Source organism: Methylobacterium sp. Leaf85 (genome assembly GCF_001422125.1).
Lineage (GTDB): Bacteria > Pseudomonadota > Alphaproteobacteria > Rhizobiales > Beijerinckiaceae > Methylobacterium > Methylobacterium bullatum.
In genome coordinates this window covers 223,567-280,062 of sequence record NZ_LMME01000031.1, presented here as the reverse complement: position 1 = coordinate 280,062, position 56,496 = coordinate 223,567, and the positions used below count along the sequence as shown (strand labels likewise).

The window sequence follows — 56,496 nt, the reverse complement described above, 5'->3', positions numbered from 1 at the left end:
GAGCTTCTGGCACTCCCTCCTCAGGCGGTCAAGATGACAAACCGAACGTATCCGCTAAAACGAACGAATCATACTGTAGATCAGCCGTTCAGCTTCTCGTCGAGGGCATGGATGGCGGCGGCGAATTCGCGGCGGTTGGCGTCCGAGAAATGCTCCGTCACGTGCTTGGCCACGACATCGACAAGGCCGCTCCAGGGGGCCTGTGCTCCATCCCGGGGTACGAAGGCCTGCTGGGGTGCCTCGCTCAGTCCACGGGGCGGGGCGTCGTCGCTACGGTTCATGCCATCGAAGAAGTAATCGATCGGCATGCCGGTCATGCGGCTTAGAATCTCGAGATGGATCGCGCTGATGCGGTTGATGCCCTTCTCGTACTTCTGGAGTTGTGCCGCAGACATGCCGAAGCTCTGGGCGACACGTTTCTGGGTCAGGGCCGATTTCTTCCTTTGCTCGGCGATGCGCATGCCGACATGGACATCGCGTGCATCGGTCTTTTGCCCAGCCATGTCAGATCCCGTCCAGTCTCATGAGCTTTGCCGCGCACCTTGCCCTCGGGCGGATCCTCGACGCTCATGCTTCTTATGGTCGCTGTTTCTTCCACGTTCCCTTGTTCAACCCAACCCGAAAAAGACGGCACGGCCGCACTATTCCACGCCCTTGCCCGGCATTCAGCCGGGAGACGGGCGATCGGTCGAGGATGGGGTGATGGTGGCGTCCCCGGCAGGTCTCGAACCTGCGACCCCAGGTTTCATCCCACTTCGGCTTCCGCCGCCGCCCCTTGCCGGAGCGTTCGTGGTCTGGACTATCCCTTCGCCATGGATCGATCAGGAATAACCCTTCGCGATCTTTAGGCGCCGCCCGTCTAGTCTCTACACCTTCCCCGGATGGCTCCGGGGCTTGGCTCGGGATCGGCCGGACCAGCAAGCGTGCGGGCCGTGGGCGTTCCCCGAATTTGAGCGGATCCGCCGCGTGGTTTCCCCTCGCGACGCCCAATTGAAGTTTAGGAAACCTGTGCTCTGTCCAGCTGAGCTACGGAGACTCACCAAGCGTTTCCCTAGCATCATCGGACGGGGAGGCCAACCGGCGCTTGGAGCGGCAGTTTCAGGCCACCTTGCGCCGCAGCCACCGGCGCGCCTTCTGCGCGCGGGCGAACCATTCCGGATGGCTGCGCAGCCAGACCTTCGAGGCCTCGGCTCCCGCGATCGCGTGTTTCACCAGGCGGCCGCGCAGGGTCACGACCTCGTAGAGCTCGCTCAGGTCACGGGTCTGGACGCCGAAATCGGATTTGTAGGGCATCACGCCGACGGTGAAATCGAAATAGCCGAGTCCCTCGGCGCGGGCCCAGCGCAGGGTTTCGGCGACGATGTGGAGGCCCGGCGAGGTGTTGCGCCAGGCCTCTCCCGCCATGGTCAGCAGGATGCCATGGAAGGTCCCGCCATGGACGAGGCCGTAGGCGCAGGCGATCCATTCCCCATCGACCGCCAGTCCGAACAGGCGGACCGGTCCGCCGACGAGGCCCCGATGGGCGCCCTCACGGTAGAACGCCTCCACATCGGGCCGCGAGAGCAGGTTGAACCGGCCGATCTCGGCGAAGCGCGAGCGGCGCTGCTCCACCAGCGCATCGAAGATCCGGTCGATCTCCTCGGCGCTTCGCGCCTCCACGAAGGTGACGGTGCCCGCCCGCTCCAGTCGCCGGCGCAGCTTGGCCATGTCCTTCAGGGTGCTGGGACGGCACAGGCGCGCGAGCAGCGTCTCGGCGTCGCCCTCGATGGCGACGCCCGAGGCCTGCATGTCCATCCGGCTGCAGCCGGGCAGGGTGGCGAAGGGATTCGGCCGGCCGGTCACGTCGTCGGGAATCCGGCTGATCTGGATCAGGTCGGCCCTGGGGAGCACGTCGCGGATCGCCCTCCAGGCCTGGGCCATCTCGTCGGCGGAGAGGTCGATGCCGGGGGCGAGGATCGGTGCCGCATAGTCGCAGACGCCGAGATCGAGCCAGGTGATCGTCCGGTAGCCGCGAAGGCGCAGACGTGCCAGCGGCACCAGCATGACCGAACGCCCGTTGGCGTCGGTCACCTCGACGATGACCGGCTCGGCCTTGGAGGCGGTGCCCAGGCGCTCGACGACGGCCGTCGCCCAGTCGAGGCGCTGATAGGCCGTGGCGGTGCCATCGGATTCGAGCCTGCTCCAGAGATGGGCGACCGTCGCCATCGTCGTGTGGAGGCGCGCCTGGTAACCGCCGAGGGAGGTGGGGCGCGTCGGTGCGGGGACGTCTTGGATCACGCTCATGACTGGGATGTCCTGGCTGTCGCAGCGCGGCGAGACACACCCGCGCGCGCATCCGACGTGTCGGGATGGATGGTGCGAGGAGCCTCGCGGAAGGGGAGGCGGGTCATCGGCCGGCCCCCGCCTCGGTATCGCGGCCGAGGTCGGACCGCATCCGAGGCAGGACGGAGCGCCAGGGCTTCAGCATCCACAGGCAACCCGCCAGGACCACGACTTCCGAACACAGGACGCCGAAGAGCGACCAGGCCGGCTGAGCCACCAGCAGCAGGCCGATCACGGCGACGGCGCCGATTCCCACGCTCACGCCCGCGATGACCGAGAGGGGACGGAAGTCCTGCATCGTCTCCATCAGCACCCGCATCGGCGCGTGGATGAGCGAGACCGTGACGATGGCCCAGGCCGCCACCGCGATCAGCGTCATCGGCGCCGCCGTGAACTGGCCGGCGAACAGCTTGTGCTCGATGAGTTCGAGCGCCCAGAGGATGATGGCGCCGTAGGCGATGCAGCCGAGCCCGAGGAGGCCGGAGCAGATGAAGGCGAAGCGGCGGGCGAGGGTGAATTCGCCCCGGGCGAGATGGCCCGCCACCTCGGGCTGGACCATGTTGATGAGGGCGGATGCCGAGAGCCGCAGGGGGGAGAACAGCACGAAGGTGGCGGCCATCGGCGCATAGGCGGCCGGCCCCGCGATGGCGGCCACGAGAAGGCTCTGCCCCTGGCCCTGGACGTTGGCGGTGGTGACGTTGACCAGCGACCACGACAGGGTCGGGATCATGGCCCCGTAGCGGCGGCGCACCGAGCGGCCGAGGCTGAGCCGGATCGGTTCCCGCAGCAGGGCCAGCGATGCGACGATGCCGAGGCCGTTGGCGCAGGCCAGGGCGAACAGGGTCTCGTCGAGGCCGGGCGCGCCCTGGAAATGGATCATCGCCACGGTGAAGGCGGTGCCCGAGAGGGCGAAGACCACGTCTCCCAGCCCCGAGATCGCCGGCCGGTGCTTGGCGAAGAGCGCGAGGCGGAGATAGCTGCGGAGCGACCAGAGGCCGACGAAAAGGCTCCCCGCGAGGGCGTTGATGTCCGAGGTCGCCATCAGCGCCGCGCAGACCCCGGCCCCGATCGTCGCGGAGAGGATGACCGCCACCGTACCGAAGGTCACGTCGAACCCGCGCGCCGCGCGTCGTCCGGCGCGCGGCGGAATCGCGATGGTGGCCGGTACCCCGGCCAGCGACCGGATGTAGGTGAGCGCCAGCCCTCCCACGAGGAAGAGGATGGCGAAGCGCCCGTAATCGTGCGGGCTCAGGCTTCGCGCGAGGACGATGTTGATCCCGAAATGGAAGGCGCTCTGGGTGACTTCGCCCCCCAGCATGAGGATGAAGCGGCGCGCGAGGCGGTTCAGACCGTGCATGACGATTCAACTCGCCGCGACGGCGCTGGCATCGACGCCCGCGCGACCGCCGATGCGGGCACGGATCATCGCCACCAGCCCTTCCGCTGCGGCGGCTTCTCCGAACAGAGCCGCGTAGCGAGCGCGGGCGGCCGCTGGAAACTCCTGCCAGGAAACCGGATCGATCACGATCCGCTCCAGGGCGGAGGCGAGGCTCGGCGCATCGTCGGGCGTGACGACCCAGCCGCTCGACCCATCCTCGACCACCTCCGTCAGCCCGCCGATGCGGGACACGACGGGGGGGCGGCCATAGGCCATGGCCTCGATCGCCACGCGGCCGAGGGATTCCGGCAGGCGCGACGGCACCGTGACCACGTCGGCCCAGCGGTAGAGATCGGATGGATCGTCGACGAAGGGAGACAGGCGGATGATCGAGCCGAGCCCCGCATCGGCGATCTGGCGGCCGAGCGCCTCTTCGCGCGCCGTATCCTCGAAGGCGCTGCCGACGATCCGGACCTCGAGCCGCGCGCGCACCTCCGGCGGCAGCTGGCGGATCGCCTCGACCAGGATCTCCTGTCCCTTGATGCGGCTGATCCGGCCCAGCATCAGCAGGCGCAGGGGACGCGAGCCGTCATAGGTCGAGGCCGGTGGCGTCTCGGGACCCGCAATGCCGTTATAGACCACCCGCATGGCGACCTTGGAGGTCAGCGAGAAGGCCTTCGCGGTGGCGCGGGAGTTGAACACGATGTCGGCCCCGCTCCAGCGGATCAGCCCGCGCAGCAGCTTCAGGGTGGCGCCCTGAGGGATCTCGTGGACATGCACGATGGCACGGCCGGGGCAGAGCCGGGCGGCCAGGAGATAATCCGCCACCACCGAGGTGTTGATGTAGACGAGGTCGCTCGCGCGCAGCCGCCGCCAGGCGCGCAGCATCGCCACCGGCAGCGTGAGCAGGCCGAGGGTGGCGAGGCGCGGCAGGTCGCGGCGCCGGAGAATCCAGAGCGGCTCGAAGACGATCCGCGAAGCAACGCCTTCGAGGGCGCCCACGATGGGGCCGGTGCGGGGCAGGACGACGTCGATGACGGCGGCGGGATAGGCCGCGCGAAAGATCCGCACGCTCTCAACGAAGCTGCGGTCGGACCCGTAGAGTTCGTATCCCTGGTGGACGCAGGTGATGCGCATGCCGACTCGACCCTAATCCCAACCTGAACTGCCCCAAGATGACATGCCACGATGTTTCCAATCGTTACCGGGCAAGAACCTCACCCAGTGTAATCATGGGGCATGGTTGCCTGGAGATGTTTCTCGTGTCCCGTCGCGGGACGGTTGGGGGCTAAAGGAGACTCGGATGCCGTCGCACAAGCCCTCTCTGCTGATCCTGGGGACGCGTGGCATTCCCGCATCCCATGGCGGCTTTGAAACCTTCGCCGAGAAGCTCGCGCTCTTTCTCGTGAAGCGCGGCTGGCATGTGGCGGTCTATTGCCAGGACGAGGTCGAGGCGGTGAGCGAGCGTTTCCGCACGACCACCTGGCAAGGCGTCGAGCTCATCCATGTGGCCGTTTCCACCAGCGGCCCGCGGGCGACCCTGGATTTCGACTGGCATTGCGTGCGCGATGCCGCCAGGCGGGGCGGCGTCAGCCTCGTCCTCGGCTATAACGGGGCGGTCTTCCTGCCGTATCTGCGCCTCTCCGGCGCGAAGATCATCACCAATATGGACGGCATCGAGTGGAAGCGGCCGAAATGGTCCATGGCGGTGCGCGCTTGGTTTTGGACCAATGAGTGGATCGCCGCCTGGTCTTCGCACCGCCTCGTGGCCGACCATCCCGCCATCGCCGACCATGTGGCCACGCGCCGTCCGCGATCCGCCATCGCCACCATCCCGTATGGCGGCGATCCGATCTCGGCGGCGCCGACCGGGCCCATCGAGGCCATGGGCCTGAAGCCGGGGCGGTACATGACCTCGATCGCCCGGATCGAGCCCGACAACAACATCCTCACCATGGTCGACGCCTTCTCGCGCAAGGTGCGGGGCATGCGGCTCGTGGTCCTCGGCACGCTCTCCGACAACAATCCCTATCATCGCGCCGTGAGGGAGGCGGCCAGCGACGAGGTGCTCTTTCCCGGCGCCATCTATGAATCCGAGACGATCAGATCCCTGCGCTTCCATGCGCGGGCCTATCTGCACGGGCATACGGTGGGCGGCACCAACCCGTCCCTTGTGGAGGCTCTGTGGGCCGGCAACGCGGTGATCGCCCACGACAATCCGTTCAACCGGGGGACGGCGGGCGAGGAGCAGTTCTACTTCGCCGATGCGGATGCCTGCGAGCGGCACATCGAAACCCTGATCGCGGACGATGGCGCGGCGAGACGGGCGGGTGTCGCCTCGCTCGCCCGTGCCGCCGACCGCTTCGAATGGTCGGAGATCCTGAAGCAGTACGAGGCGGAGGCGACGGCGCTCGGGGGCTTCGCCGCGCCGGCGGGCCAGGAGTCGAAGCACTCCGGCACCTCGTCCGCCCATCTCCCCCCGGCCCCGATGGCGATGGGAGGCCAGAGCCGAGATCGCGCTTCGTGAGGCCAGTCCCCACGCGCAGGGCGATCCTCGCGGCCGCGGCTTTGACGGCGGTACGGATCCCGGCCGCCGCCGCCACGCCGCCGCTCCGCCTGAGGCGCGGCGTCAATACCTGGCCGTGGTTTTCCCTGACGCGGGAATTCCCGGCGCCGCGCACGGATTATGGGACGCCGCCGTTCCAGGAGGGCCGGCCCGTCCCGACCGGCCGCGACTTCGCCCGTCTGCGAGCGGCCGGGTTCGACTTCCTGCGCCTGCCCGTCGATCCCGGCCCCTTCGCCGCCGCCGTGCCGGAGGAGCGCGAGCGTCTCATGGCCGACCTCAGGGCCGCGGTGGAGGCGGCGTTGCGCGCGGATCTCGCGGTCCTCGTCAACGTGCAGGCCAATGGCGCGACCCATCACTGGAACCCGCAGAATTTCTACGGCGATCCCGGCGCGCCGCTGTTTCCCGCCTATCGCCGCTTCGTCTCCGACCTCGCCCGACTGCTGGAGGGGATCGCCCCGGAGCGGCTGGCGCTGGAGCCCGTCAACGAGCCGCCGCAGGGATGCGGCGCGGCATCGTGGCTGACGATCCAGGACGACCTCCTCGGCGAGGCCCGCCGGGTCGCCCCGCGCCTGACCCTCGTGGCCTGCGGCGCCTGCGGCAGCATGATCACCGGGCTCACCGCCCTCGACCCCGCGCCGCTGGCCCGCTTCGCGCCGCTGCTGTTCACCTTCCACTATTACGAGCCCTACCTGTTCAGCCATCAGGGGGCGCCCTGGATGCGGGAGCCGGTCTACCGCGCGCTCAACGCGGTGCCCTGGCCCGCCTCCGCCGGCAGCCTCGAGTCGACGCTCACCGCCGTGCGGACCCGGATGGCCGGTGATGCCGGTCTGTCGGCGGAGGCGAAGCGCGACGCCTACGCCCTGACCGAGGCCAAGCTCGGCGAGTATTTCGCCGCCCGGCCCGATAAGGGCTACCTCGCCCGCCACCTCGCCATGGTTGGGGAATGGGCCCGCCGCCACGGCATAGCGCCGGCGAATATCGTCCTCGGAGAGTTCGGGGCCCTGCGCAGCGATGCGCGCTACGTCGCCTCCCATGCGGAGGACCGGGCGCGCTACGTCCGCGACGTGCGGGAGGCGGCCGAGGCCGAGGGCTTCCCCTGGGCCTTCTGGAACCTGTTCGACGGGATGGGGCTGATGGACGATGCAACCAAGCGCTTCGATCCCGCCATCGTCACCGCCCTCGGTCTGCGCCTCCCGGCGGACGATCGCTGACCGCGTGGAACAGGCCGAGGAGGAGGATGGCGAATTTGGCGAGCAGCGTGGTCTTGCCGCCGATCCCCTCGAACGTGTTCACCAGGATGACGAAGGCGATGACGGGCAGGAACGTGCCGGGGCGGCAGTGGCGGACCAGCTCGATCATGTAGAGCGTCACCGCGACGGTGAGCAGCACCGTCATGAAGATGCCCTGGTAGACGAGGGTCCGGACGATGGGGTTCTCGATGCCCCATTCGAGCCCGCTCACGCGCCGTAGCGAATCCACGAGGCTCATATCCGGGCCGACCAGCAATTCGCGGAAGGGGATGCTGGCGACGAGGTCGAGCATTTCCACGCGGGCATTGGCGCTGCCGCCATCGGCCATGAACCGGCTGAGCAGCGCGTCGAAGAACCCGCCGGCCGCGAGGCCGCCGATGCCGAGGGGCACGAGGGTGAACAGGAAGATCCCCGCCGCCGCCGCCAGGAGCGGGATCCGGCCCGCGCTCAGCACCTTGTGCAGGGCGAAGAGACCGTAGCCGCCGCCGAAGATCAGCGTCACCACCATGGCCGAGCGCCCGCCGAAGGCCACGAGGGCGGCGAGCTGCAGCCCGATCATCGCGAGCCGTTGCGGAGCGGTCATGCGTCCGCCGCCACCGATGAGGGCGAGGACGTAGCAGGCCGTGAGGGTGGCGTTGCCGAGGGGGTGTCCCTGAAGTGCGGCCGAGCGCGTATCGGTTGCGAAGACCTGACCGTCGAGCCGGTATGGGAAGAACAGGGTCTTCGTCGCGAATTCCGTGAGGCCGAGCAGGGCGTTGACCAGCAGCACCGCATGAACCGTCAGTTCAAGGCGCCTCCAGGTGAGCGCGTCGCGGTCGGCCAGCAGGACGACGAAGAGGCCCGGCAGCAGGAACGTGTCCAGCGCCCCCGCCATGCCGGGGCCGCTGCGCAGGACGATGTGCAGGAACAGCCCGATGCTGCAAGCGGCCAGCAGCATTCCTGCCGGCCGCACCTGCACGGCATAGACGAGGTAGCCCGCCGGGTTGCCCGACTTCAGCGCGGCCCAGCCGAACAGGACGATGACCAGATAGGTCGAGGGATGGATCTTCTGCGGCGCCGCGCCGGTGAGCCCGTCGTAATTGATCCCGACATTCCACAACATGCCGCCCGACACGCCGAGGATCAGCACGGTGAGGGCGATCAGGCCGAACGGCATCGGGCTGCGCGACGCCGCTCCGGCTTCCTTCCGTCCTCGGGCCGGGGAATGAACCGCGCTCCTCATGGTCCGCCCGTCACGCCGCCGCCGCGTAGCGATCGACGAACAGGCTGCCCGAGACCGGCCGGCCGAGCACTTCCGAGATGTCGAGGATATCGAGGAGGTCGCGCTGGCGCGTGGCGCCGTTTTTCGCCACGATCAGCAGCCGGTCGCTGGCCGCGGCGAGGGGTCCGATCCGCAGGTTGCCGGTCAGCACGCCGCCATCGATGAGGATGAGGTCGAAGCTCGATTTGGCGGCTGCGAGGAACTGCTCGATATTGGCCCGGCTCAGGGCCTCGCGCGAGGCCTTGGCGAGATCGCCGATGCCGATCCGCGCGGCACCGCTCTCGGCATCCGCCTTGGCCGCCGCCGCCATCCCGACCTCGCCGCGCAGGACCTCGATGAGGCCGGGGCCGGAGGCGTTCTCCTCCGGCGTCGCTTCGAGGTCCGCCTCGACCACGAGCACGCGCTCGCCGCGCGCCGTCGCCACCGCCGCGAGGAGATGGATCGTCGAGCGCCGGTCCGCCGTATCCGAGGCCGCCGAGGTGACGAGCACGCTCAACGCCTGGCCCGGCGGGTGGATCTGGCCGCGCACGCTGGCCAGCCGGTCGAGGGTCAGGCTCGCGGCGACGCTGGCCGGACGCTCGCTTCCCGCCTTGAACTCCGGATAGGTGGCGACCACGGAGGTGTGGGAGAGCCGCTCCATCTGGCGCCGGGACAGGACGGTGGGATCGAGATATTCGCGCACGAAGGCGAGGCCGGCCCCGAGGCCGAGGCCGCTGACGAGGCCGCCGACGAACAGCAGGAGGCGCAGGGGCCAGCTCCGCTCGGCGGGCGGACGGGCCCAGCTGATGACGCGGGCATTGGTGGTGTCGATGCCGGTCTGTTCCTGGATCTCGCGCGAGCGGTTGAGGAAGTTGCTGTAGACGGCCCGGCTGGTATCCACCTCACGTTCGAGCTCACGCAGGCGCACGGAGGCTTCGCCGGTGACGATGGAGCCCCGCTTCAGCTCGTCGAGATTCGCGGTCAGCGCTTTCTCGTTGGCGACGGCGCGCTGGTAATCCGTCTCGGCGGAGCGGGCGATGCGGGTCAGCTCCGTCTCGGTCAGGCGTTTGACGTCCTGCATCTGGGTCCGCACCGCCTCGATGAAGGGGTGGCGGTTGCCGAGCTGGGTGCGCAGATCCGCTTCCTTGCTCGCGAGTTCCGCATACTGGCTGCGCAAGCGCTCGATCACCGCGGACTGGATCGCCTCCGGGGCCGTGTCCGGTCCGAACGCAGTACTCCCGCGCGCGTCCTTGATCTGCTGCAGCCGGGTGCGCGCCTCCGCCGTGCGGGCGCGGGCGGCCACGATGCGGTTGTTGCTCTCGGCCAGTTGCTGCTCGCTGATGAGCTGGCCGCTCGCCGTGATCAACCCGTTCTCGGCCTTGAACGTCTCGACCTTGTTCTCGGCGACGTTGACGCGCTTGCGCAGGTCGTCGAGGCGCGACGCCATCTCGGACGAGGCCCGCGAGGCCGCGTCGGCGCGGGCGGAGGTCTGGTCCTTGAGGTAGGCGGCGGCGATGGCGTTGACGATCCTGGCCGCCTTGTCCGGGTTGCCCGCGGTGACCACGACATCCACCACGAAGACCTTGTCGGCGCGCTTCACCGCGAGCCTGCGCCGCAGGGCGCGGACGGCCCGGGCCTCGGCGGCGGCATCGGTGGCGGGTGCGGCGCCTTCGCCCTGGAGGGTGCGCAGGGTCCAGCTGAGGAAGCCGGTGCCGACGCCGCCGAAATCCGGGTCGTCGAGCAGTCCGGCATCGCGGGCGGCGCGGGTCAGGACCGAATCCGATTCGATCACCCGCGCCTGGCTCTCCACCTGCATCACACCGCCATCCGGCGCCATGGCGACGGGATTGACGTCGTTGGTGACGATCTGCTTGTCGCGCGGGTCGATCAGGATCTGGGCCGTGGCCGCGTAGAGCGGCGGTGCGAGGAAGCCGTAGGCCACCGCGATGAAGGTGAGCAGCGCGGCGGTTCCGAGCACCCAGGCCCGGCGCACGGTGAGGATGCGCCAGAGATCGCCGATCTCGGCGCTCTTGTCGGGCTCGGAGGAGGGCGGCCGGTCGATGCTGGATCGACCGATCCAATCCGCCGCCGCGATATGTCTGTCGATCTGTGCCATCGGATGCTCGGGCCGTGGCCGGGATACAGCCCGTCCTTCGGATACAGGCATGATCCGACTTTACTGACGATTCACCAACACCCGGAGATTTCCCCGGTCTCGGCCCTCTTCGTGCGGGGCATGGTTAGCGAACCATTAAAGTAATCCCGCCGCCGGTGCTTATTCCGAGGGCAGTGAAGGGTTTCTCAATCGCGATGGTGTAACGGGAAGACATGAGGGGGCGTCCCGCGTCGGACCGATCCCGCCATCCGGTGGCTTTCGGCCTCGGCTTTCGACTGTCCGGGGACCGACGACGATGCGCCTGCGACTGAGGTTGGATGGATGCGCCCCCCGCCGCTGGCATCTCCGCCTTCTGGAACGGCTCGCAGCACTTCCCGGGCTCGAAGTGGAAGTCGACCGCTCGCCGGGACCGGGGGGGCTGCCGGACAATGCCGCGCTGCTGTTCCGCCTCGAAGCTCTGCTGAACCGGCTGTCCCTCGGCGGTCTGTCCGCCCCCGTCCCGGGAAGCGCATTCGCTGCTTATCCCGAGCCCACGGCGGGCGCGTCCTGCATCCTCGATCTTTGCGGCGATGCGGAGGGCGGCCCGGACCTTCCGGTCTGGCGCCTCGGCTTCGACGGCGTGGCGGGAGAGGGCGCGCTTCTCGCGGCGCTTCTCGCCGGCCGCTCCCCCGTGGCGGCCCTTTCCACGGATGGCAGGATCATCGCCTCCGGGCGCTTCGGCGCCGAGGATCGCGGCACCATGCTCACCGCGTTCGAGGACGGGCTGATCCGCAGTATCACGCTCATCGTTGGCGCGCTTTCGGGCGCCCGGCCGCTTCTCCGGGACGGCGTCCCGGTGGCGCCGGAGGCGCCCGCCCTGACCGTGAAGACGATCGGCACCCGCGCCGCGAAGATGGCGGCGCGGCTCGTCGTCCGCCGCCTCTATTACCTCTGCTATCGCGCCCCCCATTGGCGCATCGGCTGGCGTCGGTTGGCCGGCCCGGATCTCGTGGACCTGCGTGCGCATCCTTCGTCCGGCTGGCACGACCTGGCGGATGACGGCCTGCGCTTCTACGCCGATCCGTTCGGGATCGAGCACGAGGGCCGTACCATCCTCTTCGTCGAGGATTTCCCGCACGCGACGGGCAAGGCGCTGATCTCGGCTGTGGCCTTCGATGGGAACGGACCCATCGGAACGCCGGTCCCCGTGCTGGAGGAGCCGTATCACCTGTCCTATCCGTTCGTGTTCGAGCGCGACGGGTCGTTCTGGATGATCCCGGAGAGCTGCGCCAACGGCACGGTCGACCTCTACCGGGCCACGGCCTTTCCGGGCGGCTGGGTCAAGGAAGCGACGCTGCTCAGCGGCATCACCGCCAGCGATCCGACCCTGCTGGAGCGGGACGGCCGCTGGTGGATGTTCGCGACGGTGCGCGATCAGGCCGCCGATGTCGGCGGAGGGACGGTGCTCGGCTCCTACCACGACAGCCTGCATCTCTGGTCGGCGCCGGACTTCCGAGGTCCCTGGACGCCGCACGCCCGCAATCCGGTCCTCATCGACATCGCCTCGGCGCGGCCGGCGGGACGCATCGTCGAACGGGACGGCGCCCTGATCCGCCCGGTCCAGGATTGCCGCCTGGGTTATGGCGAGGCCCTGGCGCTGGCGCGGATCGACCGCCTCGACGACGAGGGTTACGCGCAGACCGTGGAGACGATCCTGCGCTCGGGCCCGCTCTTTCCCGGCACCCGTCTCCACACCCTCAACCGGACTTCGACCTTCGAGTTCATCGACGGCTCGGCCCGCTCCCCCCGTTGGCGCAGGGGGCGATAGCCCGGCTCAGACGGTCTTGGTGCGCCCGATCGCCGGTCCGCGCGGCTTGGCGAAGGCCGTGCGCAGCAGGTGGAGGGCGTGCAGGCCGTAGCGGCCCACGCGGTTGCGCAGGCGCCGCAGGGTCCATACCGCACCGCTGCCGACCGTGATCTGGCGGGCATAGAGGCTCGCCTGAAGGCATTGCCGGTCGGAGGTCTGCTTGATCGGGTCGGCGTAGAATTCGGCGATCTTGTCCTTGCCCATTCCCGGGGTGGCGAACCAGCGCGGCAGATGCTCGGAGCAGAGCCGGTCGACATCGGTCAGCACCTTTCCGATCCCGGTCCCGGGGATCGGACAGGGGGTCAGGAAGGCGTCGCCGAGGAGCACGACCCCGTCGCGTTCCGCATCGGCCGCCTGGACGACGTCGATGGGGCGCATCTCCACGGGGCCCGTGACCGTGAGGTCCGGGCAGAGGCGGGCGAGGCCGGGCATGGCCTGCCGCATCAGCGCCTCGGGCGATTTGCGGAACTCCTTCACCCAGGGATCGGAGAGTGCGCGGTAGACGAAGAGATTGGCCCGCATTGTCGCGCCGATGGGAAAGAGCGTGACATAGGCCACCGCATTGTCCGCGCTCTCGCCGTAATAGGTGAGGGATTCGAAGCCGAAGGACGAGGGCGGGGCCGCCATGTCGAAGCCGAAGCACAGGGAGTGCTTCTCGCTGATCATGGTCCTGCCGATACCGACCTTGCGCCGGAGCACGTCGCCGAGGCCGGTGGCCAGGAGAACCAGCCGCGCGGTGCGCACGCTGCCATCGGCGAGGGTGACCGTCTGCCGTTCCGGGCCGGTCTCGATCTCCGCCACGCGCCCGATGACCAGGGGCGAGGAGGCGGGCAGGGCGCCGCGCAGGTCGTTGATGAGGGGCGTGTAATGGACGCCGTATTCGCGCACGGCATGGCGCGAGACCAGATGGCCGAAGCGCGTGACGCAGACCTCGTCCACCGGCGTCGTCACGGCCCGCGCCAGTTCGCCGAAGCCGAGCTTCTCGAACAGGTCCATCTGCGGCACGCCGAGCTTTTCCGCCCGGAAGTCGGGGGGATAGACCGCGTGAGTGTCGATGATCGCCGCGTCGTAACCGGCCCTGGTGAGCGCAATGGTCGCGGTAGTCCCGGCGAGGCCTGCTCCGATGACGATGACGTCGTGGTGGATCTCAGACATCCAGAACCTCCCGCCCGAGCCCGAATGGGCCGCCTCTCCTCCGCCCCGTGCGTCTGCCGTGCCATTTTGGCACCCATTCGCGGCGCAGGCGGGTCGGGACAACCCCTCGCAGCAGGGCATATGCCGCCCGCTCCGTCCCGATCAAGGTGCGCCGTCAGCCTAAAGAATCCGTGCGGTTAACACTGCCGCTTCGAGCCGGGCCGGCAAGTTACGTCGGCGAGTTACCTCGGCGAGTTACCTCGGCAAGTCGAGCCGCGCGCGAAGACCATGGAAGCTTCCGCGGTCGAGACGAAGCGTGCCGCCATAGAGTTCGGCCAGTTCCGTGGTGATCGACAGGCCGAACCCGTGGCCGGGCACGGTCTCGTCCAGGCGTTTGCCGCGCCCGAGAACCCCGGCGGCTGCGTCCGCGTCGAGGCCCGGCCCGTCATCCTCGACCGTGATGGTGATGCCCCGTTGGTTGAGCGCGGCAGCGATCCGGACCCGCGCCCGGCACCAGCGGCAGGCATTGTCGATGAGGTTGCCGAGCATCTCGTCGACGTCCTGTCCGTCGCAGGCCACCGCGATGCCGTCCGCCACCTCCACCGAAAAGGCGATGCCCTTCTCGGCATAGAGCCGCGCGAAGGTGGAGCGGAGGTCGGCCACGGGCGCCTCCAGCGCCGTCCTCTCGCGGGTGGCCCCGCCCAGGGCCGCCGAGCGGGCGCGGCGCAGATGATGGCGGATCTGCCCGTCCATGCCCGAAACCAGAGTCGTGAGCCGGCCGTCGGGATCGCGCTCCCCGTCCCGCAGCGCCATGGTCAGGGTCGCGAGCGGCGTCTTCAATCCGTGGGCGAGGTTGGCCACATGGGTGCGTGCCCGTTCGAGATTCGCCGCGTTTTCGCCGAGCAGCGCGTTCACCTCGCGGACCAGGGGGCGGATCTCCGCCGGCTGCGTCTCCGGCACCTGTGCGCGCTTGCCCGCGCGAATCTCGGCGAGGTCCCGGCGCAGGCGTTCCAGCGGTCGGAGGCCCAGGCGCACCTGCGCGACGAGGCCGGCGAGAAGACAGAGGCCGAGCACGGCGAGGATCAGCACCAGGGTGAGACTCGCCTCACGGACGGGGCCGCGCAGGGCCGCCATGGGCGCGGAAGCGACGATCGTCGCCGGGCCGATCCCCGCCGCATCCGGCAGGGCGAGGATGCGCAGGATCACCGGGTTGCCCCAGGGGTCGACGGCGTCCGCAGGGCGGGGACGGTCGCGGTGCCGACCCCCGCCGTCCGGGCGGTCGTCTTCGGGGACGGTGAGGTCGCGGCCTTCCAAGGAGCCGGAGCGGAGGATCGTGTCGCCCTGCCGGACCTGCCAGGACCAGCCCGACCGGTCGCGGTCGAACGGCGGGCCGTCGAGGTTGCGCCCGAGGGCGAGGCGGCCGTCGCGGCCCCGCTCGAGGCTCGATGCGATGGCGACGATCTGGCTGTCGAGGCGGCTGTCGAGCTGGCCGCGCACGAAGCGGTGCAGGATGAAGCCGATGGCGATTCCCGCCACCACGAGGGCCACGGTGACGAGGACGAGGGCGGCGAGGATCAGCCGCCGCTGCAGGGAGCCGCGATGCGCATGAGGCGGCCCGTGGGGAGCCGGTCCGTGGGGAGGTCGCGGCCGGGTCACGCCGCCTCCCCCGGCACCAGCTGGTAGCCGTGGCCGCGCACGCCCTCGATCCGGGCCGGCGCGATCTTGCGGCGCAGGCGCGTGATGATGACCTCTACCGAATTGGAATCGACCTCCGCGTCGCCGTCATAGACCCGCTCGATCAACTGGCCACGGGGCACCACCCCGTCCTTGCGCAGGATCAGGCAGGAGAGCACCCGCCATTCGAGCCCGGTCAGCTTCAGGGGCAGGCCATCCCGCTCGAACGTGCCGAGGCCGGCATCGTAGGTGAGAGGTCCGCACACGATCCGGTTGGCCCCGTGCGCCGAGGCGCGGCGCACCAGAGCGCGCAGGCGGATGACGAGCTCTTCCACCCGGAACGGCTTCACGAGGTAATCGTCCGCCCCCGCCTTGAAGCCCGCGACCTTGTCGCTCCAGCCGTCCCGCGCGGTGAGGATCAGCACAGGCACGGTCCGCCCGGCGGCCCGCCAGGCTTGGAGCACCGAGACGCCGTCGCGCTTGGGCAGGCCGAGATCGAGCACCACGGCGTCGTAGGTCTCCGTTTCGCCGAGATGCTGGCCGTCCTCGCCGTTGACCGCGTGGTCGAGGGCGAAGTTCTCGGCGCGGAGAGCCTTGGCGATCTCGGCGGCGAGGGCCGCATCGTCCTCCACCAGAAGGAGCTTCATCGGAATCCGTATCCTTGGGGATGCAGGGGCAGCCCCGGCGCCTACGCGCCGCGCTTTAACCGGGGCTGAACCGCGCGGTTCAGATCGGGTTGGAGGGGCGAGCCTAGAACGGCGTCAACCCGAGAGGGGATCCGCTTTTCCAGGACATCGACACCATGACGACCGAGACAACCATCGGCGGAACCGCCACCGAGATGCCGAGCCCCGCCGCCGCCCCACGCCGCTCGCGCCGCGGCTGGATCGTCGGCGCCATCGCCGCTCCCCTGGCCTTCGGGGCCGTCGGCCTTTCCCTGGCGCAGAATTCCGGCGTGACCCTCACTCCCGTCGCGCCGGTCACCGTCGCACAGCTCGCTCCTTCCGCCGCCATCGCGGCCAAGGGCGAGGTCGCGGAAATCTTCGGCAACAAGTTCATCCTGCAGGACGGCTCCGGCCGTGCCCTGGTCGAGACCGGCAAGCAGGGCGAGGGCGGCACGCTCGTCACCAAGGGAGAGGCAATCACGGTGCAGGGCCGCTTCGAGAACGGCTTCCTCCACGCCACCCTCCTCACCCGGGCCGATGGCAAGACGGTGGTGCTCGGTCCGGCGCGCGGCCCGAAGCCCGGTGGCCTCGACTGGGCGAAGGACAAGGTCGGCCTCGGCCCCGAGATCGATGCACCCGCGCTCACCGCGAAGGTCGAGGCGGCCGGCTATTCCGACATCCGCGTCACCGGGCGCGGTCCGCGTCATCTCGACATGGCGGCCAAGGGCCAGGACGGGCGCGAGCGCCTGCTCCATGTCGGGTTCGACGGCGACATCCGCGAGAAGCGCAGCTTCTGACGATGACATTTCCCTCCTGCGGACCTCCGGGGGAGGGCTTGAGGCCTTCTCCATCATCGGGATCGACGACAATGCCAAAGACCGCGACCGCCACTGGAATCGTCTGGGCCGTCTTCGGCCATCGCCTCGCGCTGGAGGGGAACGGCACGAGGAGTCTCGCCGATCTCGGTCCCAAAGCGGTGTCGGAAGGGATGCCGAGGGTTGGCGACACCGTCACCGTCGAGGGCGAGGTCACGCCCTGCGAAATCAAGGTGTCCCGCCTCGTCCTCGCCGACGGCGCGGTGCGCATCATCGCGCGGCCGGAAAAGGGGCACGGCAAGGGCGATCCGGACACGGCGCTGCGTCTCGTCCGCGATGCCGGCTACCGCGTCGAAGGACCGCTGGTTCGCAAGCCGAGGCATTTCGAGATTCGCGGCATCCGGGACGGAGAGACCTTCGACGTCCATGTCCATGACGACCACGGGATCCGGAAAGAAAAGCGTATCGCGGTCTAGAGGTCGAGTATTCCACATACCGAATACACTGCTGATCTTGTCTGCCGTGCCGGGGCTTCGACGCTCACGCAGAATTCAATCCCCGCCGAGGAACCTTCATTTCGGGCTGGGGTTTGCCGCTCCGATCGACCCGAGGCCTTGGCTCCCGAGCCAGTGACACGCGCCGATCGGTCCCCTTCATGACCTGCTTCGAAAGATCGATCGGATGACGAGCGTGCCCGCCGCCGACCAGGATCGGGGTCGCGCCCCGTCGCAGCGGACGCTGCGCGGGCTCGATGCCCTCAACTTCTTCCTCGCCGACGTCCGTGACGGGCTCGGCCCCTATCTTGCCATCTATCTCATCGCCGTGCGCGGTCCCGACCAGGGCTGGAACGAGGCGACGACCGGAATGATCATGACGATCGCCGGCATTGCCGGGCTGATCGCGCAGACGCCGGCCGGGGCGCTGATCGACCGGACCAACCACAAGCGCGCCATCGTCATCGCCGGGGCGCTGGCTGTCACGGCAAGCTGCCTGCTCCTTCCCTTCGTCACGAATTTCTATCTGGTGGCCGCGACCCAGTCCGTCGCCGGCATCGCCGGGGCGGTGTTCCCGCCGGCGCTCGCCGCGATCACTCTCGGCGTGGTGGGGCCGAAGATGTTCTCCAAGCGCATCGGCCGCAACGAGGGCTTCAACCATGCGGGCAACGCAGTCTCGGCGGCCATCGCCGGATCGACGGCCTATTTCTTCGGGCCCATCGTGGTGTTCTGGCTGATGGCCGTGCTGGCGGTGCTGAGCGTCGGGGCCATGCTGATGGTGCCGGCCAAGGACATCGACGACGACCTCGCCCGCGGCCTCGACGAGACGGCGGGGGAGGGCGGCGAACAGGCATCCGGGATCAAGGCCCTGCTGCAGAACCGCACCCTGATGCTGTTCGCCCTGCTGGCCGCGATCTTCCACCTCTCCAATGCCGCAATGCTGACCTCGGTGGGCCAGTTACTGACCAAGCTTTCGGGTAAGGAGAGCGCGACCTCGCTCATCTCGGTCTGCATCGTGGCCGCACAGTTCGTCATGGTGCCGGTGGCGGTCTTCGTCGGCGCCAAGGCCGATGCGATCGGGCGCAAGCCGATCTTCCTCGTGGCCTTCGGCGTGCTCGCCGTCCGGGGCGTGCTCTACACCTTCTCGGACAACCCGTTCTACCTCGTCGCCGTACAACTCCTCGACGGGATCGGTGCCGGCATCTACGGCGCGCTCTTCCCCATCGTCGTCGCCGACCTCACCCGAGGCACCGGACGGTTCAACGTCTCGCAGGGGGCCGTCGCGACGACGCAGGGGCTCGGCGCCTCGTTCTCGGCGACGCTGGCCGGTCTCATCATCGTGTCGGCGGGCTATTCGACGGCGTTCCTGGTCCTGGCGGCAATCGCGGCGGCGGGGTTCGTCCTCTACCTCGTCGCCATGCCGGAGACCTACGGGTTCGAGCCACCGACCTCGGCCTCGAAGCCCCCGGGCGCCAATGGGCCGGAGCCGATGGCGGCCTCCCCCGCCTGACGGCGAGTCCGGCAGGACCGAAGCCGTCCAAACCCTCCGAGTTTTCAGACGACGCGCCCCCCTTTTTTCATCACCCCGCCGGCTCAAGCCGTGGCCGGGCGCGTCACATGACGGGCCGTGAAGCGAGACATGCCATGACCCATTCCGCCATGACCCATCCCGCCATGACCCATCCCGCGAGCGCACGGGACGATATCCTCGCCTTCGCCCATCTCGGCGATCTGCACCTCACCGAGGGGCATCTCGAGAACGCCCGCGATTTCCTCGCCATCGTCGCACAACTCGGCGCGGTCGAGGGGCTCGATTTCGCGTACCTGCCCGGCGACAACGCCGAGAACGGGCTGCCCGAGCAATATGCCCTCGTCCGCCAGGGCCTCCTGGGATTCTCGCTCCCCGTCCATGTCATCACGGGAGATCACGACATGGAGGGCGGCAGCCTCGATGCCTTCCATGCCGGCCTCGGCGCACGGCCACTTCCCTACGCCACCGACATCTCCGGCATCCGCTGTCTCTTCCTCGACATGTGCGGGCCGGGAACCGGCGGTCCGGATTTCCGCCTGGGCGACGCACAGCTCGCCTGGCTCGAAGGCGAGATCCAGCTGGCCGAGCGCGACGGTCTCGACTGCGCCCTGTTCATGCACAGCTACCCCGCAGACCTGAAAGGCGAGGGCGAGGCCGTCCGCGTCGGCCATCTCGTCTCGCAGTCGCGCGTGCGCCTCGTGGAAATGGGCCACACCCATTACAACGAGCTCGCCAATGACGGTCGCACCATCTTCGCGGCCACGCGCTCCACCGGGCAGGTCGAGGAAGGGCCGGTCGGCTATGCCATCGCGGCGATCGATGGCGGCGTCGTCAGCTGGCGCTTCAAGGAACTGGCCGAGCCCTGGCCCTTCGTCCTCGTCACCGCCCCCGCCGACCGGCGCCTCGCCCATGACGACGGGCACCGGGTGCGCGACACGGTGGAGGTGCGCGCGCTCGTCCTCGGTGCCTCCGCCGTCACCGCTTGCGAGGTCAGCGTCGATGGCGGGCCGTGGCAGGCGATGACCCGCGCCGACGGCGACCGGCGTTACCGTGCGTCGATCCCCTGGGACGCGGCGGCGCGCCGCCTCACCGTGCGGGCCTCGGATGCGGCCGGGGGCACGGGACAGGACGTCGTGGAGCCCGCCACCGACCGGTCCCGCTTGCCGGTCTCGAAGGGGATCGGCAGCGACGCGGATTCCATCGGCGCCTGGCCCGAGAAGGGCCTCCTCGGTACCCAGCTCGGACCCAATCGGAACGGCCGACACTGGTAGTCGTCACGCCGCTCCCTCGACCCTGACAGGATTTCGCCCGCCCATGTTCGCACTCCCCGTGACGCCGCATCTGGCGACCTGGATCATCGCCGGACTGGCGACAATCGGGGTCATCACCCGGCCCTTCGCCTGGCCGGAGGCTGTCTGGGCCGTGCTCGGAGCCGGGGCGCTGCTGGTGCTGGGCCTGATCTCGCCGGAAGCGGCCTGGGACGGCGTGCGCAAGGGGACGGATGTCTACCTGTTCCTCGTCGGCATGATGCTGCTCGCAGAGATCGCCAGGAAGGAGGGCCTGTTCGATTGGCTCGCCGGCATCGCCGTGCGCCAGGCCAGGGGGTCGGCGACGCGCCTGTTCCTGCTGGTCTACCTCGTCGGCACCGTGGTCACGGTGTTCCTCTCCAACGATGCGTGCGCCGTCGTGCTGACCCCGGCGGTCTATGCCGCGGCCAAGGCGGCGGAGGCCGAGCCGCTGCCCTACCTCTTCATCTGCGCCTTCATCGCCAATGCGGCGAGCTTCGTGCTGCCGATCTCGAACCCGGCCAACCTCGTCGTCTATGCTGCGCACATGCCGCCGCTCAGCGAATGGCTGGCGCGGTTCGCGCTGCCCTCAATCCTGGCCATCGTCGCCACCTACATCGTCCTGCGCCTGACCCAGAACTCCGTCCTGCGGCAGCAATTGCTCGCCCGGGACGTCGAGGCGACGCCCCTCTCGGGCACCGGCAAGGTCGCCGGTCTCGGCATCGTCGCCACCGCCGGGGCCCTCATCGCCGCCTCGGCCTACGATCTCGAACTCGGCCTGCCGACCTTCGTCGCCGGCCTCGCCACCACGCTCCTCGTCCTCGCGATCAAGCGGGGCGGAGCGGTGGAGGTCGTCAAGGACGTGTCCTGGGGCGTGCTGCCCCTGGTGGCCGGGCTGTTCGTGCTGGTCGAGGCCCTGGAGAAGACCGGTGTCCTGACCCTGCTCGCCGATCACCTCAAGCGGGCGGCACAAGCCTCGCCCGATGCCGCGGCCTGGGGCGGCGGAACCCTGGTGGCGGTGCTCTCCAACCTCGTCAACAACCTGCCGGCCGGCCTGATCGCGGGGGCGGCCGTGCAGCAGGCAGACGTCTCCGAGAAGGTCGCCGGGGCGATCCTCATCGGCATCGATCTCGGCCCCAACCTGTCGGTGACCGGATCCCTCGCCACCATCCTGTGGCTCACCGCCATCCGCCGCGAAGGGGAGGATGTCGGCTTCTGGCGCTTCCTCAAGCTCGGCCTGCTGGTGATGCCACCGGCCCTCATCCTCGCCCTGGCCGGCCTGCTCCTCCTGCACTGATCCCCATTCCGAGGACGACCCGACATGAACGCGGCCCTGCTCTATCCCTTCATACTGGTCGCCGGCGCGCTTCAGGCGGCGGGCAATTCCATGAACGCGCGCCTGCGCGTGGCCCTCGTCAATCCGTGGCTCGCGGCCTCCGTTTCGTTCTCGCTCATCGTCTTCGTCTTCGTCACGCTGTTCGTGGTGATGCCGACGCCGCTGCCCAGCCTGGAACAGCTCGGCGGCATGCCGTGGTGGGCACCGTTGGGCGGGCTTGCCGGAGCGGTGGCGGTGTTCGGCGGCCTCGCCTTCGTCGACAAGGTCGGAGCCGGGCCGTTCAACGGGTTGCTCATCACCGCCAACATCCTGACATCGCTGGCCATCGATCATTTCGGCTGGCTCGGCATGCAGGCGAACCCGCAGGGGCTGCTGCACCTCCTCGGCGGCGGCCTGATGGTGGGCGGCATCGTCCTCATCGCCCGGTTCTGAGGCCTCCCGTCCGCACCGATGGAGATCCCACGCACATGACCGGCCCCCTGTTCTATCCCTTCATCCTCGTCGCCGGCGCCCTTCAGGCCATCGGCGTCACCATGAACGCGGCGCTTCGCGGCGCGCTCGTCAATCCGTGGCTCGCGGCGGCGGTCTCGTTCCTGCCCATCGTCTTCGTCTTCGTCGCGATGCTGGCGATCCGTCCGGTCCCGCTCCCGACCCGCGACGACCTCGCGGGAATGCCGTGGTGGGCGCCGCTCGGCGGCATCGCCGGGGCGGTGGCGGTGTTCGGCGGCCTTCTCTTCGTCGACAAGGTGGGGGCCGGCGCCTTCAACGGGCTGCTCATCACCGCCAACCTGCTGACGTCGCTGGCCATCGACCATTTCGGCTGGCTCGGGATGCCGAAGCACCGCGCCGTCAAGGCACGGATCGCGGGCGCAGCGTTGATGGTGGCCGGAATCGTCCTCATCGCGGCGTTTTGACGGGGACATCCACCGGGATTTACCTCCGCGACCCCCGCGAGTCCTTGCCAGGGTTCGCTTTTTGGTGCCCGGACGTGCTATGTCCCGGCGATCCCGCCTGAAGCCGGTCCCGTGCGAAGGGTGTGTGGATCACCCTTCCTCGCTGCCGATCGCGGAATTTCACGTCCGCCGGCACTCGTCTCGATCGTCGACATGATGCGCCGCGCGAGCGGGCACGAGCGGTTCATCCGCCGCTGCCGCCTCCGCCCTGGCGAATGATGCGGTCGTTGCGCGGGCGGCGGGGCGAGGGGAGCCAGGAAGGACGACGATGAGCGACGAAACCGACGCCAGGACCCGGTCCGAAGAGCGCGCCGAGCGCGCGGAGCGGATGGCCAAGGAAGGCGCGCAGGCCATGGCGGAGCATCTGCAATCGGTGAAGGAGATCGACGAGCGCACCGTGAAGCTGCGCGCCCTTCGCCTTGCCAAGGAAGCCGCCGAGGCCGCGGAGAAGGCTGCCGCTCCCGCGCCGGCCCCCAAACGCAAGCGCTCCGCGAGCTGAGCCAGACAGCCTTACCAGGAAACCGACCCATGGCATTCGATCGGACCCGTCGCGCCAGCGACCCCCGCCAGGCGGCGGAAGCCGCCTTCAAGGCCGCCACCACCAAGGCGCCCGACACTCCCAAACCCGTCGAACGCGCCCCCGCCGCGCCGCTCAGCCCGCCCGGTGCCCGCGAGATGGTGTCCCTGCGCCTCGACCGCGCCGTGCTGGAGCATTTCCAGAAGGACGGCCCAGGCTGGCAGGACCGGATTAACGCGGCGCTGAAGGGCATCGCCGGACTGTAGAGACCGGCCCGGTTCCGACAGCTCGCGGCTGCCGGAAAGCGCTTCCCTCCCGCGCCTATTCTCCCACGCCGAACAGCTTCTCTAGGAAATTCCGGTCGTCCTGGCTCGGCCCGCGGGCGCGCTGGTTGGCGGCAACGCGGGGCGGCGGGGCGGCGGATTGCGGCTCTCCGAGGAGGGCGCCGATGAGGCCTCCCGGTGCGGTCCCGGTGGTGGCGGGAACCTCCGCCGGGGCGCGGTTGCGCCAATGGTTGGCGCCCGGCAGCATCGTCGGAGTCTGGCCCTTGAGGGCCACGGTCATGTAGGTCTTCCAGATCTCGCCGGGCAGGTTGCCGCCGGAGACCTTCTTGGTGGATTCGCCGTCGTCGTTGCCGAGCCAGACGCCGGTGACGAGGGTCGACGAGTAGCCGATGAACCAGGCATCGCGGAAATCCTGGCTCGTGCCGGTCTTGCCGGCGAGGTCCCATCCCGGAACCTCGGCCTTCTTCGCGGTGCCCGAGACGAAGGTCTCGTGCATCATCGCGTTCATCATCGAGACGGTCTCGGCATTCATCACCCGGCCGAGATTGGTGTCCTTGCGCTGGTAGAGCGCCTTGCCCGTCGTGCTCTTCACGTTGGCGATGACGTAGGGGTTCACGCCCGTGCCGCCATTGGCGAAGGCGGCGTAGGCGCCCACCATTTCCAGCGGGGTCACTTCCGAGGTGCCGAGCGCCAGTGAGCCGTTGGCCTGCAGCGGCGAGGAGATGCCCAGGCGCTGGGCCGCCTGCACCACCGCCTTCGGGCCGACTTCCTGGCCGAGGCGCACGGCCACGGTGTTGAGCGACAGCGCCAGCGCCTCGCGCAAGGGGACCGGCCCGCGATAGTCGCGCGAATAGTTCTCCGGGTTCCAGCCCTTGATGCTGATCGGCGCGTCGTCGCGCACGGTGTCCGGGGTCAGGCCCCGCTCCACGGCGGCGAGATAGACGAAGGGCTTGAACGAGGAGCCCGGCTGGCGCTTGGCGGTGGTGGCCCGGTTGAACTGGCTCTGGGAATAATCGCGCCCGCCGATGAGCGCCCGGATCGCGCCGTCCGGCCTCATCGAGACCACGGCCCCCTGGGCGACGTTGTAGCGCGAGCCCTTCTGGTTCAGCTCGTCCACCAGTGCCTTCTCGGCCGCGCCCTGAAGGCGGGTGTCGACGGTGGTGGTGACGACGATGTCGGTGTCGAATTTCGGCAGGAAGTCGTCGAGGACGTCCATGACGAGATCGGCCACGTAATTGGCCGAGCCGCCGCCACGGCTGCTCGCCGGCCGTGCCGGTGTCGCCAGCGCCAGCTTCACCTCGGCGGGCTTGGCGAAACCGAGTTCCTCCATGGCCGCGAGCACCTGGGCCGCCCGCGCCTGGGCGGCGGGCAGGTTGCGGTTGGGCGCGAGACGCGAGGGCGCCTGGACGAGGCCGCCGAGCATGGCGGCTTCCGCCAGCGTCACCGCCTTGGCGGGCTTGCCGAAATAGCGCTGGGCGGCGGCCTCGATGCCATAGGCGCCGGCGCCGAAATAGACCCGGTTCAGGTAGAGTTCGAGGATCTCGTCCTTGGTGTAGCGGTGCTCCAGCCACAGGGCGAGGATCGCCTCCTGGATTTTTCGCGAGGCCGAGCGTTCCGGCGTCAGGAACAGGTTCTTGGCGAGCTGCTGGGTCAGGGTCGATCCGCCCTGCGAGACGCCGCGGCGGGTGACGTTCTGGGCCACGGCGCGGGCGATGCCCACCGGGTCGACGCCGAAATGGCTGTAGAAGCGCCGGTCCTCGATCGCCACGAAGGCACGCGGCAGATAGGGCGGCAGCTCGGCGATGCTCACCACCCGTCCGCCGGTCTCGCCGCGATTGGCCAGGAGCGAGCCGTCGCTGGCCAGGATCGCGATGTTGGGCGGGCGCTTCGGAACGGCGAGCTGGTCGATCGGCGGCAGTTGCGAGGCGTGGTAGGCCACCAGCCCCGCGATGGCGATGACGCCCCACAGGCCGAGAACGAGGGTGCCATAGAAGAGACCGCCCAGGAACGAGCGCCGGCGCGGCTTGCGGGCCGGTGCCTTGGCCCGCGCCGAGGGGCGCCGGGGGCCTTCGCCCTGGCCGTTGCTGCTCGTCGCGCGTCTGCCCACACCGCCTCCGGCGCGATCGTCGCCGCTGAGCCGCAGGTCGAGGTCGCCGCGCCCACCGATGCGCCCTCCGGGCACGTCGAAGTTCGGCTCCTCCCGCCCGCGTCCCTTGCGTCCGTTCGCCATGCGTTTCGTCTGAACCTGTGAGCGCCCCGTGATCCGAGAGGCTCAGGTACCGCACGGTAAATACGGCGGGTTTAAGGGTTCTTAACCCGGATCGTTTTCGGGTTTTGAGATCATAGCGGAATGTTAACCGCTCGGCCGTGGCGGCTTGAATCGTTATTGCCGCTCTCTGAACCTCACCCGCAGTCTCCACGACCAGGACCGGAAAATGCGTTTCTGGAAACGATCGGTTTCCATCGTTTCTATTTCATTCCGCTCGAATGGGCCAGATAACGATGCCGGTGCGGACATGCCGGCTTTCTTCAAGACCTGGTGCCCCATGCGAGCGTATTTCCCGGCCCGATCGTGAGGGCCGATGGAGACGGTCGTGTGGATCCAGGCCGAGCTTGCCCTGTGAGCCGCGATACATTTCAGTCGGACCGAGCAGAAGGGAAACGGGCGATGAGCTGGCACAGTGCGGACGACCCGGCTCCGGGCGATCACTTTTCCTGCGACGCGATCAAGACCCTGATCGTTCCCCGCTCGCGGGATCTCGGCTCGTTCTCCGTGCGGCGGGCCCTGCCGTCGACGCAGTGCCGGATGGTCGGTCCCTTCATCTTCTTCGACCAGATGGGGCCGTCCGAGTTCCTGCTCGGCCAGGGCATGGACGTGCGGCCGCATCCGCATATCGGCCTCTCCACCGTCACCTACCTGTTCGACGGCGAGATCATGCACCGGGACAGCCTGGGCACCGAACTGCCGATCCGTCCGGGCGAGCTCAACTGGATGACGGCCGGTCGCGGCATCACCCATTCGGAGCGGACCGGCGCCGGGCTGCGCCGGACCGGCTCGAAGTTGTTCGGCATTCAGGCCTGGGTCGCGCTCAGCGGCAAGGACGAGGAGACCGCCCCCGCCTTCGAACATTACGACGCGGATGCGCTGCCGGTCCTCACCGGCGAGGGCAAAATCGTCCGGCTGATCGCCGGCGAGGCCTTCGGCGCCAGATCGCCGGTGCGGACGTCGAGCCCGATGGTCTATGCCGACGTGATGCTCGAGGCCGGCGCTGTGCTGCCCTTCGACCCGACCTATGACGAGCGCGCGATCTACACCGTCTCCGGCGCCATCGACATCGCTGGCGACGGGTTCGGCCCCGGCCAGCTCCTCGTTTTCAATCCCGGCGACCGCATCAGCGTGCGGGCCACCGAGGCCGCGCGCTTCATGGTCCTGGGCGGTGAGCCCATGGACGGGCCGCGCCATCTCTGGTGGAACTTCGTCTCCTCGCGGCCGGAGCGGATCGAGCAGGCCAAGGAGGATTGGCGCCAGGCCCGGTTCGACACCGTGCCCGGCGAATCCGAGTTCATCCCCTTGCCCGAATCGCCTCCGCCCGTGCGCTACCCCTGATGCGTGAAAACGGGGCGGGGCCGATGGGGCCTCGCCCGCGAATCCCCTCCGAGAGGACATGTCGACATCATGGCTGTTGAAGCATCCGGTGCCGCGAGTGAACTCGTCCAGGTCGTGGCGCTGCTCGCCGCCGGCGTCGTCGCGGTGCCTGTGTTCAAGCGGATCGGCCTCGGCTCCGTCCTCCGCTACCTCGTGGCGGGGCTCGCCATCGGCCCGTTCGGCCTCGGCCTGTTCTCGGATGCCCAAGCCATCCTGCATGTGGCGGAACTCGGCGTGGTGATGTTCCTGTTCATCATCGGGCTGGAGATGGAGCCGTCGCGGCTCTGGGGCATGCGGCGCGAGATCTTCGGCCTCGGCCTCGCCCAGGTCGGCGTCTGCATCGCCGCGCTCATGCTCGTCGGCATCGCCATGGGGTTCTCGCCTGCCATCGCGTTCGTGGCCGGCACCGGCTTCGTCCTCACCTCCACCGCCATCGTCATGCAGCTTCTCGAAGAGCGCGGGTCGCTCTCGACGCCGAAGGGCCAGCGCATCGTGGCGATCCTCCTGCTGGAGGACCTCGCCATCGTGCCGCTCCTCGCCATCGTCGCGCTGCTGGCCCCCGGCGGGCAGGCGACCGGCACGATGGACCGCGTCTATGGCATCGGCGTCGCCCTCGGGTCGGTGGCCGCCCTGGTGGCGGCGGGGCGCTGGCTGCTCAACCCGCTGTTCCGCCTGCTGGCCGCTTCCAAGGCCCGCGAGGTGATGACGGCGGCGGCCCTCCTCGTCGTGCTCGGCTCGGCCCTGGCCATGCAGCTCGGCGGGCTGTCCATGGCCATGGGTGCATTCCTGGCGGGCGTCCTCCTCTCGGAATCGAGCTTCCGGCACCAGCTGGAGGCCGATATCGAGCCGTTCCGGGGCATCCTGCTCGGCCTGTTCTTCCTCGGCGTGGGCATGTCCCTCGACCTCACGGTCATCGCCGCGAACTGGGCGCTCATCCTCACGAGCGTCGCCGCCTACATGGTGGTGAAGAGCGTCGTCATCTACGCCGTCGCCCGCCTCCTGCGCGCTTCGCATCCCGAGGCGATGGAGCGTGCGGCCCTGATGGCTCAGGGCGGCGAGTTCGCCTTCGTGCTCTATGCCGCCGCCGCGAGCGCCGGCATCATCGACGGCACCACCAACGCCATCCTGACGGCGACGATCATCCTCTCCATGGCCCTCACGCCGCTGATGGTGATCGCCTTCGACCGCTTCGGCCCCAAGGCCTCGGTCTCCACGGAGGGTGTCGAGGTGCCGGAGAACCTCGTGGGCAGCGCCCTCATCATCGGCTTCGGCCGTTTCGGGCAGGTGGTGAGCCAGCCGCTGATCTCGCGCGGCTGCTCGGTCTCGATCATAGACACCAACCCCGCCTATATCCGTGTCGCCGAACAATTCGGCTTCAAGGTCTATTACGGCGATGGCACGCGTCTCGACATCCTGCACGCGGCCGGGGCCGCCACAGCACGGGCGATCCTGATCTGCATCGACGACCGCGAGGCCGCTCGGCGCATCGCCGAACTGGCGAAGGCCGAGTTCCCCCTCGTGCCCGTCCTCGCCCGCGCCCGCGACCGCGAGCACGCGATCGAGCTCATCCATGCCGGCGTCGCCTACCAGCTTCGCGAGACGCTGGAATCCGCCCTGGCCTTCGGCGAGCAGGCGCTCCTGGCCATCGGTGACGAGCCGGATTCCGCCAGCGCAGTCATGGCCGAAGTCCGCCGCCGCGACGCCGAGCGTCTCGAGATGGAGACCGTGGGCGGGATCTATGCCGGGCGCGACCTGATCCGGGGGAATGCGGTGGAGGCCTGAGGCGTGGGGTCTCACACCTCCGGCGGAGCGTCGGGATTGCGCTCTTGGCGGTCGCGCTGCGCCGCCGCGCGGGCGAGGAGCAGCAACGTCACCGGGGTCGTCACGGTGAGGAACACGCCAATTAGCGCGTCACGCAGGACGAGGCGGCCCTCGATCAGGGACAGGAGCAGCATCGAGCTCATGAGGATCAGCGCCATGCCCAGTGTCGCGCCCAGGGTGGGGGCATGGACGCGCTCGTAGAACGTCCGGAGGCGGATGAGGCCGAAGGCGCCGGTGAGCGAGAACCCCGCGCCGACGATCGCCAGCGCCACCACCAGCCACGCGGCCCAGACGGGCAGTTCGGCGCCGTTCACTGGATCACCTCGCCCTGCATCAGGAACTTCGCCAGCGCCACTGTGGCGGTGAAGCCGATCATGCCGAGGATCAGGGCGGCCTCGAAATAGAGGCCGCTGCCGGTGCGCATGCCGTGGACCACCACCGCCAGCATGCCGTTGAGGTAGAGGGTGTCGAGACCGAGGATGCGATCCTGCGCGCGGGGGCCGCGCAGCATCCGCCATGCGGCGAGCGCCATGGCGAGAACCAGCATCCCCTGGGCGAAGCCGAGCCCCCAGTCGAGAACGGTGTTGGCGCTCATGCGAAGTACCTCATGGGGCGAAAATCTGCATCAGGGGGCGCTCGTAGCGGTCCTTCACCCGCCGCACCCATTCCTCGCCATCCGTGTAGTCGAGCACGTGGATGAGTAGGCAGCCCGTGTCGGAATCGTACTGGACCCAGAGGGTGCCGGGCGTGCCGGTGAGGATGATCGACAGGATTGCGAGACCGAACGGCGCGCGCATGTCGAGGGGGATCGTGACGAAGCCGGTCCGCCGCTCGCCCCCGCGAAGCCCGAGGATGATGCGGGCGACATCGATGTTCGAGCGCACCATGTCGTAGAGCACGATCACGGCGAGCCGCGCGAGGATGCCGGGCGCGCGCACCCGCACCGAGGGAGGCCGTAGCGCCAGCATGACGGCGGGAACCATGAGGCCGACCAGCAGCGCCAGAAGGACGTTGCCCGGGGAGAGCGGCGCGTTCAGCAAGAGCCAGGTCGCGGCGAGGCAGGCCGACAGGATGGGGTAGGGCAGGAGGCGGCTCACGATCCACCGCCTTCCCGCGTCGGCCCGAGGACGGCGCGAACGTAATCCTGCGGCTGGGCCAGCCAGCGCACGGTGTCGTCGGCATAGGCGAGGGCCGGGCCGCCCCAGACGGCGAGGGCCACACAGGCGGCGAGCAGGCCGGCGAGAGCGGTGAATTCCGAGAGGCGCAGGACCGGCGGCGGGTCGTCGCTCGGAACCCAGAGGTTCTTGATCCCAAGCCGCACCATCGGCATCAGCGTGGCGAAGCTCGACAGGGTCAGCGCGGTGATGAGCCACCAGGCGGACGCGGTCATCGTGCCCGTGGTGAGCCCCGTGAAGATCGCGAGCTTGCCGACGAAACCGGAGAGCGGGGGAACCCCCGCCAACATCAGCGTGCAGACGAGGAAGCCGCTCCCGAGGAGCGCCACGGCCGCCGGGATCGCCCGGCCGATCTCGGTGGCGTCGGCATCATCGAACGGGTCGCGGTACTCGTCGGCGAAGACGGCCTGGGCGGCCTCCAGCGGGTCGCGGCCGCGCTGGAGGATCTCGGCCAGCAGGAACAGGGCGCCCGCCGCGAGGGTGGAGCCGAGGAGGTAGTACAGGGCGCCCGAGAGCGCCCCGTCATTGCCGCTCCCTAAAGCCGCCAGCACCGTGCCCGACGAGATCATCACCGCATAGCCCGCCGCCCGCGTGAGGTCGCGCGCGGCCAGGATGCCGATGGCGCCATAGGCCATCGTCGCGAGCCCGGCGGCGAGAATCCAGGTCTGTCCGAACCCCTCCGACAGGCCGGCCCCGAACAGCAGCAGGCTCAGGCGCACCACCACGTAGATGCCGACCTTGCTCAGGATCGCGAGAATCGCGGCCGCCGGCGCGCTCGCCGCCGCGTAGGTGGTGGGCAGCCAGAATCCGAGCGGCCAGGCGCTGCACTTGATCAGGAAGGCGATGCCGAGGATCGCGCAGCCGATTTCGAACAGGGCGAGTTCCCCCGCCTCCGGCGCGGCGAGCCGCCGGGCGAGGTCGGCCATGTTGAGGGTCCCCATCGTGCCGTAGATGAGGCTGACGCCGACGAGAAAGAACAGCGAGGCGACGAGATTGACCGCGATGTAGCCGAGGCCGGCCCGGATCCGCGTCTCGCCCGATCCGTGCAGGACGAGACCGTAGGAGGCGGCCAGCATCACCTCGAAGAACACGAACAGGTTGAACAGGTCACCGGTGAGGAAGGCGCCGTTCACGCCCATCAGGAGCAGGAGGAACAGGCCGTGGAAGCGCGGCCCCGCCCGGCCCCAGCGGGCGAAGGAGAAGACCAGGGCGCACAGGCCCAGCACGCTGCCGAGCGCCAGCATGAGGGCCGACAGCCGGTCTGCCACCAGCACGATCCCGTAGGGCGCGGCCCAGTTGCCGAGGCGGTAGATCTGCGCGGCCTCGCTCGCGCGCCAGACGAGGATGAGGGATATGCCGAGGAGGGCCAGCACCGTGGCGAGGCTGAGCGCCCCTTTCAGCCGACTCCGGCGCTCGTCCATGAGGAACATCGCCCCGGCCACCGCGATCGGCAGAACGATGGGCAGGACGACGAGATGGTCGGTCCAGTCGCTGACCAGGGGGGCATTCAGAACCGTGGCGTTCATGGATGCGGGTTCTCTGGATTCGGCTCCGCCAGGTGCGGCTCGCGGCCGTCCACATGGTCGCTGCCGGTGATGCCGCGGGCGGCGAGCAGCACGACGAGGAAGAGCGCGGTGAGCGCGAAGCCGATCACCAGGGCGGTGAGGACCAGGGCCTGCGGCACCGGATCGTCCACGGAGACGATGTCGGCCCCGGCCCCGAGCACCGGCGGCGCGCCCACCGTCAGCCGGCCCATGGCGAAGATGAACAGGTTGACGGCGTAGCTCAGCAGCGAGATGCCGAGCACGACCTGGAAGGTGCGGGGACGCAGCATCAGCCAGATGCCCGAGGCGGCGAAGACGCCGATCCCCAGGGACAGCACGATCTCCATCAGGCGGGCTCCTTCTCGACGGCCCGCTCCGCCGCCGCCTCGACGGGGCGGGTGCGCCGCAGGGATTGGTGCGCCAGGGCGACGAGCATCAGCGCGCTCGCGCCCACCACCAGCACCATGATCCCGAGATCGAACAGCAGCGCGCTCGCCACCGGGACCTTGCCCAGGAGCGGCGGCTTCCAATAGGCGAAATAGGCGGTCAGGAACGGACGCCCGAACAGCCAGGAGCCGGCGCCGACCGAGACGGAGACCAGCAGGCCGATGCCGATCCACGAGATCGGCTGGATCCGCAGCCGCTCCTCCACCCACTGAGCGCCCTGGGCCATGTATTGCAGCATGAAGGCGATGGTGAGCGCGATGCCCGCCGCGAAGCCGCCGCCCGGCAGGTCGTGGCCGCGCAGGAACAGGTGCAGGGCGAGGAGGACGATGAAGGGGAACAGCCACGTCATCACCACGCGTGGGACGAGGAGAGCATCGGCGGTGGTGTCGCCGAGCTCGCGGCCCTCGCGGGCATCGTCATAGGCGTCGTGGTTCACCTGCTGCTTGGGAGGCCCCAGACTGTCGGAGGCGGGTCGGAAGCGGCGAAGGAGCGCGAACACCGTCAGGCCGACGATGCCCAGCACGCAGATTTCGCCCAGGGTGTCGAAGGCCCGGAAATCCACCAGCAGGACGTTGACGACGTTGCGTCCGCCCGCCTGCGGGTAGGCCTCCTCGATGAACCAGCGGGCGATCCCGTCGACGGCGGGCCGGGTCATCACCGCGTAGGCCAGCCCGGCGAGCCCCAGGCCGGCAAAGGCGGCGATGCCGAGATCGATCATCCGTCGACGGCGGGACCGCGTCTTCTCCCAAGCCGGCGCCGGAATCGCCGCGTCACGCTTGGGCAGCCAGCGCAGGCCCAGCAGCAGCAGCACGGTGGTGACGATCTCCACCAGGATCTGCGTCACCGCGAGATCCGGGGCGGAGAGCCAGAGGAAGGTGAGGCTGCTCACGAGCCCCGCCCCGCCGACGAAGATGGCGGCGGACAGCCGGTGGTACTTCGCCCGCTCCGCCGCGCCGATGGCGCAGGCCGCGCCCACGAGCCACATCAGCGCGAAGGCCGGATCGAACTCCGTGGTCTTGCCCGGCGCGAACAGGTCGAGGCCCCGTGCCGCTCCCGTCACTACGGCGGCCAGGAGCACGGTGAGGAAAAGAATGCGCAACTGCGCCTGGAGGCGCTCGGCGCCGAGCCCGGCTTCCAGGCGGCGCGCGCCGTTCACGAGGCCGGTCATGGTCCGCTCGAACAGCCAGCCGCCGTCGATCCGGTCCATCAGCCAGGGTCCGCCGCGGGGGTTGGTGTTGATCCGCCGCCCGAACGCAACATAGAGCGCGATGCCGCCCAGCAGCGCCACCATGCTGAGCGCCAGCGGCGCGTTGAAGCCGTGCCAGATGGCGAGGTCGTAATCGGGGGTCCGCTCACCCAGGACCGCCCGGACCGCGCCTGCAAGGAGGGGGCCGATCGTCAGGTTCGGCACGAGGCCGATGGCGACGCAGACGAGGACGAGGAGCTCGATCGGGATGCGCATCCAGCGGACCGGCTCGTGGGGCGCGTGCGGCAGGTCGTGCGGGGCGGGTCCGAAGAAGGCCTGCCGGATGAAGCGCACGGAATAGAGCATGGTGAAGGCGCTCGCCAACGTCGCCAGTACCGGCAAAGCGAGGTTGAGCAGGTGGCCGTCCGCGTTGTCGACCGCCTCCGCCAGGAACATCTCCTTCGACAGGAAGCCGTTGAGGAGCGGCACGCCCGCCATCGCGGCGGCGGCGACCATCGCCAGGGTGGCGGTATAGGGCATGGCCTGCCACAGGCCGCTGAGGCGGCGCATGTCGCGCGTCCCGGTCTCGTGGTCGATGATGCCCACCGCCATGAACAGCGAGGCCTTGAACGTCGCGTGATTCACCGTGTGGAAGATCGCCGCCACGACGGCCAGCGGTGAATCGAGGCCGAGGAGCAGGGTGATCAGCCCGAGATGGCTGATGGTGGAATAGGCGAGCAGACCCTTGAGGTCGTGCTGGAAGATCGCGCTCCACGCGCCCACCAGCATCGTGATCATGCCGGCGGTGCCGACGATCCAGTACCAGGCCTCGGTGTCGGCCAGCACCGGCCAGAACCGGATCATCAGGAAGATGCCGGCCTTCACCATGGTGGCCGAATGCAGGTAAGCGCTGATCGGCGTCGGTGCCGCCATGGCGCGCGGCAGCCAGATGTGGAACGGGAACTGCGCCGACTTCGTCAGCGCGCCGGCCAGCACCAGGACCAGGGCCGGCAGGTAGAGCGGATTGTTGCGGATCGCGTCGCCCGAGGCGAGCACCGCCGAGAGGTCGTAGCTGCCGACGATCTGCCCGATGAGCACCAGACCGACGAACAGGCAGAGGCCGCCCGCCGCCGTGATGGTCAGCGCCATCCGCGCGCCGTCCCGTGCGGAGGCGTTGTCGGACCAATAGCCGATGAGCAGGAACGAGACGATGCTCGTCAATTCCCAGAAGACGAAGAGCTGGATCAGGTTGCCCGAGAGCACGATGCCCAGCATCGCGCCGACGAAGGCGAGGAAATACGAGAACAGACGCGGCACCGGGTCCGCTTCCGCCATGTAGTAGCGCGCATAGAGCACCACGAGCGCGCCGATTCCGAGCACCAGGACGGCGAACAGCCAGGACAGCCCGTCGAGCCGCAGCACGAACCGGACGCCGAGCGTCGGCAGCCAGTCCACCGCCCAGATAACGGGGTCCGGGCCGGCGACGGCGGGGTAGAGCAGCCCGATGCAGGCGAGGCAGGTCACCATCACGACACCCGCAACGATCGCGGCGGCGTTGCGTGCGTGGCCCGGCAGGCAGATCGCCACGACACTGCCGAGGAAGGGCAGGATGGCGGCGGTGGCGAGGAGCAGGTGAGGCGGCATCGGCTCGGGCAAGACCCTCGTTGGGCGGGACCGCCATCCATGGGTTGTGGAGGGGATCCCGGCGAAGCGAAGAGCGGAGCGCTCGCGCGGATAAGCTGCGGTATAGGCTGCAACATCAGACGTGGCGAGGGCGGAGAGCCGCGAGATTCCGGGAATTACCGCGACATCGAAGGCACTTCCGCCCTGTTCCCGCCGGCCTATTCCCGTCGGCGCGACACCGGCTTGCTGAGATAGGCCGATCCCGCGAGGAGGAAGCGCCAGGGGGTATCCGCCCCACGCGTGATGCCGATGCGGCGGTCGGCCACGATGTCCGGCGTTGCGCTCCGTCGCTCCAGTTGGAAGGGCGGCCGGTCGAGAGGAAGGCCGTCGTGCAGGCTCGTCACCGCCAGGGCCTGACACAGGCGGCCCGGCCCCGCGCAGAGGAGGCGGAGCGCGTCGAGCCCGCGCCGCTCGCGCATGGTCTCGATCCCCTGGCCCGGCTCGATCGCGCGGATCAGTACCGCGCTCCCCGGTTCGCAGACGAGGTTGAGGCACCAATGCATGCCGTAGGAGCGGTAGACATAGGCATGGCCCGGCGGCCCGAACATGCTCGCATTGCGCCGGGTCGGGCCGTTGAAACTATGGGAGGCGGGGTCGCTCCGGTCATAGGCCTCGGTCTCGACCACGAGCCCGCCGATCCCGGAGACGAGGAGGCGGCATCCGATCAGGTCTGAGGCGACCGCCGCCGCCGGCCGCGCATAGAAATCCGCCCCGAGGCTCACGGCTTGCCCAAGGCTCACGGCTTGGCGGAACCGCCATCCAGCACGCGGGCGATGCCGTCTGGCCCGAGCTTCAGCGCCACGCGGATCGCCCGTTCGACGAAGGCCTGGGGCGTGAGGCCGGCGAGCTTGGCCCCCCGCGACACGTCGAGGCCGAGGCCGAGATCGATCGCCACCTGCGTCGTGCGGGGGGCAGGAGCCGGTGCTTCCGCCGCCACGCCCGGAGGAGGCACCACCGCCGGGACGGCGGGGGACGGAACCGGCTCGCTCGCCGGAGCCAGTCCGAGGGCCTGCCGCCGGCCCTGTGCCGCCAGCCGGTCGGCGCGCTCGTTGCCGACATTGCCGGTATGGCCCCGCACCCAGGTCCATTTCACGTCGCGGGCGGCGTTGAGGGCGTCGAGTTCCTGCATCAGTTCGACGTTCTTCACCGGCCCGGTGCTGGTGCGCCAGCCCTTCGCCTTCCAGCCGCGCATCCATTCGGTGACCGACTTGATGACGTACTGGCTGTCGCAGCGCATCTCGATCGCCGAGCCGGGGGGGAAATGCGACAGGGCCTTGATCGCCGCCGTCAGTTCCATGCGGTTGTTGGTGGTGGCACGATCACCGCCGCAGAGTTCGACCTTGCCCTCCGGGCCCTCGATCACCACGCCCCAGCCGCCGGGGCCGGGATTGGGATCGCAGCCGCCATCGGCATAGGCGACGGCGCGGGCGAGGGCGGGCTTCGTGGTCGTCATGGCGCTGGTCTCGTGTCCGGGGCAGCGGGGCCCCTAGCACGAGGCGCAGGGTCAGGGCGATTGCGGCGCCGCATCTGCGGGCCGGATCTCGTAATGGATCGGCTTGAAGGCATTGTTGTTCGATTGCAGGGCCGAGCAGGCGGTGAGGCCGATGATGAGGTCGGTCTCGGCCTCGAAGGTCACGTGATCGCCGGCCCGGCTCAGGGGCGGCTCGACCTTCAATTCCCCGGTCTCGCCGTTCACCACGACGTTCATGAACACGTTGAAGGCCACCGGGATGCGGTCCGGTTCGATGCCGTAGGGCGCGAGCGCGGCGGCGAGGTTGCCGAAACAGCCGTGGTGCGGATGTGTGTCGCCATAGATGATCCGGAACGTGTCGGCCGAGCACGGGGTAAGCAGGAAATCGTGCCGCCCCACCGTATCCTCAACGATGCGCAGGAGGACGTTGGAGCGGTTCGAATAGATCGGATCGCCCGTCGTGAGGTAGATGCGGCTGGCGTAGTCGAGGGTGCGGCCCGACGAGATAACCTCGTCGCGGTCGGCCACGGAGAAGGCGAGGAGGTCTGCCACCTGTTCGCCCTTCGGGTCGATGATGGTCAGGCGGTCGCCCTTGGCGAGCTCGAAGGCGACGCCGCTGCGGGGCGCGATTTCCTGGCGACGGATCGGGGGGAGGGCGGTGTCAGGCGGCATCGCGGCCATCCTCGGCGAGGCGGTCGTTGTCGCCCTTGGCCCGACCCTGGAACGGGCAGACCCAGTCGCCGCCGACGGCGCGGCCGCTGTACTGGCGCGCCTCGGAGGCATCGCCGTGCCGGGCCAGCATGGGGTTGATCGATCCGGCCAGCGCCTCGTCGCGGGCGAGGATCGCCGAGCGCAGCCCCTCGTAGCGGCCCTCTTCACGCAGCTGCTCGAACTGTGCGCGCACATTGAAGACGAGGACGGGATGCGAGAAGCGGCGGGCCGGCCGGCTCGCGCCGGGATGCATCCCAACGAGGAAGAATGCCTCGCCACCGAAGGACAGGGCGAAATGCGGGTCGTCCGGGTCGGCCTGCACGCGCTTGTCGTAGCGCTGGCCGAGGAAAGCGTCCTTGTCGGACAGGGATTGCACGCGATCCCAGAGGTGCCCCTCGAACCGCTCCTCGGACAGGGGCGACGCGTCCTCGAACACCACGGCGAAGCTCTGGAACAGCTTCGGGTTCGCCCGATAGCGACAGATGAAGGCGAGGAGCGCCGGATAGATCCGTGTGTCGTCCCAGCCCGAGGCGACGTCGCGGGCGACCAGCACCTTCAGTTGGCCCTTGGCAAGGGCGGATTTCGCGCCGACGCAAGGGAAGGGCTGATCCTTGATGAAGGCGTGGAATTTCAGCGCGAGGGGATGCACGGAATCGTCGGTGGGAAACAGCATGAGGCTCCGGATCGTCGTCGGTCGAGGCTGACCCCGAGGAGGACATGGCAAACCGATCGCCGCCGGGGAGGTTCCGCCCCGTGCAGGGACAGGTCGTCGCTGTCCACAGGATTTCCCGAGATCAGCCAAGATGAGGGCCGATCCATTGCCGGCTCTGATTTGGGCCGATTGGTCTTGTTTCATACATTGCTCCGAACTCATCGTGCGATCCGCTAGGCACATCTTGAGAGCGACTTGCCGCGGATCTACCGAGACCCTGCTTTGGCTGGCGGCCGGAAGCCGACGGAGCTGGGCCACGACATTCCGATTGCGGAACAGAGCCACCAGTTCCACCATGGCAGACCATGCAGATCCTTATCGTTCCTCCTCAGGCCAGTTGGTCGGCCGAGTTTGCTGCTTTGAAACCTGCTCTGCTTCGGGCGGCACCGGCCGGGTCGTACATCCATCATATTGGCTCGACGGCGGTGCCAGGATTGGCGGCAAAGGATGTGATCGACGTTCAACTGACAGTAGACGACCTTGAACGGGTGGAAGACGCGGCATTCGAGCGAGAGGGCTTCCAAAGTACGCGCATCCTGAGCGACCACTGCCCTCCGAGACTCGAGCTTCCTGCTCGGGAGTTGGAAAAGCGATCCTATCGAGGCCAGGGTCGAGCAGCGAACGTGCACGTCCGACAGAAGGGCCGCTTCAACCAGCGTTTCGCCCTGGTCTGTCGAGACTTTCTGCGTGCCCGGCCCGTTGCCGCCGCTTCTTACGCTTTGATAAAGCAGCGTCTAGCAGAACGTTTTCCGGCTGATGCCGAGGCCTACTACGATATCAAGGACCCTGTGTTCGATATCATTGTCGAAGGCGCCAACGCTTGGGCCGAGCTCGTCGGATGGTTCGAGCCGCCCGGCGACTGATCCTCCGTCAACAGCCATCACGAACACCCCAAGTGGGCACGAAGCGTCCGATGTGATCCGCTAGATATAAGCCGAAGCCAGCGCAGGCGAGTGCGACAGGGCATGGGCCAGGATTTCCAGCGATTGCGCGATTTCCGCGCGGCCGGCCAGGCCGCCGAGGCAGATCCGCACGGCTTCCGGGGCTTCGCCGGCGGCGAGGAAGGCGTCGCTCGCCACCGCGCCGATCCCCGCCGCGCGGGCCTGGCTGGCGAAGGCCGAGCGGGTCCAGCCCTCGGGCAGGGATAGCCAGAGGTGGAAGCCGGCGGGGTCGGCGGTCGCGCCGTGCCGCCCCAGCATCCCGGTGGCGATGCCTTGGCGGACCCGGGATTCCGAGCGGACGAAGGCGAGGATCGCCTCGGCGGTGCCGTCGCCGATCCAGCGCGTGGCGAGGGCCGTGGTGATCGGCGAGGCCATCACCGTGGAGGCGCGCAGGGCCGCCGTCAGCTGGAGCGCCGCCCGCGCGCTGGGCGCCAGCATGTAGGCGAGCCGCAGGCCGGCGCCGAGGCATTTGGCGAGGCCGGCCACGTGATAGGTGATCTCCGGTGCCAGCTGGTAGAAGCTCGTCGCCGGTGTCACCGGCACGAAACCGTAGGCGTCGTCCTCGATGATCGCCACGTTGTAGCGTCGTGCCACGGTGACGATGTCCGCGCGCCGCGCCGGCGAGATGGTGATCGTGGTCGGGTTCTGCAGGGTCGGGTTGAGGTAGAGCGCCTTCGGCGCGTGCCGGGTGCAGGTGGCCGCGAAGGCGGCGGCGTCGATCCCCTCCGCATCCATGGGCAACCCGACGAGGCGCATGCCGAGATGGGCGGCGAGCGCCCGCGCGCCGGGATAGGTCAACGTCTCGCAGCAGATCGTGTCACCCGGTTGCGCCACGAGACTCATCACGGCGCCGATGGCGGCATGGGCGCCGGGGCAGATCAGCAGGCGGTCGCGGGACGCTTCGAGGCCGCGGCGGCGCAGCCATTCGATCGCCGCGTCCTTGTCCTCGGGGGTACCGCCGAAGCCCTGGTAGCGCAGCAGGTTCGGCAGGTCCTCCGAGACCGAAGCGAGGCCGCCCTGCATCCGTGCCAGCAGGGCCGGGTCGTCGGGTTCGGGGGGCAGGTTCATGGTGAAGTCGACGGGGCCGTGCCGGCGCGGGGCCATGATCCTGAGTGCCGGCACCGGCATCGCCGGACCGGCCACGAACGTGCCCTGGCCGACCCTCGCCTCCACGAGGCCACGGCGCTGCGCCTCCACATAGCCGCGCGCCACGGTGGTGAAGTTCAGCTCCAGCCGCTCGGCGAGCGCGCGCTGCGGCGGCAGGCGTTCGGCGACGGCGAGCCGTCCGGTGCGGATATCGTCGGCGATGGCCTCGGCAATGGCGAGGTAATGCGGCTTGCCCCAGCGCCCGAGATCCGGCGTCCAGCCGTCCGGCGGCGGAGATGGGCTCGTCGTCGGCCCGGCGCTGCGGCCCGGCTTCCTCGATCCTCGTCCGATTGCCATCGCAGATCCAGTCAATATCCATCCCATGTTGGATTGTATGGATAGCAATCGTCGTGCCGCCGAACCCCTGAGTTGGTTCCGCATGGAATTCCAGTCAATACAGTCAAATAAGTCGGCAGTATCCGGATGCATGTGTCCAGCATCTATGCATCCGGTGTTCGGTTTTTAGGCATCGTCGCGAGCGAGAGAGATGGCGCATCTCACTGCGTATTGACTGCATGATTGTATGAATTGCCCAGCGTGGAATTGGCTGGATCGCATTGTCTTCGACGCTGGCACACGGATTGCCATCCCCTGATAGGCCGTCGCCGGCAATGATCGCGGCGGACATCGCGATATCAGGGAGTGTTTCCGATGCCAGCCGTCAGTGCCGAGCACCATAAGAAAGGCGATTACTTCGTCGATTACGAAGAGAAGGTCTTCGAGGACGTGAAGGCCGAGCCGGGCCAGAAGGCCCTCGTCACCTTCCACACCGTGGCGTTCGAGGGCTCCATCGGTTTCGTGAACCTGCTGCAGGCCACCCGTCTGCTGCGCAAGGGGTTCGAGACCTCCGTCCTGCTCTACGGGCCGGGCGTGACGCTCGGCGTCCAGCGCGGCTTCCCGACGCTCGGCGACGAGGCCTTCCCCGGCCACATGAACATGAACAACCAGATCGTGAAGTTCCTCTCCGAAGGCGGCAAGGTCTATGCCTGCCGCTTCGCGCTCCAGGCCCTTTACGGCCACGGCGAACCTTCGCTGATCGAGGGTATCCGCCCCATCGCCCCCACCGACGTCCTCGACCTCGTCCTCCTGCACAAGCGCGACAACGCCGTGGTGATCGACACCTGGACGGTGTGAGACAGGACGACCCTCCCACCTCTGCGGGGGAGGGTGCCTGCGGAGCAGGCGGGAGAGGGGGCAACCTCTCCGGAGATGGCGCTCCCCTCTCCCGACCCACTTCGTGGGCCACCCTCTCCCGCAGAGGGGAGAGGGAATGCGCGTGTACCATGTCGAACGAGGAACGGACCCATGTCCGAGTCACGCTTGTCCGAGCCACGCATCGTGCGCGCCGCCGCCGTCCAGATCTCCCCCGATCTGGAGCGGCCGGGCGGGACGCTGGAAAGAGTGCTCGCCGCGACAGACGAAGCGGCGGGCAAGGGCGCGCGGTTCATCGTGTTCCCCGAGACCTTCGTGCCGTACTACCCGTACTTTTCCTTCATCGCCCCGCCGGCGGCGCAGGGGCCGGAGCACCTGCGGCTCTACGAGGGCGCGGTGACGGTGCCGGGGCCGGTGACGCAGGCGGTCTCGGCGGCAGCCCGCCGGCATGGCGCGGTGATCGTGCTCGGCATCAACGAGCGCGACCACGGCTCGCTCTACAACGCGCAGCTGATCTTCGACGCCGACGGCACGCTCCTGCTCAAGCGCCGCAAGATCACGCCGACCTATCACGAGCGCATGATCTGGGGGCAGGGGGACGGTGCCGGGCTCACCGTGGTCGAGACGGCGGTGGGCCGGGTCGGGGCTCTCGCCTGCTGGGAGCATTACAACCCGCTCGCCCGCTACGCCCTGATGGCGCAGCACGAGGAGATCCACGCGGCCCAGTTCCCCGGCTCCATGGTGGGTCAGATCTTCGCCGACCAGATGGAGGTGACGATCCGGCACCACGCCCTGGAGGCCGCCGCCTTCGTCGTCAACGCCACCGGCTGGCTCACCGAGGCGCAGATCGCAAAAATCTCTCCCGACGAGCGGATGCGCGGGGCCCTGCGCGGCGGCAATTGCACCGCCATCGTCTCGCCCGAGGGCAAGCATCTCGTTCCGCCGATGAATGAGGGCGAGGGCATCCTCCTCGCCGACATGGACATGGCGCTCGTCACCAAGCGCAAGCGGATGATGGATTCGGTCGGCCACTACGCCCGCCCCGAACTCCTCAGCCTCAACCACGACGCGCGTCCCGCCCGCACGGTGGTGACCACGCCCGCATCGGACATCCCGCATCCCCGGAGCACCGACCATGAGCGACTCTCCGCTGCTGACCTCCCCGGCCGCTTCGTCGCCGGCGCCGTCCCCGGTCTACCAGGGGATGCCGACGGAGCACCTGATCAACGCCCTCCAATCCTACGGAGTCAGGCTGGCTGACACCCGCGCCGGTGTCGCCAGCCGCCGGGGCGGGGCCGGGCCCTCCGACCACAAGGCGATGACCATCGCCGGCCGCACCGTGATGGTGCCGGTCCATACGGCGGGCGCCTTCGATTCACCCTACCTCGTGCGCCGGCCCGATGCCGACGGGTCGAGCGTGATCGAGCATGACGGCACGGTGATCGGCCGGGTGACGTTTCCGGGCAAGCCGCGCTTCTACGGGCTCCAGACCCTCGACGGGGTGCCCTATTCGAAGATCGCCGTGCTGCACGGTCGCGACGTGCTCGCTACCACGGTGCTGCAGACCTGCATCCGCTACCAGAGCCGCACCAAGACCTGCCGGTTCTGCTCCATCGGGCAGTCGCTCGCGGCCGGCCGCACCATCGCCCACAAGACGCCGCAGCAACTCGCCGAGGTTGCCCGCGCCGCCGTCCTCCTCGACGGCGTCAAGCACATGGTGATGACCACGGGCACGCCCAACGCCACCGACCGCGGCGCCGCGGTCCTGTGCGAGAGCGCCTTCGCGGTGAAGGCGGCCGTCGACCTGCCGATCCAGGCCCAGTGCGAGCCGCCGGACGACGACCGCTGGTTCGCCAGGCTGAAGGCGTCGGGCGTCGATGCGCTCGGCCTGCATCTCGAGGCGGTGACGCCGGAGGTGCGCGCCGCGATCATGCCCGGCAAGGCGAGCGTGCCGTTGGATCGCTACGTCCAGGCCTTCGCCGCCGCCGTGCCGGTCTTCGGCAAGGGTCAGGTCTCGACCTACATCCTCGCCGGTCTCGGCGACACGGCGGAAGCCATCCTGACGATGTCCGAGCGCCTGATCGGCATGGGCGTCTACCCGTTCGTGGTGCCGTTCGTGCCGATTTCCGGCACGCCGCTGGAGGACCATCCCGCCCCCTCGCCGGATTTCATGCATTCCGTGCTCCAGCCGCTCGCGGCGATGCTGGCGGGGGCGGGGTTGCGCTCCACCGACATCAAGGCCGGCTGCGGACGCTGCGGCGCCTGCTCGGCCCTCTCCACCTACGAGCGGTGAGCGGGACGATGTTCGAGCCCGTTCCGGCCTACCGGTCGAGCCATTTCCGGATCAAGTTCGCCACCGCTCCCTGGGAGCGGGCCGGCACGGCGTCCCTGCGACGGCAGGTCTTCTGCGCCGAGCAGGGGATCTTCGAGGGCGACGACCGCGATGCCGTCGACGCGGTGGCGATCCCGATCTGCGCCCTCTCGACCCTCGGTGGCGCCCCGGATGCCGTCGTCGGCACCGTGCGCATCCACGAGACCGCCGACCGGCCCGGCGAATGGTGGGGCTCGCGCCTCGCGGTGGCCCGCGACTACCGCCGGGTCGGGGCGCTCGGCGCCGGCCTGATCCATGTGGCGGTGGCCTCGGCGCATGCGCGGGGCTGCACCCGCTTCCTCGCCCATGTGCAGAGCGCCAACGCGCCCCTGTTCCAGGCGCTGCACTGGACGAGCCTCACCGAGGTCGAACTGCATGGCCGCGCCCATCACCTGATGCAGGCCGATCTCGCGCATTTCCCGCCCATGGTCGACCCCGAGCGCGGCCTCGTCACGCTCCTCCGGCGGACGGCCTGACCATGACCCTGCCGCCCTCCCTCGCCGAGATCGCCCACGGCATCCGCAACGGGCGCGGCCTCGCCCACAAGCGGGACATCGACGCCGTGATCGGCCGGCTCGGCCTCGGCGGGCGCGCCGCCGCCGTACCGCTCGGCGACGATTGCGCCGCGATCCCCGACGGGGACGGCTACCTGCTCCTGGCCATCGAGGGGTTCATGGACGGGTTCGTGGCCGCCGATCCGTATTTCGCCGGGTTCTGCGGGGTGATGGTCAATGTCAGCGACATCGCCGCCATGGGCGGACGCCCCATCGCGGTGGTCGATGCCCTGTGGAGCCGCGACCAGTCCCATGCCGATCCGGTCCTGGCCGGCTTGAGGGCGGGGGCCGAGACCTTCGGCGTGCCGGTGGTCGGCGGGCACAGCAACACCCGCAACGCGGGCGAGCATCTCGCTGTCGCCATCCTCGGCCGGGCAAAGCGCCTCCTCACCAGCTTCGACGCCATGCCCGGCGACAGCCTCGTCGCGGCGATCGACCTGCGCGGCCGCTTTCGCGATCCGCACCCCTATTGGGATGCGGCCACCGGTGCCCCGGCCGAGCGCCTGCGCGCTGACACCGCGATCCTCGCCGGCATCGCCGAGGACGGCCTCGCCAAGGCCGCCAAGGACATCAGCATGGCCGGCCTCGTCGGCACGGCGCTGATGCTGCTCGAATGCTCCCGCGTCGGCGCCGCCATCCGGCTGGACCGCATCCCGCGCCCCGAGGGGATCGGTCTCGCCCGCTGGCTCACCGCCTTTCCGAGCTTCGGCTACCTCCTCAGCGTGCCGCCGTCGAACGTCGCGCCGGTCCTCCGGCGCTTCACGGATCGCGGGATCGCCGCCTCCGTCATCGGCGGCGTCGATGCGGGCCGCATCGCGACGGTGTCCGACGGGACGGAAGAGGCCGTGGTCTGGGACTTCGCCGCGAGCCCCCTGATCGGCTGCGGGCAGGAGACGTGACGAGAATGACCGGGCCTCTCCGCATCGCGATCCTCGCGCATTCCACCCATCCGCGCGGCGGGGTGGTCCACGCCCTGGCGCTGGGCGAAGCGCTCGCCGCCCTCGGCCACAGCGCGACGGTCCATGCGCCGGATCCTTCGGGGACCGGCTTTTTCCGCAAGACGTCCTGTCCGGTGATCTCGGTGGCGGCGCGGCCGGTCTCGGGATCGACGGTGGACCTCGTCCGCACCCGGATCGAGGATTACCTGCGCCATTTCGCGTCGCCGGCGGCCTGCGACTACGACGTCTTCCATGCCCAGGACGCGATCAGCGGCAACGCGCTCTCCACCCTCACCCGCCGCCGCCTGATCCCCGGCTTCGTCCGCACGGTCCACCACGTCGACCTCTTCTCCGATCCGCAGCTCGCCTACTGGCACGACCGGGCGATCTTCGACGCCACCGCGCTCCTCTGCGTCAGCAGCCTGTGGCAGGGCGCGCTCACGCGGGATTACGGGCTCGCCGCCCTCAATGTCGGCAACGGGGTCGATACCGGCGCCTTCGGGCTCGAGCCGGGGGAGGGGGACACTGCATTGCGGAGCGAGTGGGGCCTCGGCGAGGGGCCGATCCTCCTCAGCGTCGGCGGGTTCGAGGAGCGCAAGAACAGCCTCGCCATCATTGAGGCCTTTGCCCGGCTGAGGCAGGAGCGGCCGGCGGCGCAGCTCCTCGTCGTCGGCGGCGCCTCGCTCCTCGACCATTCCGGCTATCAGGCCCGCTGCCGCGCGGCCCTCGACCGCAACGGCCTCGATGTCGGCCCCGGCCGTCCGGTGGTGCAGACGGGGCCGGTGCCCCAGGCCGCGATGCCGGCCCTCTACCGCCTCGCCGACGCCCTGGTGTTTCCCTCCCTCAGGGAGGGATTCGGCCTCTGCGTGCTCGAGGCGATGGCGAGCGGCACGCCGACCATCGTCTCCGACCGGGCTCCCTTCACCGAGTATCTCACGGCCGCGGACACGGTGTTCGTCGACCCGGAGGACGAGGGATCGGTCCTCCACGGCATGCGCGCCGCCCTCCGGCCCTCCGCCAGGGAGCGGTTGGCCAAAGCGGGCCTCGCCGTCGCCGAAGCGCATTCCTGGCGCGCCTGCGCCGAGAAGCACCGGCCGGCCTACGCCTCCCTCGCCGCCCGCAAACAGGAGATGTCGGATGCCTGAAATGCACTTTCACGTGTGCTGGCCCGATGGCCAACGCGAGGCCTGCTACTCGCCCTCCCTCGTGATCAAGGAGCATTTCGGGGTCGGCGAAACCTATGCCGTCGCCGATTTCGTCGCCCGCAGCCGGGCGGCGCTGACCATCGCCAGCGCGCGCGTGGAGGCCCGCTACGGCTTTCCCTGCAGCCTCGCCCTCGGACAGCTCGCCCGGATCGAGGCGCGCGCGACGGCGCTCTCCGCCACGCCCGACGCCCGCGTCACCGTCGAAGCCTTCGAGGAATAGCGGCCCGAGCCGGAAGGACGCCCCCATGAACCAGACCCCGACGCCCCCCTCGCACCATCCGGTCATCGTCGTCGGCGGCGGCCAGGCCGGCCTGTCGATGAGCTACCAGCTCCGCCGGCACGGCATCGACCACATCGTGTTCGAGAAGAACACCATCGCCCATGCCTGGAAGACCCAGCGCTGGGACAGCTTCTGCCTGGTGACGCCGAACTGGCAGTGCCAGCTGCCGGGCTTCCCCTATCCGGGTGAGGAGCCCCACGGCTTCATGCCCAGGGACGAGATCGTCGGCTACATCGAGGCCTATGCAAGGGCGATCGAGGCCCCCGTGGCCGAGGGCGTGGCGGTGACCGCGATCCGGCGCAGGCCTAAGGGCGGCTTCAGCGTGGCGACGAGCCGGGGCGAACACACCGCCGATCAGGTGGTGATGGCGATCAGCGGCTATCACGTGCCCGCGATCCCGGCCTTCGCCGCACGCCTGCCCGCCGGATTACGGCAGATCCACTCCTCGACCTATCGCAATCCGAGTCAGATGCCGGACGGCGCGGTGCTGGTGGTGGGCTCCGGCCAGTCCGGCTGCCAGATCGCCGAGGACCTTCATCTGTCCGGCCGCAAGGTCCATCTCGTGGTGGGCTCGGCTCCGCGCTGCCCGCGCGTTCATCGCGGGCGCGATGCCGTCGATTGGCTCGCCGATATGGGCCAGTACGACCTCCCCGTGGAGGACCACCCGCTCAAGGAGGATGTGCGGCGTAAGGCCAACCATTACCTCACCGGCCGGGACGGGGGCCGCGACATCGACCTGCGCCGCTTCGCCCTGGAAGGCATGAGCCTCCACGGCCGCCTCGAATCCATCGACGGCCCGGTGCTGCGTTTCGCCGACGACCTGGGCCGGAACCTCGACAATGCGGATGCGGTCTATACCGGAATCCAGGGCGCCATCGACAGGCACATCGCCGCCAAGGGGATCGCCGCTCCCGAACAGGCGCATTATACCCCGCTCTGGGTGCCGGGACCTCACGCACCGAGCCTCGATGCCGAGGCGGCCGGCATCGGCAGCGTGATCTGGGCGACGGGCTTCCGCGCCGATTACGGCTTCATCGACGCCCCCGCCTTCGACGGGCGCGGCCTCCCGATCCACACGCGCGGCGTGACCCCGGTGGACGGCCTCTATGTCGTCGGCCTGCCCTGGCTCCACACCTGGGGCTCCGGCCGCTTCTCCGGGATCGCGCGGGATACGGAGTATCTGGCCGAGCGGGTGGTGGAGTTGCGGGCGAAACGTGTCGTCGGGGAGAAGCTGTCGTTGGCGAGTTGAGCCGACTGCCGCAAGCGAACGACCCGGACCGTCGCGGATGGCCCGGATCGCTTGGTGGTGCCATCATTCCGTCGCTTCGATCACCCGATGATCTTGTCGATGGTGATCGGCAGGTCGCGGATGCGTTTGCCGGTGGCGTGGAACACCGCGTTGGCGATCGCCGCCGCCGTGCCGACGATGCCGATCTCGCCCAGCCCCTTGACGCCCATCGGGTTGGCCTTGTCGTCTTCCTCCACGAAGATCACGTCGATGTCGTGGATGTCGGCATTCACCGGCACATGGTACTCGCCGAAATTGTGGTTCATAAACCGGCCCACCGTATGGTCGAGCATGGACTCTTCCTCCAGCGCCGAGCCGATCCCCATGACCACGCCGCCGAGAATCTGGCTGCGGGCGGTCTTGAGGTTGATGATCCGGCCCGCCGCGATGGCCGAGACGATCCGGGTGAGGCGGACCTGGCCCAACTCCTCGTCGATCTTCACTTCCGCGAACACGGCCGAGTGGGTGTAGGAGGCGAACTCCTTCATGTGGCCCGCATCCGGACCGGCGCTCTCGGTCGCCTCGACCTTGTCGACGCCGGCCGCCTTCATGGCGTCCACGAGGGAGACGCTGCGCGACGGGTCGCCCGCCATCTCGATCCGGCCGCCGGTGAAGACGACGCGCTCGAGATCGACATTGGCGAGCGGCGAGTCGTCCATGGCACGGGCCATGGCGAAGACATCCGCCGCGATCTTGCGGCAGGCCTTCATCACCGCCGTGCCGGACGAAGCCGCCGTCCACGAGCCGCCGGCCACGGGCGCCTCGGCGAGGTCGGTGTCGCCGAGCTTCGTCGTCACGTCTTCCATCGGCAGGCCGAGGGCATCGGCGGCGATCTGGGTGAGGATCGTATAGGTGCCGGTGCCGATATCGCCGGTGGAATTACCGACCACCAGCTTGCCGTCGGCGGTGAGCGTCGCCTGGGCCGAGGATTTCTGCATCAGCGCTTCCCACACGCCGGTGGCCATGCCCCAGCCGACGAGTTCCTTGCCGTCGCGCATGGAACGCGGCTCGGGATTGCGCTCGGACCAGCCGAAGCGCTCGGCGCCCTGCTCGTAGCAGGCGCGCAGGGCCTTCGAGCCAAAGGGCTTGTCCTCGGTGGGGTCGCGGTCGGTGTAGTTCTTGAGGCGCACCGCGATCGGGTCCTGGCCGGTGGCATGGGCCAGTTCGTCCATGGCGATCTCGAGGGCGAACACCCCCGTCACCGCCCCCGGCGCGCGCATGTCGGCGGGGGTGTAGGTGTCGATCTGCGTCAGCTTGTAGTCGAGGGAGACGTTCTCGCAGGCTCCGTAGAGGATGGCCGACCAGTTGACCACGACCTCCTGGTAATCCTCGAACCGCGAGGTACCCGACAGGGCATCGTGCTTGATCGACCGGAGCTTGCCCCCCTCGTCCGCGCCGAGGGAGATGGTCTGGCGCACGTCGGGGCGGTAGCCGAAGGTGAACATCTGGTCGCGTGTGAGGGTCACCCGCACCGAACGTTCGAGCTCACGCGCGGCCATGACTGCGAGGAAGAGCTGGTATTGCGGGCGCAGGCCGAGGCCGAAGCCGCCGCCGAGATACGGGTTGAGCACCCGCACCTTGTCCTTGTCCATGCCGAACACGCCCGCGATGTAGCCCTGGCTGTTCGAGACACCCTGGATCTTGTCGTAGACGGTGATCGCGCCGTCGCCGTCCCAGACCACCGTGGAGGCGTGCGGCTCCATCGGGTTGTGGTGCTCCACGGCGAGCGTGTAGTCGCCTCGCAGCTGTATCGGGGCCGAGGCGAAGGCGGCATCGGCATCGCCCCGGGGCTCGGGCGGCGGCTTGATGCCGGCGCGCTTCTTCGGCGGCTCGTAGCCGAATTCGCGCTGGCGCTCGACGTCGGTCAGCGGCTCCTCGGCCTCGTAGGAGACCTTCACCAGGGACGCGGCATAGCGGGCGGTGCCGAAATCCTCGGCCACCACAAGGGCCACCGGCTGGCCGCTGTAATGGATCTTGTCATCGTAGAAGGCGCGGAACGGTGAGCCGGGGGGCGCCACGGCGTCCTGGTAATTGTAATCGAGCCAGGCCGTGCGCGGCCGGTTCTCGTGGGTGAAGACCTTGAGCACACCGGGCACGGCTTCCGCCGCCGCGCTGTCGATGGCGGTGATGCGGCCCTTGGCGATCCCACCGGAGACGACGTAGCCATGGGCGAGATCGGCGGCGGTGAATTCACCCGCGTATTTCGCGAGGCCGGTGACCTTGGCGGGGCCGTCGACGCGGCTACGCGCGGTGCCGACGAAGCTGTCCGTGCCGGTGGAGGAGATGCTGTTTGCCATGTCTGGACGGGTCCTCAGGCGATGCGCTTGTCGGATTGCGACTGGGGCGTGCCGGCAGCGGCCTGGGTCAGGCCCCGGATGATGGCGCGCCGGGCGAGCTCGATCTTGAAACCGTTCTCGGATTGGGGCTTGGCCTCCCGCATCACGATCTCGGCGGCGGCCTCGAAACTCTCGCGGGTGGCGGACTTGCCCTTGAGGGAGGCCTCCGCCTCGGTATTGCGCCAAGGCTTGTGCGCGACGCCGCCGAGGGCGAAGCGGGCCTCGGTGATCGTGTCGCCGTCGCGCTTCATCACGGCGGCCACCGAAACCAGGGCGAAGGCGTAGGAGAGCCTGTCGCGCAGCTTCAGGTAGGTGTGGTGGCCGGCGAAATCCGCGTCCGGAAGATCGACGGAGAGGACGATCTCGTCCGCCTTCAGGGTGGTGTCGTATTGCGGTGTGTCCCCCGGCAGGCGGTGGAACTCGGCGAAGGGGATGCGGCGCTCGCCGCGCGGTCCGGTGACGCGGACCTCAGCCTCGAGGGCCGCCAGCGCCACGCACATGTCGGACGGGTGGGTGGCGATACATGCCTCGCTGGTGCCGAAGATGGCGTGGATGCGGTTGACGCCGCCGATCGCCTGACAGCCCGAGCCCGGCTCGCGCTTGTTGCAGGGCGTCGCCTCGTCATAGAAATAATAGCAGCGGGTGCGCTGGTTGAGGTTGCCGCCCGTGCTGGCGGCATTGCGCAGCTGGCCCGAGGCACCGGCCAGGATCGCGCTCGACAGGAGCGGGTAGCGCTCCTTGATGCGCTCGTCGTAGGCCACCGTAGAGTTTGTGACGAGGGCGCCGATGCGCAGGCCCCCGTCATGCTCCTCGATGGCCTCCAAGGGCAGGCGGGTGATGTCGACGAGGCGCTCGGGCCGTTCGACATTGTACTTCATCAGATCGACGAGGTTGGTGCCGCCGGCGATGAAGCGGGCATTGGCGGCGGAGCCGATGGCCCGCACCGCCTCCTCGACCGTGGTCGGACGAACGTAATCGAAGCGGTTCATCGGGCAGCTCCCGCGTGCATCACGTCTTCGATGGCATCGACGATGTTGGTGTAGGCGCCACAGCGGCAGATGTTGCCGCTCATGGCCTCGCGGATTTCTTCGCGCGACGTGGCGTGACCTTCCGCGATCATGCCGGCCGCCGAGCAGAGCTGGCCGGGGGTGCAATAGCCGCATTGGAAGGCGTCGCGTTCCACGAAGGCGGCCTGGAGCGGATGCATCGCGCCGTCCTGGCCGCCGTGCTTGGCCAGCCCCTCGACGGTGACGACCTCGGCGCCGTCCTTCATCACGGCGAGCGCGAGGCAGGAATTGATGCGCGTGCCGTTCACCAGCACGGTGCAGGCGCCGCACTGGCCGTGGTCGCAGCCCTTCTTGGTGCCGGTGAGGTCGAGATCCTCGCGCAGGAGGTCGAGGAGGGTGGTCCACGGCGCCACCTGAAGCTCACGAACCTCGCCGTTTATGGTCAGGCTGATGCCGATGGCGGCTGGCGCCCCGGGTGATCCGCTGTCGATGAGCATGGGCGTGTCCTGAAGGATCAGGGGCCGGGCAGAGCACCGGCCGCGTTTCTCGTATGGGCGGAGGCACGAGGGGAAGAAACGTCCACGCCCCGCGCCGGTCCACTCGATAACCGTTCCAATCTGTGCCTGTTCCCGGAAGGGTGGTTTCCTCCTGCGGGAAGGGTGTCGGGTGCTCGGTGGGGCTTGTGACTGGACGAGCGCCGATTCAGCGGGGTCTGAAAGGTCGAGCGGGCGTGCAGCCCAGGATAAGCGGGCGGCTCAGCGATGCAGATGCCGTCGACGATACTCCGCAGGCGTCGTCCCGACACGCCGCATGAAGGCCCGCCGGAGGGTGTCGACGTCGAGGAAGCCGCAAGCGTTCGCGACCTGCTTGAGAACGATGTCGTCCGTTTCCAGAAGGCGCCGGACAGCCTCGATCCGGACGTTCTCCACGTAGGCGGCCGGTGTCAGTCCCGTCTCGGTCCTGAACAGGCGCGCGAAATGGCGCGGACTCATCCCCGCTCGCCCTGCGAGCTTCTCGACCGCGTGATCCTCCGCGGGATATGCGGCCACCCAGCGCTGGACTTCCTGCAAGGCCGAGCGGCCGGCCGGTGCACTGAGCCCGCGGCGGCTGAACTGCATCTGCCCGCCGCCGCGTCGAAAGAACATAACGAGCTGGCTGGCGACCCGGCGCGCGATCTCCGCGCCGAGATCCTCCTCGACGAGGGCCAGCGCGAGATCCAGCCCCGCGGTGACCCCGGCCGCCGTCCTCAGCGGGCCGTCGAAGAGGCAGATCGCATCGGCCTCGACCGACGCATCCGGGTAGCGCGCCGCCAGCACCTCCGCCACGGCCCAATGCGTCGTCACCCTCCGGCCGTCCAGCAGGCCGGCCTGACCGAGCAGGAACGCCCCGCTGCAGACCGAACCGTAGCGCCGGCACTGCGCCGTAACCGTCACGAGCCAATCCACGAGACCGTCATCGACGCCCGTCTCGTGCATGCGGGGCGCTCCCGCGACCAGCAAGGTGTCGAAGCGAGGCGGGTCGGTGCCGGGAGCGACGATATCCGCCACGAGGCGCCGTCCCGACGATGTGAGGATCGTATCGGCGGCCGTCCCGACGATGGCGAGATCGTAGATGGGCTCGCCGCTCTGGACGTTCGCCTCGGCGAAGACGTCGAGCGGGCCGGCCACATCGAGCAATTGGACCCCGGGAAGGGCGAGGATGGCGATGGAGCGGGGCGCCATCGGAGCTCCGTGGCTGAGGATGCATGAACGATGGCAGAAAACGCCGTCATACGACGATTGATGCCAATGATGGAGTTTTGTAGCCCGATGGGAGGCTCAGCGCAAAGGAACCCCGATCTTGAGCATTCCCACCTTGGCAACCGTTCCGGACAGCAAATTGGCCCGTGCCGTCACGGAGTTCGTCCGGGACACGGAAACCGAACTCCTCTTCAATCATTCGAGCCGGGTCTACCAATTCGGCGCCCTGGCAGGCATCCGCCGCGACCTGACCTTCGACCGCGAACTTCTCTACGCGGGAGCGATGTTCCACGATGTCGGCCTCATGCCGGACCACAGCAGCGCGGAGGAGCGCTTCGAGGTCGACGGCGCCAACGCGGCGCGCGACTTCCTGACAGCGCACGGGGTACCGGAGGCGGACGTCTACACGGTCTGGACCGCCATCGCCCTGCACACGACGCCCGGCATCCCGGTCCACATGCATCCGGTCGTGGCGCTCGTCACCGCCGGCGTCGAGATGGACGTGCTCGGCCTGACCTACGGAGAATACTCCGACGCCGAGCGTGAGGCGGTGGTGTCCGCGTTCCCGCGGACGCCCGACTTCAAGGAGGACATCATCCAAGCCTTCTACGACGGCATCCGACACAAGCCGGATACGACGTTCGGCAACGTCAAGGCGGACGTCATCGCCGACAAGGAACCGAGCTTCCGCAAGGGCAACTTTTGCGACCTGATCCGTCGCTCGCGCTGGCCTACCGGGGCCCATGCTTCGGGATGCGGCTGCGCTCAGCACGCGTGACGCGCGGGCCTTCTCGGCGAGCGGGTAGATCCTTGTCCAGCGCCGCGACCGACAGCTTCATAGCCGTGCGGGACGGTGCGGGCGCAGGGCCGACGCCTTGACGTCAGATGCCGTCTACACGGGTCCGAGCACTGCTCGATGCCCCCGGAAATTGCGGTTTAGGGGGTGTCGACCCTTGAACTCTCCTTAACCGAACGCCTTCCAGCCCAGTTTGCAGCCCTGAAGGGCCATGTCCGCGGTTTGCGCCCGCCCATCCCCTCGGCTAACCCTGTCGCCATCCCCGCTTGCCACAAGGACGCGCGATGGCCGCCCTCGACCCGGTTCTCAACGACATCGACCGCGACCTCGACAATGCCCTGGAGCGGCTGTTCGCCTTCCTGCGGATCCCGTCGATCTCCACCGATCCGGCCTATGCCGGGCATTGCCGCGACGCGGCGCAGTGGCTCGAGGGCAATCTGACGGCGCTCGGCTTCGAGACGGCCATCCACGAGACATCGCTGCATCCGGTAGTGCTGGCGCATGCGCCGAAACCCGGCAAGCCGCACGTGCTGTTCTACGGCCATTACGACGTGCAGCCGGTGGACCCATTGAACCTCTGGGAGACGCCGCCTTTCGAGCCGCGTCTGTCGCTGAACGCCAAGGGCGAGAAGCAGATCGTGGCGCGCGGGGCCTCCGACGACAAGGGTCAGGTCATGACCTTCGTCGAAGCCTGCCGTGCCTTCATCGCCATGGAGGGCGAGCTGCCCTGCGGCGTCACCCTGCTGATCGAGGGCGCCGAGGAGAATGGCTCTCAAGGCCTGCCCGAATGGGTCGCGGCCAACCGCGACAAGCTTGCCGCCGACATCGTCCTCGTCTGCGACACCAGCATGTGGAACCCGACCACGCCGGCCATCACCACGTCGCTGCGGGGCCTCGCCTATTTCGAGGTGAAGGTCACCTGCGCCGACCGTGACCTGCATTCGGGCTTCTTCGGAGGTGCCGCGCGCAACCCGATCCACGTCCTGTCGACAATCATCGCCGACCTGCACGATTCGGATGGAAGAGTGGCCCTGCCGGGCTTCTACGACGGCGTGCGCGAGACGCCCGCCGACATCCTGGAGCAGTGGCGCGGGCTCGACTTCACGGCCGAGAAGTTCCTCGGCCCAATCGGCCTCAAGGAGCCTGCCGGCGAGCGCGGGCGCATGCTGATCGAGCTGATCCAATCGCGCCCGGCCTGCGACGTCAACGGCATCATCGGCGGCTATACCGGCGAAGGCACCAAGACCGTCATCGCGGGGCAGGCCAGTGCCAAGGTCTCGTTCCGCCTCGTGGACGATCAGGACCCCGAGCAACTCGCGAAGACCTTCGAGGCCTTCGTGCGTGAGCGCATCCCGTCGGACTGCTCGGTGGAGGTGATCTGCTACAAGGGCAGCCGCGCCATCAGCCTGCCCTTCGACATGCCCGAACTGGACATCGCGAGGGGGGCGCTCGCCGAGGAATGGGGCGTGCCGGCCGTGACCATCGGTGCGGGCGGCTCGATCCCCATCGTCGGCGATTTCAAGCGGCTGCTCGACCGCAACACGCTCCTCATCGGCTTCGGCCTCGACGACGACCGCATCCACTCGCCCAACGAGAAGTACGACCTCAAGAGCTTCCACAAGGGCACCCGCTCCTGGGCGCGCATCCTGGCGGCATTCGGGGAGCGCTGAGCGGGTTTCGCGTCCTGAAACCCGAGACATCGACAGAGCTCGTTTGCGGTGTTCGTCCAAGGCTTCACCTCATCCTGAGGTGCCGCATAGCGGCCTCGAAGGAGGCTTCCAGGGATTGCGCGCCGATTGGAGGCCTCCTTCGAGGCCTCCGCTACGCTCCGGCGCCTCAGGATGAGGAGGTCTGCTTGGATGATCGACTCTGCCATGAGTATCCGCCGCGAGCCGATCAGGCAGGCTTCAAAAAAAATCAAGGCGCTGTGACGGGTCGGTTCGCCGATGCGAATCCGGTCAGGATGCTTCCGCACCCGATCGGCTCATCTTCGCGTCGAGCCAGCCCCACAGGGCGCGGATCTCCTCGGCGGCCCGGCCGCAGGGCGCGTATTCGGTGACGCCGAGGCCGGAGGCCACGGCGTCCTGGTGATCCACCCGGTGCACGATGCTGGGTTCGGCAAGCACGCCCAGCGAGCGGAGTTGCGCCGCATAGGCATCCGTGCGCGGGGAGGGCGGGGGCGGGCATTGGTTGAGGACGAGGGCCAGCCGGCTCCGCATCCCGAGGCCCACGAGGGTCTGGAGGGTCGGCCTCGCGGCCACGAGGTCGAGCCGCGACGGGCGCACCGGCACGACCACGAGGTCGGCCGTGCGCAGGGCCGGGGCCAGACCCGTGGCGGTGCCGGCGGTGTCGATGACGACGAGGGTGGTTCCGTTCTCGCGGCAGCCTTCCAGGATCTCGGGCATCTGCCCGATCTCCCAGGCCTGGATGCGCTCGACGGTCACTCCGTCCTTGCGACGCAGGGCGCCCCAGCCGGCCAGCGACCCCTGCGGATCGAGGTCGAAGGCGATCACGCGTTCGCCGTCCTCCGCCGCCGCCACGGACAGGGAAGCGGCGAGGCTCGTCTTGCCGGTGCCGCCCTTCTGCACGGCCACGGCGACGACGCGGATGCGGCGGTCGTCGGTAGGCTCCTCCGTCATCACGCCGGCCCTCCGACGCGCGGCCCCGGAGTGTCGTCAGGCGCCATGCGACCCGCCTCCGTCACATCGACAACCGGGCATCGGCTGCGCCCGGCGCGAGCGAGATGGCGACACGCCCGCCGGCTTCAGGGGGCGCCGTATGGCAGGAATCGTCTCTCGATCGGACGGAGCGCGGCTCCTCCGATCGATCCGGCCGGGCATCGCCGGCGCGAGCCCCGAGCCCCGGCTCAGAACCGCCCGCGGCGCTGCGCGTCGAGGCTCCACGGACCGGCGCCGGCCGCGGCGAGGTAGAGGAAGAGGA

50 protein-coding genes and 1 pseudogene (1 of these 51 only partly in view) are annotated in these 56,496 nt (G+C 69.0%); 24 read left to right on the top strand and 27 right to left on the bottom strand.

From position 1 onward, the window contains the following. Positions 1-80 precede the first annotated feature (80 nt). The 4 genes from ASF08_RS17605 to ASF08_RS17590 all read right to left on the bottom strand — a co-directional run bounded on the left by ASF08_RS17605 (position 81) and on the right by ASF08_RS17590 (position 4,837). The gene (locus ASF08_RS17605; protein WP_056147783.1) at positions 81-503 is read right to left on the bottom strand and encodes a helix-turn-helix domain-containing protein; all 423 of its coding nucleotides are present in this window, start codon (positions 501-503) and stop codon (positions 81-83) included. A 595-nt stretch (positions 504-1,098) separates the two neighbouring features. After that, on the bottom strand, positions 1,099-2,283 hold the full coding sequence (locus ASF08_RS17600) for a GNAT family N-acetyltransferase (RefSeq protein ID WP_056147781.1): 1,185 nt from the start codon (positions 2,281-2,283) through the stop codon (positions 1,099-1,101). Between the two features lie 103 nt (positions 2,284-2,386). After that, on the bottom strand, positions 2,387-3,679 hold the full coding sequence (locus tag ASF08_RS17595) for a hypothetical protein (protein ID WP_056147777.1): 1,293 nt from the start codon (positions 3,677-3,679) through the stop codon (positions 2,387-2,389). Positions 3,680-3,685: 6 nt separating this feature from the next. Next, positions 3,686-4,837 carry a glycosyltransferase gene (locus ASF08_RS17590; RefSeq protein WP_056147774.1) on the bottom strand — a complete coding sequence of 384 codons (1,152 nt, stop codon included), beginning with the start codon at positions 4,835-4,837 and terminating at the stop codon, positions 3,686-3,688. Positions 4,838-5,003: 166 nt separating this feature from the next. Between ASF08_RS17590 and ASF08_RS17585 the strand changes: the two genes are divergently transcribed. Together ASF08_RS17585 and ASF08_RS17580 are read left to right on the top strand one after the other, a co-directional pair. Continuing rightward, positions 5,004-6,227 (top strand): DUF1972 domain-containing protein, encoded by a 1,224-nt coding sequence (locus ASF08_RS17585; protein WP_056147771.1) that lies wholly within the window; start codon positions 5,004-5,006, stop codon positions 6,225-6,227. Between the two features lie 41 nt (positions 6,228-6,268). Beyond that, positions 6,269-7,477: a glycoside hydrolase family 5 protein gene (locus ASF08_RS17580; protein WP_056147766.1), complete on the top strand. Its 1,209-nt coding sequence runs from the start codon at positions 6,269-6,271 to the stop codon at positions 7,475-7,477. Here the strand turns inward: ASF08_RS17580 and ASF08_RS17575 are convergent. Both ASF08_RS17575 and ASF08_RS17570 read right to left on the bottom strand, forming a co-directional pair. After that, entirely contained in the window at positions 7,437-8,672 is a 1,236-nt protein-coding gene (locus tag ASF08_RS17575) for a VpsF family polysaccharide biosynthesis protein (protein ID WP_056147761.1), read from the bottom strand. The two genes, ASF08_RS17580 and ASF08_RS17575, sit on opposite strands and share 41 nt — an antisense overlap. A 76-nt stretch (positions 8,673-8,748) precedes the next feature. After that, positions 8,749-10,872 (bottom strand): GumC family protein, encoded by a 2,124-nt coding sequence (locus ASF08_RS17570; protein WP_056147760.1) that lies wholly within the window; start codon positions 10,870-10,872, stop codon positions 8,749-8,751. Between the two features lie 295 nt (positions 10,873-11,167). Here ASF08_RS17570 and ASF08_RS17565 point away from each other — a divergent pair, with 295 nt between their 5' ends. Further along, positions 11,168-12,679: a glucosamine inositolphosphorylceramide transferase family protein gene (locus tag ASF08_RS17565; RefSeq protein WP_056147756.1), complete on the top strand. Its 1,512-nt coding sequence runs from the start codon at positions 11,168-11,170 to the stop codon at positions 12,677-12,679. A 6-nt stretch (positions 12,680-12,685) separates the two neighbouring features. Here the strand turns inward: ASF08_RS17565 and ASF08_RS17560 are convergent, their stop codons facing one another. The 3 genes from ASF08_RS17560 to ASF08_RS17550 all read right to left on the bottom strand — a co-directional run bounded on the left by ASF08_RS17560 (position 12,686) and on the right by ASF08_RS17550 (position 16,173). Next, positions 12,686-13,873: an FAD-dependent oxidoreductase gene (locus ASF08_RS17560; RefSeq protein WP_056147753.1), complete on the bottom strand. Its 1,188-nt coding sequence runs from the start codon at positions 13,871-13,873 to the stop codon at positions 12,686-12,688. Between the two features lie 234 nt (positions 13,874-14,107). Next, positions 14,108-15,508, bottom strand: a complete 1,401-nt coding sequence (locus ASF08_RS17555) for an ATP-binding protein (RefSeq protein WP_056147750.1) — start codon at positions 15,506-15,508, stop codon at positions 14,108-14,110. Then, positions 15,505-16,173, bottom strand: coding sequence for a response regulator (locus ASF08_RS17550; RefSeq protein WP_056147747.1), 669 nt, complete (start codon positions 16,171-16,173; stop codon positions 15,505-15,507). Before ASF08_RS17550 ends, ASF08_RS17555 begins: the two co-directional genes overlap by 4 nt. 155 nt (positions 16,174-16,328) lie before the next feature. Between ASF08_RS17550 and ASF08_RS17545 the strand changes: the two genes are divergently transcribed. From ASF08_RS17545 to ASF08_RS17505, 8 genes and pseudogenes are all read left to right on the top strand, one after another. Then, positions 16,329-16,988, top strand: a complete 660-nt coding sequence (locus ASF08_RS17545) for a hypothetical protein (RefSeq protein ID WP_056147744.1) — start codon at positions 16,329-16,331, stop codon at positions 16,986-16,988. 71 nt (positions 16,989-17,059) lie between these two features. After that, complete coding sequence (locus ASF08_RS17540) at positions 17,060-17,482, top strand: hypothetical protein (RefSeq protein WP_056147741.1); 423 nt, start codon at positions 17,060-17,062, stop codon at positions 17,480-17,482. Positions 17,483-17,687: 205 nt separating this feature from the next. Next, a complete protein-coding gene (locus ASF08_RS17535; protein ID WP_056147738.1) occupies positions 17,688-19,010 on the top strand; it encodes an MFS transporter in 1,323 nt (440 codons plus the stop codon). 134 nt (positions 19,011-19,144) lie between these two features. Then, positions 19,145-20,302: a metallophosphoesterase gene (locus tag ASF08_RS17530; RefSeq protein ID WP_244474567.1), complete on the top strand. Its 1,158-nt coding sequence runs from the start codon at positions 19,145-19,147 to the stop codon at positions 20,300-20,302. A gap of 43 nt (positions 20,303-20,345) precedes the next feature. Further along, the gene (locus tag ASF08_RS17525; protein ID WP_056147736.1) at positions 20,346-21,614 is read left to right on the top strand and encodes an arsenic transporter; all 1,269 of its coding nucleotides are present in this window, start codon (positions 20,346-20,348) and stop codon (positions 21,612-21,614) included. A 24-nt stretch (positions 21,615-21,638) separates the two neighbouring features. Further along, positions 21,639-22,567: pseudogene (locus ASF08_RS26130) on the top strand (DMT family transporter). A 307-nt stretch (positions 22,568-22,874) separates the two neighbouring features. Then, positions 22,875-23,105 (top strand): hypothetical protein, encoded by a 231-nt coding sequence (locus ASF08_RS17510; protein ID WP_018041817.1) that lies wholly within the window; start codon positions 22,875-22,877, stop codon positions 23,103-23,105. A 29-nt stretch (positions 23,106-23,134) separates the two neighbouring features. Continuing rightward, positions 23,135-23,389 (top strand): BrnA antitoxin family protein, encoded by a 255-nt coding sequence (locus ASF08_RS17505; protein WP_056147723.1) that lies wholly within the window; start codon positions 23,135-23,137, stop codon positions 23,387-23,389. A 55-nt stretch (positions 23,390-23,444) separates the two neighbouring features. On the opposite strand, the gene ASF08_RS17500 is transcribed toward ASF08_RS17505, so the two are convergent. Then, positions 23,445-25,637, bottom strand: a complete 2,193-nt coding sequence (locus ASF08_RS17500) for a transglycosylase domain-containing protein (protein ID WP_056147720.1) — start codon at positions 25,635-25,637, stop codon at positions 23,445-23,447. Positions 25,638-26,075: 438 nt separating this feature from the next. Here ASF08_RS17500 and ASF08_RS17495 point away from each other — a divergent pair, with 438 nt between their 5' ends. Beyond that, positions 26,076-27,014: a pirin family protein gene (locus ASF08_RS17495; RefSeq protein ID WP_056147717.1), complete on the top strand. Its 939-nt coding sequence runs from the start codon at positions 26,076-26,078 to the stop codon at positions 27,012-27,014. Between the two features lie 69 nt (positions 27,015-27,083). Beyond that, positions 27,084-28,835 (top strand): monovalent cation:proton antiporter-2 (CPA2) family protein, encoded by a 1,752-nt coding sequence (locus ASF08_RS17490; RefSeq protein ID WP_056147714.1) that lies wholly within the window; start codon positions 27,084-27,086, stop codon positions 28,833-28,835. Positions 28,836-28,846: 11 nt separating this feature from the next. On the opposite strand, the gene mnhG is transcribed toward ASF08_RS17490, so the two are convergent. The 10 genes from mnhG to gntA form a co-directional block, all read right to left on the bottom strand. Beyond that, positions 28,847-29,188, bottom strand: coding sequence for a monovalent cation/H(+) antiporter subunit G (gene mnhG / locus ASF08_RS17485; RefSeq protein WP_018041824.1), 342 nt, complete (start codon positions 29,186-29,188; stop codon positions 28,847-28,849). Beyond that, positions 29,185-29,469 carry a K+/H+ antiporter subunit F gene (locus ASF08_RS17480; protein ID WP_018041825.1) on the bottom strand — a complete coding sequence of 95 codons (285 nt, stop codon included), beginning with the start codon at positions 29,467-29,469 and terminating at the stop codon, positions 29,185-29,187. Before ASF08_RS17480 ends, mnhG begins: the two co-directional genes overlap by 4 nt. Positions 29,470-29,479: 10 nt before the next feature. Beyond that, on the bottom strand, positions 29,480-29,971 hold the full coding sequence (locus ASF08_RS17475; RefSeq protein WP_056147712.1) for a Na+/H+ antiporter subunit E: 492 nt from the start codon (positions 29,969-29,971) through the stop codon (positions 29,480-29,482). Further along, a complete protein-coding gene (locus ASF08_RS17470; RefSeq protein WP_056147709.1) occupies positions 29,968-31,575 on the bottom strand; it encodes a monovalent cation/H+ antiporter subunit D in 1,608 nt (535 codons plus the stop codon). The genes ASF08_RS17475 and ASF08_RS17470 overlap by 4 nt, the downstream gene beginning before the upstream one ends. Next, entirely contained in the window at positions 31,572-31,940 is a 369-nt protein-coding gene (locus ASF08_RS17465; RefSeq protein ID WP_018041828.1) for a Na+/H+ antiporter subunit C, read from the bottom strand. The genes ASF08_RS17470 and ASF08_RS17465 overlap by 4 nt, the downstream gene beginning before the upstream one ends. Then, positions 31,940-34,870, bottom strand: coding sequence for a monovalent cation/H+ antiporter subunit A (locus ASF08_RS17460; RefSeq protein ID WP_056147706.1), 2,931 nt, complete (start codon positions 34,868-34,870; stop codon positions 31,940-31,942). The genes ASF08_RS17465 and ASF08_RS17460 overlap by 1 nt, the downstream gene beginning before the upstream one ends. Positions 34,871-35,067: 197 nt before the next feature. Continuing rightward, positions 35,068-35,631 (bottom strand): DNA-3-methyladenine glycosylase, encoded by a 564-nt coding sequence (locus ASF08_RS17455; RefSeq protein ID WP_082473256.1) that lies wholly within the window; start codon positions 35,629-35,631, stop codon positions 35,068-35,070. 14 nt (positions 35,632-35,645) lie between these two features. Further along, complete coding sequence (gene rnhA / locus ASF08_RS17450) at positions 35,646-36,362, bottom strand: ribonuclease HI (RefSeq protein ID WP_018041834.1); 717 nt, start codon at positions 36,360-36,362, stop codon at positions 35,646-35,648. A 51-nt stretch (positions 36,363-36,413) separates the two neighbouring features. Further along, complete coding sequence (locus ASF08_RS17445) at positions 36,414-37,061, bottom strand: DUF1989 domain-containing protein (RefSeq protein ID WP_056147698.1); 648 nt, start codon at positions 37,059-37,061, stop codon at positions 36,414-36,416. Beyond that, positions 37,042-37,764: a guanitoxin biosynthesis heme-dependent pre-guanitoxin N-hydroxylase GntA gene (gene gntA / locus ASF08_RS17440; RefSeq protein WP_056147696.1), complete on the bottom strand. Its 723-nt coding sequence runs from the start codon at positions 37,762-37,764 to the stop codon at positions 37,042-37,044. The genes ASF08_RS17445 and gntA overlap by 20 nt, the downstream gene beginning before the upstream one ends. 344 nt (positions 37,765-38,108) lie before the next feature. On the opposite strand from gntA, the gene ASF08_RS17435 reads away from it, so the two are divergent. Next, the gene (locus ASF08_RS17435; protein WP_056147693.1) at positions 38,109-38,666 is read left to right on the top strand and encodes a GrpB family protein; all 558 of its coding nucleotides are present in this window, start codon (positions 38,109-38,111) and stop codon (positions 38,664-38,666) included. A 60-nt stretch (positions 38,667-38,726) separates the two neighbouring features. On the opposite strand, the gene ASF08_RS17430 is transcribed toward ASF08_RS17435, so the two are convergent. Next, positions 38,727-40,187, bottom strand: a complete 1,461-nt coding sequence (locus ASF08_RS17430; RefSeq protein WP_056147688.1) for an aminotransferase-like domain-containing protein — start codon at positions 40,185-40,187, stop codon at positions 38,727-38,729. Between the two features lie 354 nt (positions 40,188-40,541). Here ASF08_RS17430 and ASF08_RS17425 point away from each other — a divergent pair, with 354 nt between their 5' ends. The 8 genes from ASF08_RS17425 (at position 40,542) to ASF08_RS17390 (ending at position 47,639) form a co-directional block, all read left to right on the top strand. Next, positions 40,542-41,024, top strand: coding sequence for an MSMEG_0572/Sll0783 family nitrogen starvation response protein (locus tag ASF08_RS17425; protein WP_018041839.1), 483 nt, complete (start codon positions 40,542-40,544; stop codon positions 41,022-41,024). Between the two features lie 186 nt (positions 41,025-41,210). Further along, positions 41,211-42,302, top strand: coding sequence for a Nit6803 family nitrilase (locus ASF08_RS17420; protein WP_156462847.1), 1,092 nt, complete (start codon positions 41,211-41,213; stop codon positions 42,300-42,302). After that, complete coding sequence (locus ASF08_RS17415; RefSeq protein ID WP_056147683.1) at positions 42,247-43,335, top strand: MSMEG_0568 family radical SAM protein; 1,089 nt, start codon at positions 42,247-42,249, stop codon at positions 43,333-43,335. The genes ASF08_RS17420 and ASF08_RS17415 overlap by 56 nt, the downstream gene beginning before the upstream one ends. A gap of 8 nt (positions 43,336-43,343) precedes the next feature. Beyond that, positions 43,344-43,889, top strand: a complete 546-nt coding sequence (locus ASF08_RS17410) for an MSMEG_0567/Sll0786 family nitrogen starvation N-acetyltransferase (protein WP_056147680.1) — start codon at positions 43,344-43,346, stop codon at positions 43,887-43,889. A 2-nt stretch (positions 43,890-43,891) separates the two neighbouring features. Next, a complete protein-coding gene (locus ASF08_RS17405; RefSeq protein ID WP_056147676.1) occupies positions 43,892-44,866 on the top strand; it encodes a sll0787 family AIR synthase-like protein in 975 nt (324 codons plus the stop codon). Positions 44,867-44,871: 5 nt separating this feature from the next. Continuing rightward, positions 44,872-46,050, top strand: coding sequence for an MSMEG_0565 family glycosyltransferase (locus ASF08_RS17400; RefSeq protein WP_056147674.1), 1,179 nt, complete (start codon positions 44,872-44,874; stop codon positions 46,048-46,050). After that, a complete protein-coding gene (locus ASF08_RS17395; RefSeq protein WP_056147670.1) occupies positions 46,043-46,330 on the top strand; it encodes an MSMEG_0570 family nitrogen starvation response protein in 288 nt (95 codons plus the stop codon). The genes ASF08_RS17400 and ASF08_RS17395 overlap by 8 nt, the downstream gene beginning before the upstream one ends. A gap of 25 nt (positions 46,331-46,355) precedes the next feature. Beyond that, positions 46,356-47,639: an MSMEG_0569 family flavin-dependent oxidoreductase gene (locus ASF08_RS17390; RefSeq protein ID WP_056147667.1), complete on the top strand. Its 1,284-nt coding sequence runs from the start codon at positions 46,356-46,358 to the stop codon at positions 47,637-47,639. Between the two features lie 80 nt (positions 47,640-47,719). Here ASF08_RS17390 and ASF08_RS17385 read toward each other — a convergent pair whose 3' ends face one another. The 4 genes from ASF08_RS17385 to ASF08_RS17370 all read right to left on the bottom strand — a co-directional run bounded on the left by ASF08_RS17385 (position 47,720) and on the right by ASF08_RS17370 (position 52,742). Then, on the bottom strand, positions 47,720-49,975 hold the full coding sequence (locus tag ASF08_RS17385; protein WP_056147665.1) for a xanthine dehydrogenase family protein molybdopterin-binding subunit: 2,256 nt from the start codon (positions 49,973-49,975) through the stop codon (positions 47,720-47,722). A 14-nt stretch (positions 49,976-49,989) separates the two neighbouring features. Beyond that, a complete protein-coding gene (locus tag ASF08_RS17380; RefSeq protein WP_056147663.1) occupies positions 49,990-51,003 on the bottom strand; it encodes an FAD binding domain-containing protein in 1,014 nt (337 codons plus the stop codon). Then, entirely contained in the window at positions 51,000-51,518 is a 519-nt protein-coding gene (locus tag ASF08_RS17375; RefSeq protein ID WP_056147660.1) for a (2Fe-2S)-binding protein, read from the bottom strand. Before ASF08_RS17375 ends, ASF08_RS17380 begins: the two co-directional genes overlap by 4 nt. Before the next feature lie 258 nt (positions 51,519-51,776). Further along, on the bottom strand, positions 51,777-52,742 hold the full coding sequence (locus tag ASF08_RS17370; RefSeq protein ID WP_056147658.1) for a GlxA family transcriptional regulator: 966 nt from the start codon (positions 52,740-52,742) through the stop codon (positions 51,777-51,779). Positions 52,743-52,860: 118 nt separating this feature from the next. On the opposite strand from ASF08_RS17370, the gene ASF08_RS17365 reads away from it, so the two are divergent. Beyond that, positions 52,861-53,538 carry an HD domain-containing protein gene (locus ASF08_RS17365; RefSeq protein WP_056147656.1) on the top strand — a complete coding sequence of 226 codons (678 nt, stop codon included), beginning with the start codon at positions 52,861-52,863 and terminating at the stop codon, positions 53,536-53,538. A gap of 302 nt (positions 53,539-53,840) precedes the next feature. After that, positions 53,841-55,226: a dipeptidase gene (locus ASF08_RS17360; protein WP_056147652.1), complete on the top strand. Its 1,386-nt coding sequence runs from the start codon at positions 53,841-53,843 to the stop codon at positions 55,224-55,226. 288 nt (positions 55,227-55,514) lie between these two features. Here the strand turns inward: ASF08_RS17360 and ASF08_RS17355 are convergent, their stop codons facing one another. Together ASF08_RS17355 and ASF08_RS17350 are read right to left on the bottom strand one after the other, a co-directional pair. After that, a complete protein-coding gene (locus tag ASF08_RS17355; RefSeq protein WP_018041855.1) occupies positions 55,515-56,195 on the bottom strand; it encodes a ParA family protein in 681 nt (226 codons plus the stop codon). A 227-nt stretch (positions 56,196-56,422) separates the two neighbouring features. After that, positions 56,423-56,496: the 3' portion of a DoxX family protein gene (locus tag ASF08_RS17350; protein ID WP_056147651.1), read on the bottom strand. 334 nt of this gene lie beyond the right edge of the window; the window shows 74 of its 408 coding nt (coding positions 335-408); its start codon lies off the right edge, out of view; it ends in the stop codon at positions 56,423-56,425.

Excerpts from the sequence above, each read along its gene's own strand:
- ASF08_RS17605 (WP_056147783.1), bottom strand. The coding sequence starts at position 503 with ATGGCTGGGCAAAAGACCGATGCACGCGATGTCCATGTCGGCATGCGC.
- ASF08_RS17600 (WP_056147781.1), bottom strand. The coding sequence starts at position 2,283 with ATGAGCGTGATCCAAGACGTCCCCGCACCGACGCGCCCCACCTCCCTC.
- ASF08_RS17595 (WP_056147777.1), bottom strand. The coding sequence starts at position 3,679 with ATGCACGGTCTGAACCGCCTCGCGCGCCGCTTCATCCTCATGCTGGGG.
- ASF08_RS17590 (WP_056147774.1), bottom strand. The coding sequence starts at position 4,837 with ATGCGCATCACCTGCGTCCACCAGGGATACGAACTCTACGGGTCCGAC.
- ASF08_RS17585 (WP_056147771.1), top strand. The coding sequence starts at position 5,004 with ATGCCGTCGCACAAGCCCTCTCTGCTGATCCTGGGGACGCGTGGCATT.
- ASF08_RS17575 (WP_056147761.1), bottom strand. The coding sequence starts at position 8,672 with ATGCCGTTCGGCCTGATCGCCCTCACCGTGCTGATCCTCGGCGTGTCG.
- ASF08_RS17570 (WP_056147760.1), bottom strand. The coding sequence starts at position 10,872 with ATGGCACAGATCGACAGACATATCGCGGCGGCGGATTGGATCGGTCGA.
- ASF08_RS17565 (WP_056147756.1), top strand. The coding sequence starts at position 11,168 with ATGCGCCTGCGACTGAGGTTGGATGGATGCGCCCCCCGCCGCTGGCAT.
- ASF08_RS17560 (WP_056147753.1), bottom strand. The coding sequence starts at position 13,873 with ATGTCTGAGATCCACCACGACGTCATCGTCATCGGAGCAGGCCTCGCC.
- ASF08_RS17550 (WP_056147747.1), bottom strand. The coding sequence starts at position 16,173 with ATGAAGCTCCTTCTGGTGGAGGACGATGCGGCCCTCGCCGCCGAGATC.
- ASF08_RS17545 (WP_056147744.1), top strand. The coding sequence starts at position 16,329 with ATGACGACCGAGACAACCATCGGCGGAACCGCCACCGAGATGCCGAGC.
- ASF08_RS17540 (WP_056147741.1), top strand. The coding sequence starts at position 17,060 with ATGCCAAAGACCGCGACCGCCACTGGAATCGTCTGGGCCGTCTTCGGC.
- ASF08_RS17535 (WP_056147738.1), top strand. The coding sequence starts at position 17,688 with ATGACGAGCGTGCCCGCCGCCGACCAGGATCGGGGTCGCGCCCCGTCG.
- ASF08_RS17530 (WP_244474567.1), top strand. The coding sequence starts at position 19,145 with ATGACCCATTCCGCCATGACCCATCCCGCCATGACCCATCCCGCGAGC.
- ASF08_RS17525 (WP_056147736.1), top strand. The coding sequence starts at position 20,346 with ATGTTCGCACTCCCCGTGACGCCGCATCTGGCGACCTGGATCATCGCC.
- ASF08_RS17510 (WP_018041817.1), top strand. The coding sequence starts at position 22,875 with ATGAGCGACGAAACCGACGCCAGGACCCGGTCCGAAGAGCGCGCCGAG.
- ASF08_RS17505 (WP_056147723.1), top strand. The coding sequence starts at position 23,135 with ATGGCATTCGATCGGACCCGTCGCGCCAGCGACCCCCGCCAGGCGGCG.
- ASF08_RS17500 (WP_056147720.1), bottom strand. The coding sequence starts at position 25,637 with ATGGCGAACGGACGCAAGGGACGCGGGCGGGAGGAGCCGAACTTCGAC.
- ASF08_RS17495 (WP_056147717.1), top strand. The coding sequence starts at position 26,076 with ATGAGCTGGCACAGTGCGGACGACCCGGCTCCGGGCGATCACTTTTCC.
- ASF08_RS17490 (WP_056147714.1), top strand. The coding sequence starts at position 27,084 with ATGGCTGTTGAAGCATCCGGTGCCGCGAGTGAACTCGTCCAGGTCGTG.
- ASF08_RS17480 (WP_018041825.1), bottom strand. The coding sequence starts at position 29,469 with ATGAGCGCCAACACCGTTCTCGACTGGGGGCTCGGCTTCGCCCAGGGG.
- ASF08_RS17470 (WP_056147709.1), bottom strand. The coding sequence starts at position 31,575 with ATGAACGCCACGGTTCTGAATGCCCCCCTGGTCAGCGACTGGACCGAC.
- ASF08_RS17465 (WP_018041828.1), bottom strand. The coding sequence starts at position 31,940 with ATGGAGATCGTGCTGTCCCTGGGGATCGGCGTCTTCGCCGCCTCGGGC.
- ASF08_RS17460 (WP_056147706.1), bottom strand. The coding sequence starts at position 34,870 with ATGCCGCCTCACCTGCTCCTCGCCACCGCCGCCATCCTGCCCTTCCTC.
- rnhA (WP_018041834.1), bottom strand. The coding sequence starts at position 36,362 with ATGACGACCACGAAGCCCGCCCTCGCCCGCGCCGTCGCCTATGCCGAT.
- ASF08_RS17445 (WP_056147698.1), bottom strand. The coding sequence starts at position 37,061 with ATGGCCGCGATGCCGCCTGACACCGCCCTCCCCCCGATCCGTCGCCAG.
- gntA (WP_056147696.1), bottom strand. The coding sequence starts at position 37,764 with ATGCTGTTTCCCACCGACGATTCCGTGCATCCCCTCGCGCTGAAATTC.
- ASF08_RS17435 (WP_056147693.1), top strand. The coding sequence starts at position 38,109 with ATGCAGATCCTTATCGTTCCTCCTCAGGCCAGTTGGTCGGCCGAGTTT.
- ASF08_RS17430 (WP_056147688.1), bottom strand. The coding sequence starts at position 40,187 with ATGGCAATCGGACGAGGATCGAGGAAGCCGGGCCGCAGCGCCGGGCCG.
- ASF08_RS17425 (WP_018041839.1), top strand. The coding sequence starts at position 40,542 with ATGCCAGCCGTCAGTGCCGAGCACCATAAGAAAGGCGATTACTTCGTC.
- ASF08_RS17415 (WP_056147683.1), top strand. The coding sequence starts at position 42,247 with ATGCCGACGGAGCACCTGATCAACGCCCTCCAATCCTACGGAGTCAGG.
- ASF08_RS17410 (WP_056147680.1), top strand. The coding sequence starts at position 43,344 with ATGTTCGAGCCCGTTCCGGCCTACCGGTCGAGCCATTTCCGGATCAAG.
- ASF08_RS17405 (WP_056147676.1), top strand. The coding sequence starts at position 43,892 with ATGACCCTGCCGCCCTCCCTCGCCGAGATCGCCCACGGCATCCGCAAC.
- ASF08_RS17400 (WP_056147674.1), top strand. The coding sequence starts at position 44,872 with ATGACCGGGCCTCTCCGCATCGCGATCCTCGCGCATTCCACCCATCCG.
- ASF08_RS17395 (WP_056147670.1), top strand. The coding sequence starts at position 46,043 with ATGCCTGAAATGCACTTTCACGTGTGCTGGCCCGATGGCCAACGCGAG.
- ASF08_RS17390 (WP_056147667.1), top strand. The coding sequence starts at position 46,356 with ATGAACCAGACCCCGACGCCCCCCTCGCACCATCCGGTCATCGTCGTC.
- ASF08_RS17385 (WP_056147665.1), bottom strand. The coding sequence starts at position 49,975 with ATGGCAAACAGCATCTCCTCCACCGGCACGGACAGCTTCGTCGGCACC.
- ASF08_RS17380 (WP_056147663.1), bottom strand. The coding sequence starts at position 51,003 with ATGAACCGCTTCGATTACGTTCGTCCGACCACGGTCGAGGAGGCGGTG.
- ASF08_RS17375 (WP_056147660.1), bottom strand. The coding sequence starts at position 51,518 with ATGCTCATCGACAGCGGATCACCCGGGGCGCCAGCCGCCATCGGCATC.
- ASF08_RS17370 (WP_056147658.1), bottom strand. The coding sequence starts at position 52,742 with ATGGCGCCCCGCTCCATCGCCATCCTCGCCCTTCCCGGGGTCCAATTG.
- ASF08_RS17360 (WP_056147652.1), top strand. The coding sequence starts at position 53,841 with ATGGCCGCCCTCGACCCGGTTCTCAACGACATCGACCGCGACCTCGAC.
- ASF08_RS17355 (WP_018041855.1), bottom strand. The coding sequence starts at position 56,195 with ATGACGGAGGAGCCTACCGACGACCGCCGCATCCGCGTCGTCGCCGTG.